Annotated in this window: 54 protein-coding genes and 1 pseudogene (1 of these 55 running past the window's edge); 9 read left to right on the forward strand and 46 right to left on the reverse strand. The window is 39.1% G+C overall.

Going from position 1 to position 57,671, the window contains the following annotated elements; all coding sequences use genetic code 11:
- Positions 1 to 167: 167 nt before the first annotated feature.
- The 6 genes from BIV59_RS06440 to yneA all read right to left on the reverse strand — a co-directional run bounded on the left by BIV59_RS06440 (position 168) and on the right by yneA (position 4,753).
- On the reverse strand, positions 168 to 1,925 hold the full coding sequence (locus BIV59_RS06440; protein WP_083392074.1) for a sigma-54 interaction domain-containing protein: 1,758 nt from the start codon (positions 1,923 to 1,925) through the stop codon (positions 168 to 170).
- A gap of 536 nt (positions 1,926 to 2,461) precedes the next feature.
- Positions 2,462 to 2,677, reverse strand: a complete 216-nt coding sequence (locus BIV59_RS06450; protein WP_071350646.1) for a YneF family protein — start codon at positions 2,675 to 2,677, stop codon at positions 2,462 to 2,464.
- Positions 2,678 to 2,762: 85 nt separating this feature from the next.
- Entirely contained in the window at positions 2,763 to 3,203 is a 441-nt protein-coding gene (sirA, locus tag BIV59_RS06455; protein ID WP_071350647.1) for a sporulation inhibitor of replication protein SirA, read from the reverse strand.
- Between the two features lie 269 nt (positions 3,204 to 3,472).
- Entirely contained in the window at positions 3,473 to 3,709 is a 237-nt protein-coding gene (locus BIV59_RS06460) for a DUF896 domain-containing protein (RefSeq protein ID WP_071350648.1), read from the reverse strand.
- A 62-nt stretch (positions 3,710 to 3,771) separates the two neighbouring features.
- A complete protein-coding gene (locus BIV59_RS06465; RefSeq protein ID WP_071350708.1) occupies positions 3,772 to 4,425 on the reverse strand; it encodes a YneB family resolvase-like protein in 654 nt (217 codons plus the stop codon).
- Positions 4,426 to 4,441: 16 nt separating this feature from the next.
- On the reverse strand, positions 4,442 to 4,753 hold the full coding sequence (yneA, locus tag BIV59_RS06470; protein ID WP_071350649.1) for a cell division suppressor protein YneA: 312 nt from the start codon (positions 4,751 to 4,753) through the stop codon (positions 4,442 to 4,444).
- Positions 4,754 to 4,909: 156 nt separating this feature from the next.
- Between yneA and lexA the strand changes: the two genes are divergently transcribed.
- Positions 4,910 to 5,533: a transcriptional repressor LexA gene (gene lexA, locus BIV59_RS06475; protein WP_071350650.1), complete on the forward strand. Its 624-nt coding sequence runs from the start codon at positions 4,910 to 4,912 to the stop codon at positions 5,531 to 5,533.
- A 261-nt stretch (positions 5,534 to 5,794) separates the two neighbouring features.
- Here the strand turns inward: lexA and BIV59_RS06480 are convergent, their stop codons facing one another.
- From BIV59_RS06480 to BIV59_RS06495, 5 genes are all read right to left on the reverse strand, one after another.
- A complete protein-coding gene (locus tag BIV59_RS06480) occupies positions 5,795 to 6,184 on the reverse strand; it encodes a sporulation protein (protein ID WP_071350651.1) in 390 nt (129 codons plus the stop codon).
- A 45-nt stretch (positions 6,185 to 6,229) separates the two neighbouring features.
- Positions 6,230 to 6,361: an FbpB family small basic protein gene (locus BIV59_RS23185; protein ID WP_139194324.1), complete on the reverse strand. Its 132-nt coding sequence runs from the start codon at positions 6,359 to 6,361 to the stop codon at positions 6,230 to 6,232.
- An 836-nt stretch (positions 6,362 to 7,197) separates the two neighbouring features.
- Entirely contained in the window at positions 7,198 to 8,262 is a 1,065-nt protein-coding gene (locus BIV59_RS06485) for a Ger(x)C family spore germination protein (RefSeq protein WP_071350652.1), read from the reverse strand.
- The gene (locus BIV59_RS06490) at positions 8,263 to 9,384 is read right to left on the reverse strand and encodes a GerAB/ArcD/ProY family transporter (protein WP_071350653.1); all 1,122 of its coding nucleotides are present in this window, start codon (positions 9,382 to 9,384) and stop codon (positions 8,263 to 8,265) included.
- Complete coding sequence (locus BIV59_RS06495; protein WP_071350654.1) at positions 9,381 to 10,877, reverse strand: spore germination protein; 1,497 nt, start codon at positions 10,875 to 10,877, stop codon at positions 9,381 to 9,383. The genes BIV59_RS06490 and BIV59_RS06495 overlap by 4 nt, the downstream gene beginning before the upstream one ends.
- Positions 10,878 to 11,030: 153 nt before the next feature.
- Here BIV59_RS06495 and BIV59_RS06500 point away from each other — a divergent pair, with 153 nt between their 5' ends.
- A complete protein-coding gene (locus BIV59_RS06500; RefSeq protein WP_071350655.1) occupies positions 11,031 to 12,116 on the forward strand; it encodes an L-dopachrome tautomerase-related protein in 1,086 nt (361 codons plus the stop codon).
- A gap of 54 nt (positions 12,117 to 12,170) precedes the next feature.
- On the opposite strand, the gene BIV59_RS06505 is transcribed toward BIV59_RS06500, so the two are convergent.
- The 9 genes from BIV59_RS06505 to hflX form a co-directional block, all read right to left on the reverse strand.
- On the reverse strand, positions 12,171 to 12,470 hold the full coding sequence (locus tag BIV59_RS06505) for a spore coat protein (RefSeq protein ID WP_071350656.1): 300 nt from the start codon (positions 12,468 to 12,470) through the stop codon (positions 12,171 to 12,173).
- Positions 12,467 to 12,682: a hypothetical protein gene (locus BIV59_RS06510; RefSeq protein WP_071350657.1), complete on the reverse strand. Its 216-nt coding sequence runs from the start codon at positions 12,680 to 12,682 to the stop codon at positions 12,467 to 12,469. Before BIV59_RS06510 ends, BIV59_RS06505 begins: the two co-directional genes overlap by 4 nt.
- A gap of 17 nt (positions 12,683 to 12,699) precedes the next feature.
- Positions 12,700 to 13,836 carry a zinc-dependent alcohol dehydrogenase gene (locus tag BIV59_RS06515; protein ID WP_071350658.1) on the reverse strand — a complete coding sequence of 379 codons (1,137 nt, stop codon included), beginning with the start codon at positions 13,834 to 13,836 and terminating at the stop codon, positions 12,700 to 12,702.
- 18 nt (positions 13,837 to 13,854) lie between these two features.
- On the reverse strand, positions 13,855 to 14,223 hold the full coding sequence (locus BIV59_RS06520; protein ID WP_071350659.1) for a spore coat protein: 369 nt from the start codon (positions 14,221 to 14,223) through the stop codon (positions 13,855 to 13,857).
- A complete protein-coding gene (locus tag BIV59_RS06525; protein WP_071350660.1) occupies positions 14,220 to 14,486 on the reverse strand; it encodes a spore gernimation protein GerQ in 267 nt (88 codons plus the stop codon). The genes BIV59_RS06520 and BIV59_RS06525 overlap by 4 nt, the downstream gene beginning before the upstream one ends.
- A gap of 790 nt (positions 14,487 to 15,276) precedes the next feature.
- Positions 15,277 to 16,611 carry a type I glutamate--ammonia ligase gene (gene glnA, locus BIV59_RS06530; RefSeq protein ID WP_071350661.1) on the reverse strand — a complete coding sequence of 445 codons (1,335 nt, stop codon included), beginning with the start codon at positions 16,609 to 16,611 and terminating at the stop codon, positions 15,277 to 15,279.
- 44 nt (positions 16,612 to 16,655) lie between these two features.
- Complete coding sequence (locus BIV59_RS06535; RefSeq protein ID WP_071350662.1) at positions 16,656 to 17,060, reverse strand: MerR family transcriptional regulator; 405 nt, start codon at positions 17,058 to 17,060, stop codon at positions 16,656 to 16,658.
- A gap of 161 nt (positions 17,061 to 17,221) precedes the next feature.
- Positions 17,222 to 18,496, reverse strand: coding sequence for a methionine gamma-lyase family protein (locus BIV59_RS06540; protein WP_071350663.1), 1,275 nt, complete (start codon positions 18,494 to 18,496; stop codon positions 17,222 to 17,224).
- Between the two features lie 12 nt (positions 18,497 to 18,508).
- Positions 18,509 to 19,762, reverse strand: coding sequence for a GTPase HflX (gene hflX, locus BIV59_RS06545; RefSeq protein ID WP_071350664.1), 1,254 nt, complete (start codon positions 19,760 to 19,762; stop codon positions 18,509 to 18,511).
- Positions 19,763 to 19,982: 220 nt separating this feature from the next.
- Between hflX and BIV59_RS06550 the strand changes: the two genes are divergently transcribed.
- On the forward strand, positions 19,983 to 20,594 hold the full coding sequence (locus tag BIV59_RS06550) for a trimeric intracellular cation channel family protein (RefSeq protein WP_071350665.1): 612 nt from the start codon (positions 19,983 to 19,985) through the stop codon (positions 20,592 to 20,594).
- 295 nt (positions 20,595 to 20,889) lie between these two features.
- Here the strand turns inward: BIV59_RS06550 and spoVK are convergent, their stop codons facing one another.
- The 8 genes from spoVK to BIV59_RS06590 form a co-directional block, all read right to left on the reverse strand.
- Positions 20,890 to 21,843 carry a stage V sporulation protein K gene (gene spoVK, locus BIV59_RS06555; RefSeq protein WP_071350666.1) on the reverse strand — a complete coding sequence of 318 codons (954 nt, stop codon included), beginning with the start codon at positions 21,841 to 21,843 and terminating at the stop codon, positions 20,890 to 20,892.
- 401 nt (positions 21,844 to 22,244) lie between these two features.
- A complete protein-coding gene (gene hfq, locus BIV59_RS06560) occupies positions 22,245 to 22,478 on the reverse strand; it encodes an RNA chaperone Hfq (RefSeq protein WP_071350667.1) in 234 nt (77 codons plus the stop codon).
- A 32-nt stretch (positions 22,479 to 22,510) separates the two neighbouring features.
- Positions 22,511 to 23,464, reverse strand: a complete 954-nt coding sequence (miaA, locus tag BIV59_RS06565; protein ID WP_071350668.1) for a tRNA (adenosine(37)-N6)-dimethylallyltransferase MiaA — start codon at positions 23,462 to 23,464, stop codon at positions 22,511 to 22,513.
- A gap of 690 nt (positions 23,465 to 24,154) precedes the next feature.
- Positions 24,155 to 24,349, reverse strand: a complete 195-nt coding sequence (locus BIV59_RS06570; protein ID WP_071350669.1) for an ERF4 family protein — start codon at positions 24,347 to 24,349, stop codon at positions 24,155 to 24,157.
- Between the two features lie 101 nt (positions 24,350 to 24,450).
- Complete coding sequence (locus BIV59_RS06575) at positions 24,451 to 24,987, reverse strand: hypothetical protein (protein WP_071350670.1); 537 nt, start codon at positions 24,985 to 24,987, stop codon at positions 24,451 to 24,453.
- Between the two features lie 369 nt (positions 24,988 to 25,356).
- Positions 25,357 to 26,385 (reverse strand): alpha/beta hydrolase, encoded by a 1,029-nt coding sequence (locus tag BIV59_RS06580; protein WP_071350671.1) that lies wholly within the window; start codon positions 26,383 to 26,385, stop codon positions 25,357 to 25,359.
- Positions 26,386 to 26,642: 257 nt separating this feature from the next.
- Positions 26,643 to 27,344 (reverse strand): response regulator transcription factor, encoded by a 702-nt coding sequence (locus BIV59_RS06585; protein WP_240501861.1) that lies wholly within the window; start codon positions 27,342 to 27,344, stop codon positions 26,643 to 26,645.
- Positions 27,314 to 28,012 carry a sensor histidine kinase gene (locus tag BIV59_RS06590; protein ID WP_170846100.1) on the reverse strand — a complete coding sequence of 233 codons (699 nt, stop codon included), beginning with the start codon at positions 28,010 to 28,012 and terminating at the stop codon, positions 27,314 to 27,316. The genes BIV59_RS06585 and BIV59_RS06590 overlap by 31 nt, the downstream gene beginning before the upstream one ends.
- Positions 28,013 to 28,992: 980 nt before the next feature.
- On the opposite strand from BIV59_RS06590, the gene BIV59_RS06595 reads away from it, so the two are divergent.
- From BIV59_RS06595 to BIV59_RS22735, 3 genes and pseudogenes are all read left to right on the forward strand, one after another.
- Positions 28,993 to 29,340 (forward strand): hypothetical protein, encoded by a 348-nt coding sequence (locus BIV59_RS06595; protein WP_071350674.1) that lies wholly within the window; start codon positions 28,993 to 28,995, stop codon positions 29,338 to 29,340.
- Positions 29,341 to 29,509: 169 nt separating this feature from the next.
- Complete coding sequence (locus BIV59_RS06600) at positions 29,510 to 29,989, forward strand: DinB family protein (RefSeq protein WP_071350675.1); 480 nt, start codon at positions 29,510 to 29,512, stop codon at positions 29,987 to 29,989.
- 445 nt (positions 29,990 to 30,434) lie between these two features.
- A pseudogene (locus tag BIV59_RS22735) lies at positions 30,435 to 30,917 on the forward strand (IS1595 family transposase); the annotation flags it as partial.
- 329 nt (positions 30,918 to 31,246) lie between these two features.
- Here BIV59_RS22735 and BIV59_RS06605 read toward each other — a convergent pair.
- From BIV59_RS06605 to BIV59_RS06615, 3 genes are all read right to left on the reverse strand, one after another.
- A complete protein-coding gene (locus BIV59_RS06605) occupies positions 31,247 to 31,624 on the reverse strand; it encodes a VOC family protein (RefSeq protein WP_071350676.1) in 378 nt (125 codons plus the stop codon).
- A 346-nt stretch (positions 31,625 to 31,970) separates the two neighbouring features.
- Positions 31,971 to 32,624: an MOSC domain-containing protein gene (locus BIV59_RS06610; RefSeq protein WP_071350677.1), complete on the reverse strand. Its 654-nt coding sequence runs from the start codon at positions 32,622 to 32,624 to the stop codon at positions 31,971 to 31,973.
- 401 nt (positions 32,625 to 33,025) lie between these two features.
- Positions 33,026 to 33,715 carry an LbetaH domain-containing protein gene (locus BIV59_RS06615; protein ID WP_071350678.1) on the reverse strand — a complete coding sequence of 230 codons (690 nt, stop codon included), beginning with the start codon at positions 33,713 to 33,715 and terminating at the stop codon, positions 33,026 to 33,028.
- A 390-nt stretch (positions 33,716 to 34,105) separates the two neighbouring features.
- Here BIV59_RS06615 and BIV59_RS23915 point away from each other — a divergent pair, with 390 nt between their 5' ends.
- The 3 genes from BIV59_RS23915 (at position 34,106) to BIV59_RS06635 (ending at position 37,176) form a co-directional block, all read left to right on the forward strand.
- On the forward strand, positions 34,106 to 34,324 hold the full coding sequence (locus BIV59_RS23915; protein WP_205684384.1) for a hypothetical protein: 219 nt from the start codon (positions 34,106 to 34,108) through the stop codon (positions 34,322 to 34,324).
- A gap of 565 nt (positions 34,325 to 34,889) precedes the next feature.
- Complete coding sequence (locus BIV59_RS06630) at positions 34,890 to 36,305, forward strand: PQQ-dependent sugar dehydrogenase (RefSeq protein ID WP_071350680.1); 1,416 nt, start codon at positions 34,890 to 34,892, stop codon at positions 36,303 to 36,305.
- A 436-nt stretch (positions 36,306 to 36,741) separates the two neighbouring features.
- Positions 36,742 to 37,176 (forward strand): S1 domain-containing RNA-binding protein, encoded by a 435-nt coding sequence (locus tag BIV59_RS06635; protein ID WP_071350681.1) that lies wholly within the window; start codon positions 36,742 to 36,744, stop codon positions 37,174 to 37,176.
- 96 nt (positions 37,177 to 37,272) lie between these two features.
- On the opposite strand, the gene mutL is transcribed toward BIV59_RS06635, so the two are convergent.
- From mutL to BIV59_RS06715, 15 genes are all read right to left on the reverse strand, one after another.
- Positions 37,273 to 39,225 (reverse strand): DNA mismatch repair endonuclease MutL, encoded by a 1,953-nt coding sequence (gene mutL / locus BIV59_RS06640; protein WP_071350682.1) that lies wholly within the window; start codon positions 39,223 to 39,225, stop codon positions 37,273 to 37,275.
- 27 nt (positions 39,226 to 39,252) lie between these two features.
- Entirely contained in the window at positions 39,253 to 41,862 is a 2,610-nt protein-coding gene (gene mutS / locus BIV59_RS06645) for a DNA mismatch repair protein MutS (RefSeq protein WP_071350683.1), read from the reverse strand.
- Positions 41,863 to 42,021: 159 nt separating this feature from the next.
- Complete coding sequence (locus BIV59_RS06650; RefSeq protein WP_071350684.1) at positions 42,022 to 42,555, reverse strand: outer spore coat protein CotE; 534 nt, start codon at positions 42,553 to 42,555, stop codon at positions 42,022 to 42,024.
- A gap of 601 nt (positions 42,556 to 43,156) precedes the next feature.
- On the reverse strand, positions 43,157 to 43,585 hold the full coding sequence (locus BIV59_RS06660; protein ID WP_071350686.1) for a YlbF/YmcA family competence regulator: 429 nt from the start codon (positions 43,583 to 43,585) through the stop codon (positions 43,157 to 43,159).
- Positions 43,585 to 45,126 carry a tRNA (N6-isopentenyl adenosine(37)-C2)-methylthiotransferase MiaB gene (gene miaB / locus BIV59_RS06665; protein ID WP_071350687.1) on the reverse strand — a complete coding sequence of 514 codons (1,542 nt, stop codon included), beginning with the start codon at positions 45,124 to 45,126 and terminating at the stop codon, positions 43,585 to 43,587. Before miaB ends, BIV59_RS06660 begins: the two co-directional genes overlap by 1 nt.
- Before the next feature lie 207 nt (positions 45,127 to 45,333).
- Positions 45,334 to 46,512 carry a glycine C-acetyltransferase gene (locus tag BIV59_RS06670; protein WP_071350688.1) on the reverse strand — a complete coding sequence of 393 codons (1,179 nt, stop codon included), beginning with the start codon at positions 46,510 to 46,512 and terminating at the stop codon, positions 45,334 to 45,336.
- A gap of 53 nt (positions 46,513 to 46,565) precedes the next feature.
- On the reverse strand, positions 46,566 to 47,606 hold the full coding sequence (gene tdh / locus BIV59_RS06675; protein WP_170846101.1) for an L-threonine 3-dehydrogenase: 1,041 nt from the start codon (positions 47,604 to 47,606) through the stop codon (positions 46,566 to 46,568).
- A 756-nt stretch (positions 47,607 to 48,362) separates the two neighbouring features.
- Positions 48,363 to 49,229: a 2-oxoacid:ferredoxin oxidoreductase subunit beta gene (locus tag BIV59_RS06680; protein WP_071350690.1), complete on the reverse strand. Its 867-nt coding sequence runs from the start codon at positions 49,227 to 49,229 to the stop codon at positions 48,363 to 48,365.
- Position 49,230: 1 nt separating this feature from the next.
- Positions 49,231 to 50,967, reverse strand: a complete 1,737-nt coding sequence (locus BIV59_RS06685) for a 2-oxoacid:acceptor oxidoreductase subunit alpha (protein ID WP_071350691.1) — start codon at positions 50,965 to 50,967, stop codon at positions 49,231 to 49,233.
- A gap of 242 nt (positions 50,968 to 51,209) precedes the next feature.
- The gene (locus tag BIV59_RS06690; RefSeq protein WP_071350692.1) at positions 51,210 to 52,124 is read right to left on the reverse strand and encodes a dipeptidase; all 915 of its coding nucleotides are present in this window, start codon (positions 52,122 to 52,124) and stop codon (positions 51,210 to 51,212) included.
- A gap of 95 nt (positions 52,125 to 52,219) precedes the next feature.
- Positions 52,220 to 52,480 (reverse strand): stage V sporulation protein SpoVS, encoded by a 261-nt coding sequence (gene spoVS / locus BIV59_RS06695; protein ID WP_003211281.1) that lies wholly within the window; start codon positions 52,478 to 52,480, stop codon positions 52,220 to 52,222.
- A gap of 218 nt (positions 52,481 to 52,698) precedes the next feature.
- A complete protein-coding gene (locus BIV59_RS06700; protein WP_071350693.1) occupies positions 52,699 to 53,496 on the reverse strand; it encodes a TIGR00282 family metallophosphoesterase in 798 nt (265 codons plus the stop codon).
- Between the two features lie 143 nt (positions 53,497 to 53,639).
- Positions 53,640 to 55,199: a ribonuclease Y gene (gene rny, locus BIV59_RS06705; protein WP_071350694.1), complete on the reverse strand. Its 1,560-nt coding sequence runs from the start codon at positions 55,197 to 55,199 to the stop codon at positions 53,640 to 53,642.
- A 412-nt stretch (positions 55,200 to 55,611) separates the two neighbouring features.
- Complete coding sequence (gene recA / locus BIV59_RS06710) at positions 55,612 to 56,658, reverse strand: recombinase RecA (protein ID WP_071350695.1); 1,047 nt, start codon at positions 56,656 to 56,658, stop codon at positions 55,612 to 55,614.
- Positions 56,659 to 57,142: 484 nt separating this feature from the next.
- Positions 57,143 to 57,671: the 3' portion of a competence/damage-inducible protein A gene (locus BIV59_RS06715; protein ID WP_071350696.1), read on the reverse strand. 716 nt of this gene lie beyond the right edge of the window; the window shows 529 of its 1,245 coding nt (coding positions 717-1,245); the start codon falls outside the window, past its right edge — the gene reads right to left on this strand; it ends in the stop codon at positions 57,143 to 57,145.

The following is a 57,671-nucleotide window of genomic DNA, read 5'->3' on the forward strand; positions in this document are numbered from 1 at the left end:
TGTGCAACTTTGCACGATTTGTTGATTGTAATTCATGGTAAAACATAGAAAAGTCACTTCTCCAACGAGAAGTGACTTTTCTAAATAAGGATGAATGACATACTACCTCATCACTATGTATTTATAAAACGTACAGAATTCCCGCGTGCAATGAAATAAATTTATGTTTAAAGGGTGGAGGTGGGTTTACCCTTTTTATTAAGATTTAATCCCAACTTAATTGCTTTACGAACTAAAGTCGTCCGGTGAATGCCTAATCGATCAGCAACCAAGTTTACATCCCCTAACTGCTCCCAAGCTTCTTTAATAACTTGAAACTCTATGTTTTGGACTATTTCATCCAGTTTGACTGCATTAGTAGACCTTAATAAACTTTTTGAATGAATATGTTCCGGTAAATCATGTACTTCTATCATATTACCTTCGGTAAGCACTACTAATTGTTCAATTAAATGCTGAAATTCTCGAACATTACCTGGCCAACTATAACTCTCTAGTGCAAGGTAACCTGCTTTAGATAATTGTATAGAGCGTTTATATTTATTACTGTATTTTTTCAAAAAATGTTCAGTAAGTACATAGATATCATCTTTATTATCTCGAAGAGCTGGAAGATGAATTGGTACCACAGACAGACGATAATACAAATCTTCTCTAAATTTTCCTTCATCAACTAATTGCTTAAGATTTTTATGTGTTGCTGCAATTACTCTAACATCAACTTCAATGGAAGCTGTATCACCCACACGTCTGATTTTTTTGTCTTGAAGAAAAGTCAATAATTTTACTTGAAGATGATATGGCATATCCCCAATTTCATCTAGAAATATAGTGCCATGTCTAGCAACCTCCAATAATCCTGGCTTACCTCCTCGGGTTGCCCCAGTAAATGCCCCATTTGCGTACCCAAACAATTCCGACTCTATTAAATGTTCTGGGATTGACCCACAATTGACCTCAATAAAAGGCTTAGAGGCCCTATCACTCAATTTATGAATAGCCCTGGCCACTACATTTTTACCACAACCTGTTTCACCTAAAATCAATACGGTGGAGTCAATTTCGGATATTTTTTTTATCTTCATCTTAACTGATCCAATGGCCGCACTATTGCCAACTAACTCTGGAACCTCTGCCATTTGAGAACGGAGTATCTGCAGCTCAATTTTTTGTTTCGTATTGGTAATCTCCTGTTCTTTGAGTGATTCTCTTAATCGGTTTAATTCTGTCATATCATGTACAGTATTAACTACAATCATTAGATTTCCTTGTTCATCACAAATAGGATTTCCTGTTACAGTCCTGAGCCGGTGTCCATTTTTAATTTTTTGTAAGATTGAAACTCTCTTTTTTTCTTTAATAACCTTCAAAGTAATGGTACTATCAAAATACTTACGGTTAACCAGCTCACAAACGTGAAGTCCCTGGACCTCTTCATTTTTAATCCCGGTAATTTCAGAGTATCTGTTATTCACATGAAGTGTGAATCCCCTTTCATCTGCAATATATATACCATCATGTACTGAATCAATAATCTGTTTGGTAAATTTGAGGTTGGCCAATTCTTTGGTTTTTCTTTCAAATACACATAAAGGATCAAGGGTTTCTAATAGAAATATTACATCACCGAATCGAATTTTTCGTACTGACCTGTAATACTCAATGTCATTTATAGAACAAAACTCTTCCAAAAAATCTATATCCATCCTTATAATTTGTTGACTCAAAAATGTCTGCTGAGATTTTTGAAAAGAAAAGTCATAACTTAAGTGGAAGATGTTCCTGGAGGACTCGTTGAAAAATATAACATCTCCCCCCTCATGAAATAACATGGACGGATGTTCCATTAACTCAATAAAGTCATTTAATTTAAATTCTTGTATCAGCTTTTTATGGATGTTTTTGCTGTGTTCTCGATGGGTCACTCAACTAACACCCCTATCACCAACAATATATTTTTGGATTAATGTTATGTTTATTATAACATTAATCTGAAAATTACAATAAAAATAAGAGCATAGAGAAGAGTTATGTCTTTACTTAAGTTAAACTGTCTATTAAATAGAAAGTCCTATAAACCAGGCCTTTAAGAGCATATCCAACTTTTTGACGCACTTCTTGTATTTGGAAATTTTTAAATATGGAAAACAGCAAAGTGATGAATCCTTCAAATAAAACTTCAACTGCTTATACTCTTCGCGTTTATTTTTCATCGTCTTTTCTGTGTATCCTTTAGCTTGACAGTGGTACATATACCTAAAACATCCTCAAATAACACAAAAAAACCACCCTTCATTGGTTTAGTTTCCAATAGAAAAAGTGGTTTCGGATTAGTTTGATGAAAGATACACCAATTATAGTATAAAAATTCCGATGAAAAATTCACTCTACATCGTATTCTTAGAAAAGCTTGTCCTATAATTGCCTTCAATCAAGTGATAAACCCTTGATATATCAGGATTTATTTTGTTTGTTGCTTGTTCATAGCACTCATCATTTGATTGATCTTTTTCTGGGAAGGTTTCATACCCATTTGCATCATCATCATTTTTAACATTTGTTCATTGATTGGCGGATTTTTCTTTAAGTAGTCCATCATGTATTTCCGAGCTATGAAAAATCCTAATGCTATTCCGACCATTAATGCCAGAACACCAACTAGAATGTATACCCACATACTATTTCCTCCTTCATGTTGTCTATCATACAGTGTACTAGACCAAGGAATATTATACAATACTGCGCAGTAGAAAGTCCTCTATTTAGACAAATTTTCTCTCTTTTATCGGTTTTAGCCAGCCATATCGATTGTTATCGAAATCAAGAGCAAGAAAATTGGAGTCACATTTTCTAATGCATTCAAAAAATGCAGTTTCAGCTTCAAAATTGCCGTCTGCTTTTAAAGCCAAATAATCGACATGGATGATTAGAGCTGCTTTACTGAATCCATTTGTATTGTCTAAGAGATAAACACCATTCTGACTCGTTATATTATTTTTTTTTGTTGTTTTATTCTTTATTTCTGACTGCAGCTGGTTTTCTGGTATCGTTTTTGTAACATATTCGATTTGCTTTTGCAAAATACTCTTCTTCTCACCAGAGGCATTAGTATACTCCAAAAACAAATTGAAAAACATCTTCTCTCTGCCATAAAAATGATAGGCAAATTCATCTTCTATAAGATATATCCGATAATTTCTCAATACAACGCCTCCTAACAGCCTTTTTCTTATTATATCTGCTATTATCGGAAAGAAATGTTGTTATATGATAAAAAAATTAAATGATTTTGTCGAAAACATAATTCATTCACTATTGAGAGGTTTTTTATCAATTACTTCACCCTAATAAATTGGAAACAGACTTAGCTTGGGGCTTCTTCAAGGTAACTCACTCGAAATTCCAAAAATTTCAGGCTATTAAAAAAAGAGAATACATATTTTATGCATTCTCTTTTTCCAAGCTGCAATGTTTAATGCAGATTTTTTTTCATGCTTTTAATTTCTTTAATTTTATCGGGCGTGACATCATTGCCCTCTGGATCTATCACTGTCACGTTTTCTAGGGTATCGGACATTGATTTTCTAAAAGTCTGAAGGTATTCACTTCGAAGCTTAGATTGCTCCTTCGCTTCCTCATTTGTTAAGCCTTCTGCTTTTGACTTCTTTGACAATTCATTAATACGGGCGATTTTTTCTTTCGACAGCATCGTCTCGCTCCTTCTTTTTCTGATACTGTCATGTTATATAAAATCATCGAAAAAAACAAGTTCTATGACTGACTTTCTATCCCTTTTTGATGCTCAAGATAACGGCGGTGGACCGTTGCCTTAGAAACCTTATAGCCAAATCCTCTTAAAGTTGCTGAAATTTCTTCAAAGGTCAGCCCATTCATCCTTAAGCGAACGATCTCTTCGACCGGAACTTCCTTTTTCTCTCTGCCGGCAGGATTGCCATGGTTTTTCAGGTTTTTTTCTGGCCGGAATCCTTGTTCTACTGCCCGGAGCATGCCTCTTTTGATTTTTAGATTATGAAGTTTTCTCTGATACTCTTCAACAATGCCGACAATTTCTATTACCATGGCATCAGAATCCGATAATTCAATTTCACCTTCATGCGAAAGCGTGTAAATAGTAATCCCCTCTTTGATAAGCACATGAAAAAGAGCTATCTTCGCATTTCCCCGACCTAGTCTTGTTTCATCCTGTATCAACAAGGCATTCGCTTTCTTATCTTTGATTAAATCGAGAATTTCAAATATCCCGTCTCTATTCAGCTCATATCCGCTCGCTTGCTCTTTGATAGTGGCACAGACTTCGAAACTTAATTTATCCGCCAGCTTTAATAATTCTTCTTCCTGCCTGGCAAGAGATGTTTCCTGTGAGGATTTTTCAGTGCTGACTCGGCAGTATATCATTGCATTCATTTTTTCCCAACCTTTTTTATTGTTCACTTGCCAGGTTACTGACAAGTTCTCCTTTAGTTACTGGAATAATGATATTGTCCCCCGGTTTAAGGGTTCTGGAGTATATATCATTATGTTTTTCTATCCAATCAATGAATTCAACTTTTGTCAAATCTTCTGTTTTATATTGATCAGCTATCTTCCATAGCGTGTCACCCGATTGCACAGTTACTGATTGATAGGATTGTTTGCCATCGTTATTAAGATTAATAGAATAAATTAATGAAAGAACAAAAACTAAACCTGCTAATAATAAAGTATAAGAATGCTTTTTGACTAGGCTTCTCATAACAATCTTCCTTTCAAATCGAATATTTGTTCGCTTGTTATATGAACAGTATAATACGAACGTGTGTTTTTAGTCAACAGAAATTCGAACTTATGTTTGTATCTCTTAAAACAGCATGTTATAATGAGACAAAGGATTTTGAGAAGAGGTGTGCGTATGACAAAACTTTCTAAACGACAGCAGGATATTTTAGAATTCATTAAAGATGAGGTGCGCAAAAAAGGATATCCGCCTTCCGTACGGGAAATTGGCGAAGCAGTCGGTTTGGCATCCAGTTCGACTGTCCACGGGCACTTATCACGCCTGGAAAGCAAGGGATTAATCCGCAGAGACCCAACTAAGCCAAGGGCTATTGAAATATTGGAAATGGAAGAAAGCAGCAGCATTCCAAGCAGCAAAGTTGTGAACGTTCCTCTCCTGGGAAAAGTAACAGCAGGATTGCCGATTACAGCTGTTGAAAATATTGAAGAATATTTTCCGCTTCCTGAAAGCATGGCCTCACATGATGAACAGGTATTTATGCTTGAAATTATGGGTGAAAGCATGATCGAAGCAGGAATACTAGATGGCGACTACGTTATCGTTAAACAGCAAAGCACTGCAAACAACGGGGATATCGTTGTTGCTATGACTGAAGAAAACGAGGCCACTGTTAAAAGATTTTTTAAGGAAAAGGATTTTGTACGTCTTCAGCCTGAAAACTCTTCGATGGACCCTATCATTTTGAGAAATGTAGCTATATTGGGGAAAGTCATTGGCCTTTATAGAAATATCCATTAAAAAGCGCATGCTATTGCGCTTTTTTTTAATATATGCTGATATATTCATAGATAGAATTTCCTTTTTTTAAAAATCATAACTTGCTAATCCCTGTTTTTCATCATATCAATTTCCGGATGGCTTTTTGAAAGGATTCAGGTTATTAACCCGGTATTTATATTAATAAAAAAACACCACAGCCTTAAAAGACGTGTGGTGCCTGTACTGTATTGTCAAAAATGGATTCAAGTGGCAATAATCTATTAATTTATTTAACTTTTTTTATCCGATTATCTTGATCCCGTCTTGATCCTTGCTTTCCATTCCTTCATCAAATATCAGCCTCGTCCTGAAAAAATGAGATGTTGTTTGATCCGAGGGTTCTATAGAGAACGGAAGCTTAAACATAAATGGAAGGTTATGAATACTTTCTGGTTCTATTATTCTTGATGTTAAAATGGTCGAAGATTCAATGATTTTCTGTTTTTTTTCATTTTTACTAACCTGGATAAAGCTGCATTCAATTCGTTTGAGCTGCTGCTCTATGGTACCTCCTTTGATTACAAAGTCTCCATATACCAGTTCTTCTTTCTTATATGTGTTTTTTTCTAATACGAGATCAATATTTGCTGCACCAATCCCTAACATAGACATATATTTTCTTAAGATCATGAACATCCATTCCTTTGTTTGTTTTTTTAACTATTCTTTTGACCTTTATTGATATTTCATTTTTAAATATTTATCTTCTAATCTTTTTTCTATTTTTTCATTCAACACTTTATCTTTCATAAGTTCCTTTTTATTTTTTTCCACTAATTCCCTCATGGAGATTTTTCTTTTTTTCATTTGGACACCCCTCTTTTTTTCTTTGAATGCCACCCTTAGGATTTAATCTGTTTTAGTTATTAACAACAGAAAAAGCCTTTAACCATTATAATGGTAAAGGCTTTTTCTCATAAATAAAGACCTTTACCAAATTGGCAAAGGTCTCGCTAACAGCATTAAGCTGCCAGCAAAGCCGGGAATGAATTCCGTAATGACGACTTTGCTGTAAAAGCTACTCCCCTTCAGGAGAACGATTCATTTAATTATTTTAAGTTTACTATATTTAATAGTTAATGTCAATGTCATACCGTAATGAATAACAGTTCCATTCAATCAGTCATAATCAGTTTTTCTGCCAAATAGGCAGGATGTTTAGTTAAGACTACTTAAACGTTAATAAAATCAGGTTTTTGATACTGCAAGAGTATTCAATCGAGTATGCCCAGCCGTTCAGCGCTGTAATAAGAACCAGCAGCAGCCAAACATGAATCAGTGAATACTCTATTTGCTTTTAAGTTGTGCCCGCTCAAGGATGTATCAAAGTATATATCTTATACACGCTCTTCCATGCATACACCTCACACATGCCTGTTTTTAAGAAGTGTTCCTCCGTAAATGTTTTCTTTTTCTGTTATAAAATCACTTCTTTGGTTCGTCTAAGCCATATCATGCCAAAGACCTATTTCACATGGTCTTTTCTAAGCATGCATAGGAAAAATAGGCATATCAGAAAAGGCCCATGAAATTCGGCAGCCTAGATCAATTCCGTGTGGATACTCGTGTTTTTCCTATTATGGATTAATACTTTTGCTCCAAATAAAAATGCTGGCTTCTTTTAGGTGTAAACCTTATTAAAATTACAAACTTAGCGGTTCTATTTTCACTGAGTATTTCACAATAACCTTCATCTTTTCATATTTGTCCAGCCATACCCTTCGTGTCATTGGATGAACCAAGGGAGAAAGCGTATGGCCTCCCACTTCCAGCGGTTCTATCTTTAACCTTTGTGTTTCCTTTACAAGCCTCACGGTTTCCCTTTGGAAATAAGACTCGATATCGTGGTTCATTCTATTCATTTCCGTTCGGCTGAGTATGTTTCGGTGTCCTCGGTATTCATCAATTCTTCCCTTTAGCTTAACATGAATGGTTAACGTTTTGAAATGATCATCGACCTGCATATGAACCGTTGAGCGTACCTGACCCAAGGAAACATTGAGATGCGGGATGGGAAGATTCTTTAAATAGTGGTCATTGGCAATGAGCTGAAACATTTGGTCTTCCCTTTTATTAAAGGAACCCACATACTTATTTTCATTAAATAAAGCAGTTCCTTCATACGTAAAATTATCTTTGTCTGCCTTAAATAACGGAAGCACTGGATCCGAATAAGGAGAGTAGACCTTTTCCATAAATTCATGCAAATTGACGATGCTCATTTCCCCTTGATTTCTTCTTTCATAATGCCTGAACATCCGGTAAAGGTTGTAATCCAGATTCTTTTCCATTTTGTTTTCACTTTCTAAAAAATCTTCAAAGCTTCCTCTGACCAATACAACAAAAAGACGCGGAGATACATCAGGATCAGTGAGGATCGTATCAATTAACGAGATGACTTCTTTTTTTGCCAGTTTTTCATTAATGATCAGCACGCGAAGTTGGCCAAGCTTCAACTCCCGATAAAACTTCAGGTTAAATTCTTTTTTCCCTTGCTTTAATAAATCCACATTCAGTGAAAACAGCTTTTTTTTCTCATCAGTAACCGGAGGGACGAGGGTCGTTATTTTCAGTTTGCCTCCTTCACCTTGATTCAGGGACCAAAACGTGACCGGAGCAATCTCCTCAACAGTATTGTCTTCAACATAAGGTGATGAACAGCCTGAAATAATGAGGAGGATACAAAAGATGGACAAAAAAGACTTCATCTAAGACTGCCCCCTTTTCCATTTCATTGCAATGGCAAGTACTGAAGGAACCAAAAGGTAGGTTATTGCACCCAGCCATAGCTGAAGAGTTACCCATACATTTAATTCCTTTCCTTCCCTCCAGTACCAACCATTAATGACTAGCATACATATAAAAACGGCAATAATACTTCCTAAAAATCCCTTACGATTCGTCTCGATGTTTATTCTCCCTGAAACGATTCTTATTGCTCCATATAAACATAGTAAAAAAAGGGCAATCAAATAGAGAAAATAAATCATGTTTAGGGAAATTAATATAAGATCCACCCTTTCAAAAACGGGTGACTGCAGATAGCGGATCATGTTCACAACCGGAAAGCTCATCTTCTCCAAGTATGGTGAACCATAATATAGAAGACAAGCCACAAACAGAACAAGGTATTCAAAGACTGACAGTGCATTGCCTATACTCATTCCCCTTAAAATCTTTTCCTTAGGGCCGATCCAGGGGCCGAGGCAAACTAAATACTCAGGTCCAGAGAGGGCAGACCAAATCATGAACAGTCCATACCATGAAGGAAATGAACTCGCCGCAGGCACCAACGGATACAAATGATGAGTTTCGGCAATCGGCGGCAAAAAATATGGAATATAGACAAGAATCACCCATATCGTGGCAAAAAAACCGATGATGGACAAGCGAATCGTTTTCTCCATCCCTTGAGAAGCGATATAAAACCCGGATGCCATCAAGAAGAAAATAAGCCAGCTCGTCTTCATCGAGGGAAACATAAATTGGTGGACAATTTCGACATACCCCAAAGTGGTCACGATCACTTTAATTAAAATGAAAAAAAAGCCCAGAAGTGCAAAGAATCGGACAAGCTTTTCGCTAAATAGTTGTACAAAGCCGCGATAACCTAGAACATAATAATTTGATGTTAAAAATTTTGACAAAATCAAAAGATTGACCTGCGAAAGAAATCCCACCCCAAGGATCCCTGCCATCATATAAGGATGGACCAAATGTTTGGGCAAAATTAATACATAGTACAGCATTTGCATCCGGTTCACCATGGCAAAGATATAACCGCTTCCCATAACAGCAGTTCGATCAAACAACTGAAATCTGCTGCTCATTCGCTCCCCTCCCCTTTAGAAACCCGCCATTTTTTCACTGTCTTCAAATATTCCGGCCGCAGCTTTGCCCATGGCAATGGTACGCGAACAAAAAGATCTTTCCAATCTCTCCAGTAAAGCGGAGCAACTGGTGCAAAAAATGGCTGTTTTAAGGAAGAAAGAGCATTCAGATGAGCGAGCAGAAGAATCAATCCAAAGGCAATCCCCAAGATCCCCAGAAATGATGCAAGTATAAGAATCAAAAATTGAAGAACGGTAGTTGCTTTTGTGACTAAATAATTCGGCACTAAAAATGACGCAATCGCCGAGATTCCCACGAGAACAATCAACACTTTGCTGGCAAATCCCGCTTCGACAGCAGCTTGTCCGATAACAATACCACCAATCACTCCAATCGTCTGACTCGTTTTTGTCGGCATCCGTAAACTCGCTTCTTTAATAATTTCAATGATAACCAACATGATCACTGATTCCCAAAATGGAGTGAATGGCAGTTTGGTCCGTGATTCCGTGAGTACATACAGAATCTGGAGCGGAATCATCTGATAATGATGAGTGGTTAATGCGACATAAAGAGGAATCAGAGTAATGGCTATAAAAAAACTAAAATAACGAAGGCTCCGTAAAAAACTCGCAATCACCCAGCGATGAACATAATCTTCTGGAGATTGAAACAGATGAAAAAAGGTAATGGGGGCGATGAGCGCAAAAGGTGTATCATTTAGCAAAATAATGATCTTGCCTAGCCCCAGTGAAAAGGCACATGAGTCCGGCCGGTCCGTCTGCATAAACTGCGGAAACAAACTGTGCGTATGATCATCCATAAAAGCGGAAAGATTGGAGCTCTCCAAAATCAAGTCAGTGTTAACTTTAGAAATATTTTTCCGAGCAATTTCGACGATATCCGGATTGGCAATTCCTTCAATATAAAGCATCTGAACCTGGGTTTTGGTATTCGAACCTGCCTGGAATTTTTCTGCTTTTAGCTCAGTGACAGGCAGACGCCGCCGAATCATGAACATATTCTGCTCAATCCTTTCAGTAAAGCTGTCTTTTGGCCCGTACATTATTGTCTCAACTTCTGAATTTTCGATTGCTCGACTGAGCGAATTCTCCAGTTTTACCGCCCACCATTCATTATTCTCTTGATCATGGATGAGAACAGCACCAAACACCATGTGTTCTTTGGCTTCTTCTATTGAATGGATTCTTAAAACGCTACAGGTGGATATCCCCTGAATAAACGTCTGATCCTTGCTCAGGAGAAGCGGCTGAATAACCGCCTCGTTCAGTCTCTCCTTGTCAATTAACGTTTGTATGTAAACAAGTGAAAAAGAAACACCGTTGTTTGTTTGCCTCTGTACGATTTCAGCATCATCCATTTTCTCTGTTACTTTTTTCAATAATTCAAGTGTCACGTCTTCATGAGTATTCCTTTTTTTCTCTTCATTTTTTTTCTGATTCGCTGCTGCCCTTTTCTTTTTACGAAACATCAATACATACCACCTGACCGAATACCTTAATAATAGCTCCTGCATTTATTATGTTCAGGGGAATAGATTTTAACCAAAGAAAACCAAGTGCTCTGTAATGTTTTGTGCCTAGGGACAAGAAAAACAGCATTCAAATGAGGGAGATGAAAATTTATGCTGCCAATGGAAAAGTATTTCGGTAAGTTAGAACTCGTTCATTCATTTTATGGGGCTATGCCTACAGGCGTTACCGTGTCAGAAACCGGGCGTATTTTCGTGTGCTTTCCGAAATGGGGAGATGACGTAAAATTTACGGTGGCGGAAATTGCAGGAGACCAATTGCAGCCCTATCCAAATTTAGAAACAAATTTGGCTAACCCAGCAAACGTTGCTATGTCATTTATCAGTGTCCAAAGTGTAGTGGCTGATGGAAGGGGAACACTTTGGGTATTGGATACAGCAGCACCCAATTTTTCTGAACCAATTAAAAGGGGGGCAAAACTAGTCGCCGTTGATTTAAACACAAATACAATCAGAAATGTGTATACCTTTACAGAAGAAGTAGTCCTGCCAACCACATATTTGAATGATGTTCGCTTTGATTTTCGCGTAGGAAAAGCCGGTTATGCCTATATTACAGATTCATCCTCCAAAGGCCCTGGAGGGATCATTGTTGTGGATTTAGAAACCGGAAAAGCATTCAGAAGGTTAAGCGGAACCCCACCTACATCACCCGATCCCTATTTTATGCCAAAAGTAGAAGGCAACATACTGATGAATAGAAATAAAGACGGTTCCATATCTCCCTTCCGAATGGCGTCTGATGGTATTGCGATATCAGCAGATGGTAAGACATTATTTTTTTGTCCTTTAACTAGCCGTTATCTGTTCTCCATTTCAACAAAAGCCCTGAGAGACAGAAACATACCGGAGACGGACTTACTTTCCCTGGTAGAGTATAGGGGAGAAAAAGGGGCATCTGACGGAATGATCACCGGAGCAAAAGGAAACGTCTATGCAGGGGATTATGAAAACAACAGCATACGCAAGATCATGCCGAACGGGAACATGGAAACCATTGCACATGACCCGCGGATTTTATGGCCGGATACGTTTTCGATTGGTCCGGATAAATACTTATATCTTATTGTGAACCAATTACACCGGCAGGCCCGCTTTCATTATGGCAGGGACCTGAGAGAAAAACCGTATAGTTTGCTTCGCATAAACATTGACGAATTGCCTGCTCCAGCATTTTGACAACAAATAAGGAACAGTTTATAGTAAACTGTTCCTTACTGTTCCTTACATGATCTATAGTGTTGGCAAATCCAAAGCGGTCTTCATATTTGTCAAGTTCAATTGGATTTGCTCGTTCGTATCCCAAGCGTGATACCATCCTTTTTCCACTATATAACCGGAAACTTGTTCATGCATCTCAATAGCTTCATCCAGATGCCGAGTCAGCATTTCTTTGACTTCAGGTGTTCCGGCTTCCGTAACAGCCATGGCGTAATTTCTAACTCCGCTTTTTGCCGCAATCAATAAATCCATCGCAACAATCTGGTCGGAAAGTGCATCCATTCCTGTTAAGTTTTCAATGAATGAATTCAATTATACTCAGCTCCTAACGATTGCTTTGCATTAGATAAAACAGAGGTATATTCTTCTAACTGTCTGGTGGAAAGATCAATGTCTTGCTGCATAATTTCCTTTAGCCTTGAGTCACTAACCAGCGCTTTCATTGTTTTAGATTTGGTTAAACAATTTGTTTTAAAAGCAGCCATTTCTTGAACCTCAAGAACTTCATGTAGGGCATAGTTCATTTTTCAATCCTCCTTCCTTAAGGTTTCAAGACGACTTTTATACAATCATCTGTTTTGGTGTCAAAAATCTCATAGCCGCGCTTTGCTTCACTGAGCGGCAGGACATGGCTGACCACATCTCCCGGATCAATCTTTCCTGTAGAAACCAGTTCAAACATATAAGGCATATAGTGAATAACAGGTGCTTGTCCTGAGCGAATATTTACATTGCGGTTCATAACATCTCCAAATGGAAATCCGTTATATTTCCCCGCATAAACGCCTGTTACCTGGATATTGCCGCCTTTTCGGACGCACTGGGTCGCCATGATAAATGCACCCAATGCACCACTGTGAAGTTTTAATCCGCTGGCAAGAAACTCCATATCGGTCATTTTTCCGTCCATACCAACAGCATCAATGACTACATCCGCACCGCCCTTAGTGATTTCCTTCAAGTATTCTCCACAATTTTTATGATCTTCAAAGTTCACAATTTCAACTTTGTTTGTCCGTTTTGCATGCTGCAGGCGGTAATTCACATAATCGACTGCAATCACCCGCTTTGCCCCTTTTAGCCAGCAAAACTTTTGTGCAAAAAGTCCCACGGGACCGCATCCCAAAACGATAACAGTATCCCCGCCCTTTACGCCTGCATTATCAACACTCCAAAAACCAGTGGTCATCGCATCCGCAATAACCGCTAACTTTTCATCAGGTTCCTCGCAGGTCTCCGGGATTTTAAAATGAGTAAAGTTGGCAAAAGGAACTCTCAAATATTCCGCCTGCCCGCCTGGGTAACCGCCAGTTGTTCCGGAATATCCGAAATAGGCTCCCATATCTCCATTATCATTTGAATTGTCACATTGACTTTCCAAATTGTCTTTACAGAAACGGCATTCACCGCACGCGATGTTAAATGGAATGATTACGCGGTCTCCCTTTTTTACTTTAGTCACTTCAGGACCAACCTCTTCAACGATTCCCATCGGTTCATGTCCAATGATGTAGTTCTCTTGCAGGTTAGGGATCATACCATGAATTAAATGCAAATCAGAACCACATATCGCTGTACTGGTTACTTTGATAATCATGTCATCCGGTTTTTCAATCTTAGGGGCTGGCACTTCTTTCACTACAACATTTTTTATCCCTTGATACGTTACCGCCTTCATACTATATAACCTCCAGTGTTAATGTTCATCAGGTGTCCGATCGAACATGCCCTTTCGATTGGTTTCAACGGGAAACAGGTTCATTTTGCCAATCTTAATCGTATTGTTGGCCGAAAGCTGATCCAATTGATACTGTTCTGTTAGTTCGTAAGGATGGAACCATTTTTTCTCAATCATCAAATCAGATATTTCCTGATGCATCGCAATGCCCTGCATCAATTGTTTTCTTAATGCAGCTCGAACATCAGGTGATGCGGATTCGGTTAATGCTACAGCTATGTTGCGAACGCCTTCCTTGGCACGAAGAAGTAAGTCCATGGCAAAAGTGGTGTCTGCTAGTTCAGGCATATGCAGCGAGTTTATCGGGTCCAAATAATCATTATTCAATGAACGGTTCCTTCCTTTCCATTAATGATGGGTGTTGGGCGATTTTGAGGAACAGGAGCTTGAAAAGGTGCTCTTTCATAGAGCGACTGCAATTCAGTCAGATCTTGTATCGATTGTGTAACATCTTTTTTCATCAAGTTCCTAAGATCATCATCAAAAACCAGTCCTTGCATTAATTTAGACTTAGCGATACAAAGCGTTTTAAAGTTAATGGCCTCATGTAAATCCAACGACTCATGGGCAGCCAATTTTTGTTGGCTCATTTTGATTTCCCTCCTTTTTATCCTAAATACAGTTGTATTGTTCCAAACATAGGATTAAATATGCGTAATAATATTTCTTACAAAGACCAATTTCTTATAAGGATAGAGTAAATTCAGCCTGAAAAACTGCTTTATCATCTGAAACATAAAGATAAAGTGATTTTTCATTTTTTGACTAAAATTAATTTTGAATTCACATTATTAGTATGGATTTGATTTCATACAGGTTTATAGTCATAGAAAATAGAGATGAAAAGTTCAGGCGGTTACAAAAGGGAAGTCGCATCCGCTTTTTATCGACAGGAGCTTTTACTCTCAAATCGAATCATGAAAAAGGATCCAAGCTCAGAAGTCTCCAGAAGACTGATTAAGCTTTAATACGGCACGGCTATACTCGAACTATATTAATGAGCCCTTTTAATGAAGTTCTATTCTCCTCACCTGTATCCATTTCCCGCTGCGATTTGCAGTTGCGGTTCATATGGGACCTTTAATCCTCTTCTGTTTACGATGCGCCCAGTTTTATACTGGAAAAGAGAGATAATGAATTAATCGACCATTCAGGCAATAAAAATAAGAGACCAAAAAATTTGCTCTCTTGCATGACTTATTCTCATAACACATCTGTTAGCATTACTAAAGTGAATTATGATTGGCTTGTTAAATAAATTAAAGTCATTAAATATTAGTGTTCAAAATGTGATCAGTTAGGATTTTGATTAATAAAACTGACCACCAAAACAACAAACAAAAACCCCTTAACACCAATGGTGTCAAGGGGTTTTTTGCATTAATACATGCTCATATACTGTTCGCGTTCCCAAGGATGAACTTGTGTGCGGAACATATCCCATTCGATTTCTTTTGCTTCGATGAAATGTTCTAGCAAGTGTTCACCAAGAGCGGAACAAATCACTTCATCTTCTTTCAGCTTTTCAAGTGCTGCATAAAGAGTAGCTGGAAGGTCAATGATCCCTACTTCTTCACGCTCTTCTTTTGTCATCACATAGATATTGCGGTCTACTGGGGCAGGCGGTGTTAATTGGTTTTTAATACCGTCCAGGCCTGCTTTAAGAAGTACAGCCAATGCCAGGTATGGGTTTGCTGCAGGATCGACACTTCTTACTTCAACACGTGTGCTGATTCCGCGGGAAGCTGGAATACGGATTAGCGGACTGCGGTTTTTAGCTGACCATGCTACATAACAAGGTGCTTCATATCCAGGAACAAGCCGCTTGAATGAATTTACTGTAGGGTTGGTTACCGCAGTAAAGTTTGGAGCATGCTTGATGATTCCTGCAATGAATTGCTCTGCAGTTTCACTCAATTCCAGTTTTCCGCTTTGATCATAAAAAGCATTTTCTTTTTCTTTGAATAAAGAAACGTTGCAGTGCATACCAGATCCATTTACACCAAATAATGGCTTAGGCATGAAGGTTGCATGCAATCCATGTTTGCGTGCAATAGTTTTTACTACAAGCTTGAACGTTTGGATGTTGTCGCAAGCAGTAATGGCATCCGCATATTTGAAGTCAATTTCATGCTGTCCAGGTGCTACTTCATGGTGTGAAGCTTCAATTTCAAAGCCCATTTCTTCAAGTTCAAGCACGATGTCACGACGGCAATTTTCACCAAGATCTGTAGGCGCCAAATCAAAGTATCCGCCTTTATCATTCAGTTCCAGAGTAGGTTCGCCGGCTGCATCCAGTTTGAATAAGAAGAATTCCGGTTCTGGTCCAAGATTGAAGCTTGTGAAACCTAATTCTCTTGCTTCAGCAAGAATTCTTTTCAGATTTGCACGGGGATCACCCTCGAAAGGTGTGCCATCTGTGTTATAAATATCACAGATCAAGCGTGCCACTTTACCTTTTTCAGATGTCCACGGGAAGATCACCCATGTATCCAAATCAGGGTATAAGTACATGTCAGATTCCTCAATACGGACAAAACCTTCGATAGAAGATCCATCAAACATCATTTTATTGTCCAGAGCTTTTTCTAATTGGCTGACAGGAATTTCAACATTTTTAATCGTTCCCAATATATCCGTAAATTGCAGACGGATATATTTTACATTTTCCTCTTTTGCCAAGCGGCTAATGTCTTCACGTGTAAACTTTGCCATTGTCAAATTCCTCCCCAAGTCATGTAAAGTAAGATTTATTTAAATTAATGAAAAAAACGGGACATATCGCCTTGCCTGAGGCTTGTGCGGTATTTGCCGCCGTGAGTCAGTTCTGCTCTAAGGAGTTTCCTTAATTCTTCATCACTTAAATCGCGCTTTGGTTTTTCATTTTGATTGATCATTTCTTTTTGAAACTGGGCTTCTTCTTTAACTGCAAATATTTTTTTAATTCCTGCAAGATTGACGCCCTGCTCTAATAGTTCCTTAATTTCCAGAAGCCTGTCGATATCATTTAGCGAAAAAAGACGGCGGTTTCCTTCTGTTCTGTCAGGAGTGATTAATTGGTGCTCTTCATAATACCGAATTTGGCGCGCAGACAACTCCGTCAGCTGCATGACAACTCCGATTGAAAATAGAGGCATTGAACGCCGAATGCTGTTGCCGCTCATATTTCGGATCCTCCTTGTTATTCATCATATAGATATCATATTATACGTAAGAAAAAATGTCAAAGGAATGTTATGTTTTCTCACATGGGTTTTTTTCGAAATACTTTCCCTAAAAAGTTAAACACCGGCACGGGGCCGATGTTTAACTTTTTTTATTCCGGTTATTTTCCGATATTCAGCAGATTTTTCTCGATTAAGAAATCTGCTGCTGTGAGAACAGCAATTTTCACATGTGAGTATGTTAGTCCTCCCTGAACATAAGCAACATACGGAGGCCTTATTGGACCATCTGCAGATAGTTCTATGCTTGCACCCTGAATGAAGGTGCCTGCAGCCATAATAACATCATTTTCGTAGCCTGGCATATAGCTGGGGTACGGCGTAACATGGGAATTAACCGGCGAAGCAAATTGTACGGCCTGGCAAAAGGCTACCATTTTGTCTTTATCATCAAATTGCACAGACTGTATAAGGTCCGTCCTTTTGGCATCCCATTTAGGATATGTATTCATTCCTAGTTTTTCAAGAAGCGCTGAAGTAAACATAGCCCCTGTCAAGGCTTGTTCAACCACATGGGGAGCAAGAAAGAAGCCTTGATACATTTCCTGAAGGCTGTATAAGGAGGCTCCGGCTTCAGCACCTATTCCAGGGGAGGTAAGGCGGTAAGAACAGGCTTCCACCCATTTCTTTTTCCCGACAATATACCCTCCAGTTTTGGCAAGGCCTCCTCCGGGATTTTTGATAAGAGAACCAGCCATCAGATCTGCTCCAACATGGCAGGGCTCCATTTCTTCCACAAACTCCCCGTAACAGTTATCAACGAATACCACAAGATCCGGATTAATGTTTTTAACAAAATCAATCATTTCTTTGATTTCGCTGATAGTGAAAGAAGGCCTTGTAGCATATCCCTTCGACCTTTGAATTCCAATCATTTTAGTTTTTGGAGTTATTGCTTTCCTGACTCCTTCATAATCCACTTTACCTTCGTCATTTAAAAGAACAGTATTATAATCGATATGAAATTCCTTCAGTGATCCAGTTCCACTACCCCTTATACCCACAATTTCCTCTAAAGTATCATAAGGCTTACCGGTAATATATAGAAGCTCATCTCCCGGCCTAAGGACACCGAAAAGACAAATGGAGATAGCATGTGTTCCAGAGATGATCTGCGGCCTTACAAGCCCTGCTTCTCCTCCGAATACTTCTCCATAAATTTCTTCAAGTGTGTCTCTGCCCGCATCATCATATCCATATCCTGTTGAAGGGATAAAATGAGAATCACTTACTTTATGCTTTTGAAAGCTCTGCAACACCCGAAACTGATTGGATTCAGCTCTTTTGGCTGCTTCCTGCTTCAATGGAGCAATCTTTCCTTCCATTTCATCAGCAAGTTTTTGCAGGATGCTTCCGTTTTTCAGATGTTGATACATGATGTTACTCCTTTATTTTGCATATTTCTCCAGCTGGCCCGTCAAAGGATGGTCCTTTAGGCTATAGCCTTTGCATTCATATTGTTCGTCTTCTTCATGAAACAAAAGAGAGCGCAGGATGCTTTCATTCTTCAGCTGTGATAAAAGTCTTCCTTCGCTGGATGGCAGGTAAACGTGATAAGATTCCATCTGGCCAATCACGGTTTCTTCAATGGATGACAGTACTGATTTTAAATCATTTTGATCAAATGCGCTAATCACCAATGATGTTTCTTTAGAAAGCGGCATGAAATCAGGATGCTGCTGATCACGTTTATTATAAATGGTTATCTGCGGGATATTATGAACCTCTAAATCAGCAAGAAGATTATTTACTGTTTTTTCATGATTAAAATAGTCCGGACTAGATGAATCCACTACATGCAGCAGGACATCCGCTTCTTTCACTTCCTCAAGTGTGGAACGGAAAGCGGCGATTAAAGATGTTGGCAGGTCCTGGATAAAACCGACTGTATCCGTCATCAGTATGTTGAATCCGCTTGGGAGGACTGCCTTTCTTGTCATAGGATCAAGTGTGGCAAATAATAAATTCTCCTCAAAAGATCCCGCTTCTGTCAGGCGGTTGAATAAGGTGGATTTTCCCGCATTGGTGTAGCCCACAATTGCTGCCTGAAAAGCCTTATTGCGCTTTCTTCTTTCACGGTATCTTTCCCTGTGCTTCACAACTGTACTGAGCTGATTTTTGATATCATCGATTTTCCCTCTGATATGTCTTCTATCGCTCTCAAGTTTTGTTTCCCCGGGCCCTCTTGTCCCAATTCCCCCTCCGAGCCTTGATAAAGATACACCCTGGCCTGCAAGCCGCGGCAGCAGATATTGCAGCTGTGCAAGCTCCACCTGAAGCTTTCCTTCTTTAGAGCGGGCTCTTTGTGCAAAGATATCCAGGATCAGCTGGGTACGGTCTATAATTCTTGCTTGAAGTTCTTTGGATAAATTCCGGATTTGGCTTGGAGATAATTCATCATTAAAAATAAAAAGATCGGGCTCCATTTCTTCTTCCAGGTTTGCTAGTTCTTCAACTTTACCCTTACCTATATATGTAGATGGATGAATGCGGTCTCTTTTTTGAGTGACTATTGCCAGCACTTCACCATTTGCAGTCTTGGTTAATGAAGATAATTCCTCCAGTGAATATTGATATCGGTCATCATCCTCATTTGTTTGGCACCCTATCAGAATTACCTTTTCATATTCTCTTTGTTCCAAGCTAGGCACCTCTTTCTTTTGCTTTTCTTCATCATACCAAAAAAATACATCAACACAAAATTCCAGCACACTGCTAAAAAAAAAACAACTTGGTAAGTCTAATCCTATTTTAATGTGCGTTTGTGAACAAAAAAATTTACCAAAAGCATTGTAAATCTTTCTGAACATGCTAAAATCTTATTTGGCTAAAAAATTATGAAGATTACATCGAGGTAGTACTATGACTTGGGAAGTTTTAAGTATAATTGGCACGATAGCTTTTGCAATCAGCGGGGCTGTAATCGCCATGGAAGAAGAATATGATATCTTGGGGGTCTATACCCTTGGAATAGTGACCGCTTTTGGAGGCGGTGCGATCCGCAACTTATTGATCGGTGTTCCTGTTTCTGCCCTGTGGAATCAAAGCATGTATTTCACCATCGCTTTTTTAACAATAACGGCCGTTTTTCTGTTTCCCGCAAATCTGCTTAAACATTGGAACAGATGGGGGAATTTAACGGATGCAATCGGATTATCCGCATTTGCAATCCAGGGAGCACTGTTCGCTGTCCGGATGAATCACCCAATCAGCGCAGTTATTGTTGCTGCTGTACTTACAGGCAGCGGGGGCGGAATTGTACGAGACTTGCTCGCCGGGAGAAAACCGCTTGTATTCAAGGAAGAGATTTATGCAGTATGGGCCATTTTGATCGGCGCCGTTATCGGAATGGGATTTGCCCAAAGCGCATGGCAGCTATATACCCTTTTCATATTAGTTACCCTATTAAGAGTTTTTTCGTATATATATAAATGGAAACTGCCGAATAAACAACTGAAGTCCCTTGCCAAGTAATTTGCGCCCTGCTCTCCCTTCCAAAGCAAATAAGATTTCTCTTGAGGCGCACACAGAGCATGGTGCTTTCGGCTGAATAATCCAACAGTGAAAGCACCTTATTCAGTATGGTGAGACGTAAACAAAGTTTTTCATCAACAACAAATGGCAATACATCATCACTTGAAGAATCATTTCCTTAATCTATTTTTTCCTGCCATGAAAATGTTAGGACCCGCTCGGAAACCACGTTTCACTAAAGTGCAGAAGGCTATGGCTGCCCCACAAATACCTTTTGCTATTTCAAAGGCCTTCCTTATTCTTCATCCTCTGGAAAGACCAAATCCTGGCTTCTCAATGTGAGCAAATCATTACGCTCATATGAGTCTTCCATGAGAAGTCTCATAGATTGGACACGGATTGATTTTTCCAGGACATTGCGGATATACCTTCCATTTGAAAAAGAAGTCAGGCTGCGGTACGATTTTATCAAATAGAGGTGCTCCCTTAATTTTCGTTCTGCATCACCGTTCATTATATATTCCCTTTCACTGAGCATAAGCCTGGATATTTCAAGCAGTTGATCCACAGAGTAATCCGGAAAATCCACCACTAGCGGAAAACGTGAATGGAGGCCGGGATTTAAGGTTAGAAAGTAATCCATTTCCCTTGAGTACCCTGCTAAAATTAAAATAAATTCATGCTGCCGGTCCTCCATATGCTTTACGAGAGTATCAATTGCCTCTTTTCCAAAATCTTTTTCTCCGCCCCGCCCCAGTGAATATGCTTCATCAATAAATAAAATCCCTCCCAGCGCCTTTTTAATTAAATCCCGGGTTTTTTGTGCAGTATGCCCGATATATTCTCCAACAAGATCTGCCCGCTCTGCTTCGATTAAATGCCCTTTGCTCAGTACATCCATTTTTTGAAAAAGCTTTCCTATTAACCTTGCCACAGTCGTTTTTCCTGTACCGGGGTTTCCCTTAAACATCATATGAAGTGCCTGTCGCCCAGCCTTCAGCCCGCGCTCTTCTCTCTTTTTGTTCACATAAATCCAGGCATATACTTCCTTAATCATCCGCTTCATTTCTTCCATGCCGACAAGAGCGCCCATCTCTTCTTCAATCTCTTTTAAAGCAATATGCTGAACCGGAAAGTCCTTTTCCTGTATTTCCTTGACCGGCGGCTCTTTTATTTGAGTTCTTCTTTTTTCACCGCTTAAAACAATATTTATTTGCCCGTTATTTTTCATCCGGATAGGCTGATCCAAATCTTTCACCTCTTTATAAACCGTTTTCTTCCTCTGCCGCCATATTTCCAATGCCCTCTACGCTCAGATTATCGAGAAATCAAAGTAGCATTTCATGTTTTCAAGACAAAAGCGGACAATTTTCTCTCTTTGTTTATGTACACGAATGCGTTTCCGACATATTTTGTACTGATTTACCCAGGTTTTTAAGGAGAATGTCATTTCCTGCGCTTTCCCAAGAAATATTTCCTTCATTTATATATATTCTTTAGGGATTGATAACAGTATATTTTGTTTAAAAAACAATTGGTTTTTGAGGAGTTATACAATGTGTCAGTGGAAATCACATTATTTAATCAGCCAAATTATCTTTATGCATAAAAAAAGACAGGTAAGGAAACCTGTCTTTTTTCTTTCTGGCATTATTCTTTAGCTTCAAAGTCAATCTGAACGTTACGCTGTGGCGCAAAAGTGGAAATTGCGTGCTTGAACACTAATTGCTGCTTTCCTTCTGATTCGAACAGTACCGTAAAGTTATCAAATCCCTTTATTTGGCCTCTAATTTGGAATCCGTTTAATAAAAACACGGTAACAAAGATACCGTCTTTTCTTAATGAATTTAAAAATTGATCCTGAATATTTACAGATTGTTTCATGTTAAATCCTCCTCTTTTCTCTCTATCTTTTATTAATTCGCTTTTATTGAAAGCTTTCCTGCAACAAAAGCTGTTATTTCCTCTATTTTTTTCAACAGATTTTCCTGATCTGTCATATCAAACCAATCAACTTCCATCTTATTTCTGAACCAAGTAAGCTGGCGTTTCGCATAGCGCCTGGAATTTTGTTTTAATGCAGCTACAGCTTCATCCAGCGTGCATGTTCCTTCAAAATAGCCAAACAGTTCTTTATATCCAATTGCCTGAGTGGATTGGCAGTTTTTCAATCCGTCATCGAAAAAACGGCGAGCTTCTTCCTCAAGTCCATTCTCCAGCATTAATTCCACTCTATCATTAATCCGGCTGTACAGCTTTTCACGGTCCATAATTAAACCGATTATTGCTGTATCATATTTCAGTTCAAATTCCTGTTTCTTTAACTGGTCACTCATTGTTTGGCCGGTGCATTGATGAATTTCTAAAGCCCGAATTACTCTCCGTATATTGTTTGGATGTATTTTTTCGGCACTTTCAGGATCTATTGCCATGAGCTTTTCATAAACAAAATCATTTCCTTTTTCGGCAGCTGCATCTTCAAGCTCTTTTCGGTAAGCAGGATTTTGCGGCGCCTCAGAAAACTGGTAGTCATACAGAACTGACTGGATATATAAACCAGTCCCTCCTGCAATAATTGGTATTTTTCCCCTTTTGTGGATATCGTGAATTAATTCTGAAGCTATTTCTTGAAAATCTGCTGCACTAAAAGATTCTTCAGGTTCTTTGATATCGAGGAGATGGTGCGGGATACCCTCTTTTTCATCCTCTGTAATTTTGGCGGTACCAATGTCCATACCCTTATAAATCTGCATGGAGTCACCGCTGATTATTTCCCCATTAAAGCGGCGGGCAAGTTCTATGCTTAATTTTGTTTTACCCACCGCCGTCGGTCCAATGATCACTATAAGCTTTGATTTTTCATGTACCAACACCGTCACTGCCTTATTTTATTTTTCCCTATCTTACCATAATTTTCGCATCAGTTGAACTTCTAATCATTTTGGAGAATCAATTTAAGAATTATTCCTGAAAATAAATTTATTTTTATTGTCTTTTTTCATACCCCATACCACTTATCCGGCAAATCACCTATGACATAACATAATAAATGTTAACCGATAGTAATAAAGTGAATAATGGCACTCTACACTTTCCCCGGCGGAGGCAGATAACTCTTCAGTAGGGCGTTGATCTCAGGAATATCCATGCTGAATTGTATACATTCAGAAAAGCATCAACACGTAAGTGCAAACAGGTTATTATGGTTTTAAATGTGTATTCCCACAAAATTAAGAATTATAATTGGTTGATAGCCGCTGAAATCTAATTAATTAAGATAGCTGTCCAACTTGGATGTTTAAGACATAGGTGAGATTATGGAGGAAAAGAATAGCTTGGTTTATCAAGTACTCTATCGGGGGTAGCGGTTAATCGAATAGCTTTTCTTCCTTAGCTTGGCAGAATGAATACAGCTAATGGATGTTACATGCAGAAAGTGCTTCACTCATTTATTACAGAAGTGATTTATAGTAGTCAGGCTGTTTTCGGGACGGCCAGGAAACATGCCTCTTAAAATGTTGATACAGCTCTTTAGAAATTTCAACATTTTCTCATTTTGTCTAATCTTTTTTCACCTCTGTTACTTTGTTGTTCAATTCTTCCAGTGTGTCCTGAATGAACTTCAGCTTTTTATTATAGTGCTGATACGATAAATAAGCCGCTATTGCCTTAATTGTAAAAAATAAAACAGCGGCAATGGAAATCAGGAAATAATTATGCGCCAATGAACTTAAATACTGATTGATATGTGTCATTTTCTACAACCTTAGTTTTTCCCATAGTATCTCCCAGTCCTTCTGTCTCTATTCTTCAGACAGTATCAGCTTCATATAACAAAAACCTCTCCGGTACAAAATCAGACATTCCCTCTTTTACCCGAAAAGGCCGTAAAAACTAAGCAAACGATAAAAGCGACAGATGATACAATTAGCGCAGCCAGTAAACCTATAGCTGCCATGAAGGTATCATCACCTGGGTATGCTGGTTTTAAATGACACTCTTTATAAATAATCAGTGCAGAAACAAGGACATAAAAGCTGCTGCCTATAAGCCCCATTTTTAATCGATTTCTCCTTGTCCCATCCCATGACTTACCTATAGAAAACCAGGCTAATATGCTCACATAGACGGAAATCCCCATCACAGCAATATGGAGATAAGGTATTTGAATGAAGATAAGAATATAAAGAAGAAGAACCGCCGAACTGAAAAGAAGTGCATTTACGGCAAATAAAAATAATCCGCTCAGCCAAGGTCCTTGAAACCACCTTTGCCTGCTAAGCAGGCAAATAACATTATCCGTGAATGAATTTTTCAACAGCGGATTGTTTTTAAAAATAGTATTCATGCAAACTATCATCAGACCAATCAGGAAAATAAGTGAAAATGACAAACAGGCCCCTCCTATTATTTTAAAAATTGTTATTTTATAACATTTTAACATATAATTAGAATAATCACTTATTTAAAAGTAGCATGGACTTTCAAATAGCTATGTCCTTCCAAAAAAGCTTAGCCATCCTACCTCCTTATTTTAAACGGAATTATGACTTACTGCAGTATGCTAAATCTAAGAATTATGTATACGCTCGCACCTGAATTTCTTTACCTGCAGGACTTGAGCCCTGCGTGTAAACAGCACTATTCCATTCCTTCCTAATATCGTATCATTTAATCAGATAACCATACTTATACCTAGTTCTGGCTTACTATACTATCCCATTGATTGTGATAACATAGCGTACTATTATTCTCATTTCACTTATCTTAAAAATGTATCACACATCCATTTATAAAATTTTTCTTTTTCCTCCAAATGTGGATAATGTGCAGACTTTTTAAAAGTTATAAATTCCTTTCTATTAGCTTCAATCTCATTAAAATATTTTTTAGCTGCTTTAGATGATGTCTCGTAGTCATATTTACCCATTATAAAATAGCATGGTAATTTTAGTTTTTTTATTTTAGAAGGTAATGGATTTTTCAAAATATCCTTGAGTAATTTTTTTTGAGAAAAAGATATTCCATAGTTATATCTGATTACATCCAACAATTTATATTCGCTGCTTAATAACATACCTATGTTATCGCCATCTGGGTTATCAATAGATCTTGCAGATCCTCCATATTTCATAATATATTTCCTTGGAGTAAGCATTTCGCCACTTTTGTTTTTTTCAGTCAGCCTTTTTAAGTATAAAACATCATCTGTATTGTTATTTTTTTTTGCTTGATTAATAGTGTAAATCAAACTGTCAGTTTCGCTTTGTGCTGTATCACTCATCTGGCCAATACCAATATATGCTTTATATTTTTCGGGAGCTTGATATGCAGCTTGCATTGCAATATATGTGCCGAAAGAATGGCCTATTAATAATATTTTTTTACCGAAACGTTTTGATATATAATCGGTAATCTCCAATAAATCCTTAACCAGCAGGTCGCTTGTAAGATTGGAATAATCCGCAAAAAAGTGATATGATTTCCCACTTGCTCTCTGATCGTAATTTACCACTGTGAAATTTTTTTCCAATAAGTTTTGGTATTTTTTCGCATAAGGAATCTCCGGACATCCTGGTCCTCCGTGTACAAAAATAATAACCGGGTTATCACTATCTTTGCCCCGTATCATGATTTCCTGTTTGCTGCCATTTATTTTCACTTGCTCCAATGAACTTATGCTATTATTACCTTTTATTCGCGGGGTCCAAGCAGGAAAAAAGAGTGGTATCACTAGTATAAGCAGAAGAAACACTCCGGAAAATTTTATTAATAGCTTAGTATTTTTCATGTGATATTATTTACTCCTTTTTACATATATTTTAGCTCTTCCTCTACTCTACAAAAATTAGGTAATAAAATGCATTGCCATTAGGTCATTACTAAGTCACAACATTTTTTAATTAAAAGGAAAAATTAATGTCCATTAGTCACTATATTTTTCTTTTTGTACGTTCTCTTAACAACAGCAGCTTAATTAAAAAAGAGGGTCTATGGTCATTGAAACGCAAAAAAGAGTGCCTGCAAATTAACAGCACTCTTTTAGATTTACCTTATCTTATCCTCAATAAGGCTCTCTTGTATGGCCTTAGTAATAGCAGAAGATCTGTTTTTCACATTTAACTTTGAATAAATGGCAGAAATATAATTTTTTACAGTTCCTATTGAAAGATATATTTTTTCTGAAATATCCTTATTGGATAACCCATGAGTTAAACATTTTAAAATTTTTAATTCTTGATTCGTTAAATTATACGGATGATTCATAGAGTTTTGTTCCAAGTACCCGCTATTATTAGCTGGAATCTGACTAAAAACCTCCTTTGCTAATTGTTGAGGAATGAGGGAACCTCCGTGATATACCATTTTAATTCCCTGTACTAAAAACTCCGGATCAATAGCTTTTAATAAATATCCCTCTGCACCGGCATTTATGGCATTCAAAACGTTTGAAACATCTTGAAATGTAGTAAGTATTATAACTTTTATATTAGGCCAGCGCTTTTTAATTTCAGCTGTAGCCTCAATACCATCCATCACAGGCATTTGGATATCCATTAACAAAATATCTAAGTTTTCCGTTTCGCATAAAGAAATTGCCATTTCTCCATTACTTGCTGTTCCAACAATTTTAATATCAGAAATACTTTCAATAACAATTTTTAAACTTTTTCGCAGAATCTCTTGATCTTCAACTATCCCCGCTTTAATCATTAAAATCAAACATCCTTCGCCATAGGTATGCTGCACAATATCTTCACTCCATTATTCAACTTAGAATTGAAGTTAACTGTACCAGTTAAAGCCGTTATTCTCTCTTTCATTGTACGCAGGCCGAACCCTGCGATTAATTCATCACACCCGCTTCCATTGTCTTCAATAAGAAGTGTCAATTCTCCGCTTTTAAATGATATATTCACATTAATCAAAGTAGCCTGCCCATGTCTTTTAGCATTTGTAAGTCCCTCCTGGATACAGCGGATAATGGCAGATTTTACCCTCTCATTAACTTTAGTCTCGTCCCCTTCAATGGACAATTTAATTTCGGTTAATGTGTGTTTTGTAAAATCAGCAATTAATTCCTTCACAGAGTCGCTGAGTGTTTGATGATTTGTTGGCGACATTTTGTGAATCGTCTTTCTCACATCATCCAAACCATTTCGTGCTAAATCGGAAATCTCTTTTATGCTATTTTCTGCTTCTTTTTTATCTGCCTGATATAGATACGGCAGAGCATCTAAACTTGTTATAACTGAAGTGAAAATATGTCCTACTGAATCATGCAATTCTTGTGACACTCTGTTTCGTTCTTCCTTAATTGTTAGCTCCTCTACCTTTTTGGAGTAATACTCCAAATCCTTGTTTTTTTTCTCAATTGAGTCAATTAATTTTTTGTTAGCGTTATTGACAATAGTCAACCTTCCTAAAATATAACCAAGCCCGTAAAAGATGCCTGTGTCTATAAAAAGTGCATAACTGCTTTTAACACCGAAGATGCTGCCAGCCCAGAAGCCAGCTAAAACTAAAAGTCCTATCACATTTTTAACGGTTTAATTTGGCAAGCATATGCAACAGTCATGATAGGCACAAATAAAAAACTATAAGACATCGAGAATTTATCAATGCCCGATAAGCAAATAAATAAAGAACCCGTTAACAGCACCTCAGCTATTAAGTAAAATTGGAAATGTATTGTACTGGGCCGGTAAAACAGGTGGGGTACAATATATGAACAGCTCGCCCAAAAAAGTAAAATCCACATTAGCAAACCTGACGTATTGATATATATCGTATAGCCATTAAATATAATCCAAACTGTTCTGATCAGAAAAAGAAAGTTGTCAAGCCAATGCCATTTCCTTTGAATCATTTCTGCTTTTAAAACTATCACCCTCTTTCTTGGTGTCAGCTACCGTTGAAAAATCCATTATGCTTTATTAGTTCACTGCTTGGTTTTATTATTGCTAACCATATAATAATGTAAAATTAAATACTGCAGATTAAAAAATAAAGTCCATATAAATTTTCAAATGTTTAAGATCATCACAGAAGGTTTATTAAAGAAAACGGATGATTTCTACACTTTATTGATTAGTAAGTTCTTAAATTTCATTTTATCTTTCTAATAGTGGCCTATTTCCGAGGCACTATGCTGGGTTTACAATTTTTACTTTCTCAATAAAACTAGGATTCATAAATAATTTTAAACAATTCAATTTTCTAGACTAGTATGTAAAAGCATTTTCAAGAAGGGTCGTTCCAATTATTGGTATTTTATCATATAATAAGATTAATTACCTGACAATTATTACGATAACGAATTGCTAGAATGAGCGCTATACATATTTATCAATATCTGAGAATTAAGGTTAAAAAAAAATCACAAGCAGGTGAAATTATGTTTATCGGTATGCAAACTCTTCCTTTGATATATATAGACAACAATACTAATCATATCTTGGAGAACATTTCCGTTTCCTTTGATGGGGACAAGGGAAAAATCCCTTCAATTCAGAAAATAAAACCTGGAGAAAGGAAACAAATGTCTCTATTTAATATGAACGTCAAAGGCATAACACCACTTTACTTAATGCACGAAAATAAAAAGTTGAAAATAACGGAGAGACAATATATATTCGAGAATTTCACTAAGGATTTTCGCGGTACCATTTTAGTTGAAATTAAGGGTATCAAACATGATGGCAGGTTTGATATAACAGTAGTTGAAAATTACTCTTTACATTAAAGCAGTGATCAATAAGCTAATTCCCTCTTGTATACCCCCCACTGCTACTTTATAGTCTCTGATAAAACTAAATTGATAAATAGTTCATTAAGAAAAGAAATATTTCATATATTTAAGAAAGAAAGGCAATACATAATTAATTTCATTGTTACAGAGAGGATGGATCTGAATGTCAGATGTTTTAAAGGAACAATACGGTTTTATTAGTTCTACAAGACAAGTATTGTTTATGTTTTTAGAAGATATTCCGTTGGAAAAGCTGCATGAAACAGTATCGGGCTTCGGGCACTCGTCTATTATTAGAACCCATATTCACGTTTCTGATTGCTACTTAAGCTGGCTTGGGAGATTTGCTCTTAAACAGCCTTTTAAGTTTGCTGACGAATTTGAAATCGAACATTCTAATGTAAAGAAAGTTAGAGAGAGATTTGAGTTAGTAGATAATGTAGTACAACAGTTTTTAGAGGAATTTAATTCCCGTTATTCCGATAAAATATCCAACCAGGTAAAGTGGCAGGAAGAACCATGGAGTACGACTCCCCTTTGGCTTCTAACACATACTGAAACACATGAGTTTCATCATAAGGGACAAATAGTATCGATGGCTCGTCATCTAGGTTACACTCCTCCTGATACAGACCTTGTTTAACCAATACAGAAAAACCGACCTTACTGTAAAGATCGGTTTTTTGCACTTTATTAGTGGTCAGTATATATTTAACAAAGATTTATACTTCAAGATCTTATCAATGTTTTCTTTGTTCATCTTCAAGTTGCTCCTTATCATTGATTTAAGATCTTTATCATCATTAATATCATCATTTTCCGTGTTATCGCTGCTAGTATCTAATAATGCCAATTGACCTATATATGTATCTAAATTATTTAACAGTGCGTTCTTCAGTTCTTGGGTTTAAGGATATACAGCATCCTTTCTAGATAATTCTTCTTTAACCTTGTTATTATCGATCCTTTTGTTATGAAGCGGAATGTAATTTTCATTTAAAAACTTTCTGTACTTTTCCTCCTCAGCGGATTGCTTAGATGATTGAATCAAGTGTTCGGTTAACAATGTCCCTAAGAAAGTAATAACTGCCGTTGTAGCGGCACAAGACAGAAACGGGAGTGTGATTGCTCGGAAAGCAGGAACAGGTCGTGTTAAAGCCGAGGAAATTGATACTGTGATAGGTAAGTATATTCCACCCGTCTGCTTTATTATGTACGGATACAGCAACGAATTAAAGATAATTCGCCAAAATGAAGGGGGTACAATACGAATCGGTCAATGAGCGACAGAAACATCGTATAAAGAAGGAGATTGATCACATTCAGCACATCAATAACTTCCATAATCGCTTTAAGTATTGAATGAAGTTTTTATTAAAGGGGTAGCAACAAAATATTTGGATATTTACCTCTACTGGTTCCGTTGACTTGAACTTGGCAAGATATTGGCATTTAAAAATCGAGTGGAGCAAATGTTTATTTCAGCGTGTCAAAAATCCAATCATACAACGGTTGAAATGATATCAGATATGCATAAAAAACAACTTTTAAAAAAGGTCGATTTCCAGTGATAAAAACAATCTAACATATAGTTGTTTCACCTTTGGTTATTTCGCCATTTTGGTCATTAACATAGTCAATTCCATTCTCGCAGTTATCATTATTTTCCCATTTAACAATATACTCATTACCCTTGTGGAAAGATCCAGATACCCTAGGATATTATTTCCTTTAAGTAAACCTTCACAAAAACCTTTGTACATTCGCACGCTTTAAGTTCATTAGTTTAAGAAATGAAAACATTAATAAACACCATCTAACAACGGATGGTGTTTAAACTGTTTTTTAACGTTTAAAATGAGTAATTTCGTTTTGATGCCTCTTTTCACTTATTAGCAATTCACATTTTTTCCATTACTGCAAAGTAATTTTCTTCACTATCTGCAAAGTTAAATACTCTGCCAGAAGGCATATTCACAATTTCTCCAACTATAATATTTTTATTTGAAAAGTCACTATGTAATTGCTCGAGGTTTTCCGCAAAAAAAATCAAAGATGGTGTACCAAGATTTAATTCAGGCGACATTTTAGCAATTAATTCCTTATTGTGCAGAACGATACTTGTTCCCGCATCTCTTGGAGCAATTTCAATCCATCTCATTCCCTGACCATTATTTTCATCGGAAATTACAATAAATCCTATTTTTTTCGTCCAAAAATCCACGGCTTCATCTTGGTTATCTACATACAGCATTATTTTACCGACTTTATTAATCATTTATTTCCCTCCTTACCCAATTACTTTATATTATATCATCATGTTACACAATTTATTTTCCGCAATATTCAACTAATTTAACGCGTCATACCCTTAGCGCCATCCCACTCTTTTTTTTGCAGGTGAAACTTATATTTTTTATCAATCTGCTTTTAAATCTAATATTAAAATCAACTGTTCATTATGGAAGCAACTATAATGATGCAAAACGAAACTGCTCACAAATAGGAAAGGGATGGCGGTTCTGTTTCACCATTCTATAGCAAGCTTAGATGTTGTGTTTCATGATAATCTGATAGTGCAAAAAAAGGCGGCTCTTAATGAATTATTTAGTTCGAAGCTTTTATCAAGTAGTTTCGGATTTGACTTGTTTCAATAAAACGGCACGCAGACTTTCAGATAAAGCATCAACCGATAATACTTTTTCAAGTTTCTCTTTATTAAACCTGTCAAAAAATTTTACGTTATTAACCAGTGATACCGAAACTTGTCCTGGATGTGGTTCAAGGAGTACCAAATCATCGGTTGGCGTGACCAGCCCTTCTTTCAATACTCTTAAAAGAAATCCAGTATAGCCAGTATCTCTCATTCGGATAACCATATCAGAAACCTGATACTTTGCTGCAAGTTTATAACAGGGATTTCTTGGTTCGGAAACCTGAATAACGGCTTCACCAAAAGCAAAAATATCTCCTATGTGAGCATTATCCTCTTTTAATCCCTCAACAGTTAAATTTTCGCCAAATAAGGCTGTATCACTAAAATGTAAAACCTCACTCCAATAGGAATAGTGATCATAAGGATATAAGCATAAAGCTTTATCCTCTCCGCCATGATCTTTATAGGCTTGTTCATCACTGCTTAATCCTGTTTTACTTAAAAAAATGGGTTCTAGGACAGATTTCTTTCTGATGGCTGATTCAAATGTTCTGTCTCCATATGTTAGTTTTTCGACTTTTCCTATATTCAATGATTTGACTTTATATTTAAAAAACTCCATCTGAATACTCCCTATATTTAAATTCAACAATGTGCAGAGTTTCATTTTTATTTAAGAGTTGCCCGTTCATGTGTGTATTGATCCTGAAACTAAATTTCGTAATCACAAACTGTAAAGGGATGGATAGGAAGATACATTCAAGGGAAACATATTCCGGCATGGGCTTTTTGTTCGTAAATAATTAATTCAGCTGCTATTTCATATCATTTTGGGACTAGGTGTTTATACTCTTATACACCATGTTCTAAGTGAAAAAGAGCCTTTTACATGGCTCTTTTCTTTTGCTTTTTATTTGTACACATGGAAACTTTCTAGTCTTTTCTCTAAACTGATGCAATTTCATTTATCCGTCAAAGAAATGACATGCATTCCCGCTTCTAATTGACCTGTCCAATTTTTACCTACTTATGTTTGTCGTATCCTATTCCACAGGAGCATCTATTATTACCCAATAACAGGTGGTACGATGCAGGGAATTCCTGATTGACCCGTTGAACCTCAATCGCAAATTCCCTGCTATCTTTTGGTACCCTAGGCAGCGCATCCGCTTTTTCTTGAGTGTCAATATGTGCTCCAGGAGGCACGAATCGATTCGGCCGAATCCGGACCCCGTTTGTTACTACTGCATTATAAGAAATAAATGACCCCTTTTCTACAATTGCATTATATACAATGCAGTTAAATCCAACAAATACTTTGTCGCCAATATAACAAGGACCATGTACAAGAGCACGATGAGCTATGGACACGTCATTGCCAATAAATATGGAGTACTTTTTTCCTCCAGATGTAATCTTTTTATTCAATAACCCATGTAAAATTACTCCATCCTGGAGATTGGTATTTGAACCTATATAAAATGGGGTTCCCTCATCAGCCCGTATACTTACATTTGGGGCTACATAAACATTATTTTTAATAGTTACCCCTCCTATGACACTGGAAAACTGACTAATAAATGCTGTTTTATCAATTTTGGGATATTGGGGAACAGGATTAAATGAAGTAATGGGGCTAGGGCTTATAAAGGGTTCAAAGCAGCACTGTGAAGGATCTGACGAAGATAAATTAACATCATTCTTTTCTCCCATACAATCACCTTTCTTTCAATATAATTTATTACTACAATATGTAAAAATACAATTTAGGAATGGACAATCTATAAAAATAGGCAGCCTTGTTTTCTATGTTCTCCAAAAAATGATCTGCAGATCCACATAGCCTTTCCAATCCCTTTAAAGCTGATAATCGAATTGTTTTAGCCTTATGATTTTTCAATATTGTAAGGTTAGCCATCATTATACCTTCTCTGGGAATCCCGCTTATTTTATGTTTATCCGCCATCACATCATTATCCTATTGCAGATGTCCTATTCTCCTCCCAATCGATTGGTTCTGCTATCCCATTTTATTGCATAATAAGGATTCAATGGCGTATATAAGTAAGGATAGATAAAGAGTAAGTTGAAGAGGTGAGTGAAATGTTTTGGACTGTACGTTACTGGTTCAGTGGGCAGCTAGAAATGGACGGCTTTTCTTTTGTCCAAAATAATTCATCTCCCATCTGGAAACTCATCAACGCATCTGTTTTAAGCTGTTTTGCAGCAATATTTCAATCTGCTGGCGGTTTTTTTCCGGGGATAGGTTATGGCATAAGTCCAATTGCTACATTACCCATTTTCATTTCAATTGTAATTTAATAAAACATGGTTTTCTCTCATATTTTTTGGCTATCTTGTTGCTGCTGCTTATGCAGCCTAGTGAACTATTAGTCTTCCCTTTCACTACTGGACTGCTGGGAGTTACACTTGGATTAACATTCAAAGTTTTTAAACAAAGATTTCTTAGAGTGTCTTTTTCTGCACTATCGTTACTATGCGGTATTCTGATTCTTATTTGCTTATTCAAGTTCCCTATACTTGGTCCCGCTATTACAATACTCAACTGCGATGCTATCCTAGTAATCTTGGTTTCAAGTTTTTTTTATTGCTGGGCTTGGGCAGAATTAGGTCTGTTCATACTAAACCGATTGATGATATACCTGCCGGCTAATAGACATAGGAAATGATTCATGTCATAACCGATACCATGCCTCCCGTTTTTTTGTGCAATGTTTTTAAGCTCTATTTATTCAAAAAAAATCGTCGATATTCTCTTCATCTCAATAAGTCCGTTGTTTGGTTATCAGTCTCCCCGCACTAGATCTTGTTTTGAATGAAACAGTTCTAATCATATTCTTTTAAGTAAGAAGGAGTGTAGATTTAGTTGCAAAAAACTAAGGTTAGTTTACGGGCCATTGTTAGTAAGATAAATTTACCCACTGTCTTGAAAACGACTATACTTCCAGGTGACTCAGTTGAAACATTATTTATTGCAACTCAGGCAGGAGAGATATTTTGCATAACCAACGGTGCAGTAAAGAATTATTTAGATATTCGTCCGAGTATCATAAAACTAGGTGCTTCTGGCGGATATGATGAGCGGGGGCTGCTCGGGCTCGCATTTCATCCCCAATTTTATTATAACGGTCTGTTTTATCTGCATTATTCCCTTGCTGGAACACAAGGTCCAGGAGCTCTTTCTGAACGCTTTAAGCCTAACCCGTGTGATTCCGGAACTTTAAACCTAGAGTGGATAAACAGAGAAACCCGGTATGATCATATCGATACGGTTGAAGAATGGATTCTGCCGTCAAACGGCCACCCTCAGAAACGGCGGACATTACTTAATTTAAGAAGACCCTTTTTAAATCACAATGGTGTCAATAGCTTAAACTTTTCACCTGAAACCGGACAACTTGTATTAACAACAGGAGATGGCGGATCAGGCTTTGATCCATTTAATTTAAGCCAGAATGATAATGAAATTGCCGGTAAAATAATCGGAATTGATGTATTTAAGAATATATTTATCAATAACCCTCCAGCAGTCACGCGCTTTACTGAACTTCCGGCAGCTATACAGGAAACGCTCACCGTAATCGCCAAAGGCGTCCGAAATATACCAGGCATTTCATTTCAAAGATTTTATGATCAGTATATCAAATATGCAGGAAATGTCGGCCAGGACTCCGCAGAATCGATTTTTTCATTCGTTGATTATAAATCGCTGCCGGTTACTCAGCTTATTCAAGCCTCTAAATCTTTACCTGACAAAGAAGGATTAATTAACTTTGGCTGGCGGGGATGGGAAGGCGCCATTCCTACTTCGGTTATAAAACCCTGCCCTGCAAATCCCAGCGTGAATGAGAAAACCATTGCTTATTACGATGAAGCTGCAAAAACTTCAGTAAGGCGTATTCAGCCATTAATTAGTTATTTTCATCAAGATTCCCGGCCTGACAAGTTTGGAGGAACTGCACTTACAGGAGTCCAGCCTTATATGGGGAATGAAATCCCCGCTTTAACTGTGAGCGTTGTGTTTACCGATCTTGCCCGGCACGGAGAATCCCAAGCCCCAGTGAGAGGTGTTTTAGCTTATAGCAGAGTAAGAACCGATGGTAAATTAAATGATTTTAGTGTTATTGAAACCGATTATGATTTTGGTTCTCAATCAGCGTATTATGTTAGTCTGGGAACGAATTTGAATCAAACGAGATTATATTTAGGAGTTTATGGATCTATGAAAGTAACTGATTTAAATAAAGGAACTATTTTTGAAATTGTTCCAAGATCAAAATAAATAGAATTAACGTTGCTCACTCTTTACGTAAAAAACGTTTTAATACCTAAGATTTAATTTTTCTGGTATTACCCATCAATTCGGCTCCCATGCTTAAATCGCGTAATCGAACCGTCTTTTTCTGCTTTGTCATTGGCCGCTTTCCTTTAGATTTCCCTTTTTGAAAAGTATGATAATGAAACTATACCTCATTGGCATGTCCGCTTCAGGTTTCTTAAGCGGCAATTCAAAACTGCTTGTAACTTTTGTGCTAAACAGCTAATGCTGCTTTAATAATTAGCATCACTGGTTTAAGTGCTGTTAATTAGTAGACTAAGTGCGGATTTTGAAATTTTTCTTGAAAAAAATGGAACAAAACCTTCAATAGTTGATTCTTTTTAACATAGTTTGTTATAATTAAGTGTTTTTAAAATCATTGAGGGGGAACATTATTTATATGTCAGTAGAAGTAGGCAGCAAGGTACAAGGAAAAGTTACAGGAATCACTAATTTTGGAGCATTTATTGAACTTCCGGGAGGATCGACCGGTCTTGTTCATATCAGCGAGGTAGCAGATAGCTATGTTAAAGATGTAAATGATCACTTAAAAGTGGGCGACCTGATTGAAGTAAAAGTTATTAGTGAAAAAGAAGGCAAAATTGCACTTTCCATCAAAAAGGCAATTGACAGGCCTGAAGGGCAAAAGCCATCTTATTCACAGCGTCCGCCTCGCCAGGCAAGACCTGATAGCCGTTCAAAAGGAAATTTCAAGCCAAAAGAAAATTTCGAAGATAAAATGGCCCGTTTTTTAAAAACCAGTGAAGAAAATCTATCCTCCCTCAAACGCAACACTGAGACAAAACGTGGCGGACGAGGCGGAAGACGCGGATAACTGCTGCTCTTCCCAGCAAATCCTATAGCATCACCTATAGATATAGGCAAGCCTGGTTTATGCCAGGCTTGCCTTCTTTGTTTTTTTCTGAATTTTTCACATAACCCTTTTAAACATCTTTTCCATATCATAAATCGAGTATTGAATAATAATCGGCCTTCCATGCGGGCATGTGAAAGGATCTGCCGTCTTTCGCAGCTGATCAAGCAGGGCTTGTATTTCATCATTGCGCAAGTGGCGGTTAGCTTTAATGGAACCTTTGCAGCTCATGAGAATGGCTGCCGCTTCCCTTAGCTTTTTAACATCCACTTTCTTCATGGAAAGCAGCTGTTCGATCATTTCCTCCATGATTCCTTTTTCATTTCCTTTCGGAAACCACTGAGGATGAGCACGGACAATGTAAGAGTTGTAGCCGAACTCCTCCAAAAAGACCCCTACCTTTTCCAGTTCATCCTTATTCTCATTGATTCGGATGCACTCATCTGTTGAGTATTCAAGAGTAATTGGTATGAGCATCTCTTGCATCTCTTTTTCAACAGTGCCCACCTTTTCGGAGAAATACTCATATTTGATTCTCTCCTGGGCCGCATGCTGGTCAATAATGTAAAGGCCTTTTTCATTTTGTGCAAAGATATATGTGCCATGCATCTGGCCAATTGGATACATTGGAGGGACCCGTTCTGCTGTTTCTTGGTATACAAATTCTTCCTGCTCCATGGCCGTTGTCATAAATGCCTCGGCTGTTTGGAAAATGTGCTCATCCGGTTTTTCGGCCTCAATAACTCGGGTTTGATCTTCGCCGAAGGAAGACAATTCTCCCGGGAATCCGCTCGGATCTTCGTCGCGATGGATTTGTTCATTTAATTCCTCAATGCCTGTAAAGCCGGAAAAAGAGTGCTCGCTTGGTTGTTCTTTCACAAGGGCTTCCTTTAAAAGCTCCGACTGTTTTTTTGCCTCCTGGAGCACTTGTTTTCCCTGCTGGACGGCATGCTCCAAATCCAGAGAAGTTTGCTCTGAAATTGGTTTTTCCTTTTTAGGAGGAACAAAGCCGCTTGGAATCAAAGATATCTTTTTAAATGCTCCCTTAATCATATCGGAAACCAGCTGATCCAGTTCAGCTTCCTTGCTCAGCCGCACCTCCATTTTTGAGGGGTGCACATTCACATCAACAAGAATGGGGTCCATTTCTATTGATAATAATACAATGGGAAATCGTCCTATTGGCAAAAGGGTATGATAGCCATTCAATATGGACTTTGCCAATGCATAGTTTTTAATGAATCTGCCGTTGATCATCGTAGATATATAGTTTCTCGAAGCCCTGGTAATTTCCGGGAGGGCCACATAGCCTGAAAGTTTGAAATCCAGAGAGCTTCCTTCAACAGGTATCATTTTCTTTGCGATATTCATGCCGTAGATACTGGCGAGCACCTGGCGGACATCTCCATTACCGGTTGTATGCAGGAGTTTTTTTTCGTTGTGTGTCAGCTTGAAAGATACCTCCGGGTGGGACAATGCCAGCCGGTTCACAACATCGGTAATGTTGCCTAGTTCAGTATGAATGGTTTTCATATATTTTAAGCGTGCAGGTGTATTGTAAAATAAGCTCGATACAGTGATATCTGTACCTTTTCTGCTTGAAGAAGCTTCTAGTTCCCTGACAGACCCGCCCTCTAGGAAAATTCGTGTTCCCGGACCTTCTCCTGTGCTGCTTTTCAATTCAAAATGAGAAACAGAGGCAATGCTCGGCAGTGCTTCTCCCCTGAATCCAAGAGTCCGTATCCTGAATAAATCATTTTCATCTTTTATTTTGCTTGTTGCATGGCGCCTGAACGCCTTTTCCACATCATCAGGCAGGATTCCGTCACCATTATCAATAATCCTGATTTTAGACAGTCCTGCCTCTTCTAATTCTATTTCCACGATGGAGCTATTGGCGTCAATTGCATTCTCTGCAAGCTCTTTTACTACAGATGCAGGACGCTCTACAACTTCTCCTGCCGCTATTTTATTTGATAATGCTTCGTCAAGCTGCAATATTTTGCCCATAACCATCGCCTCGCTTTCATATTCCGGTTATTTTAATTTCTTTTGGAGCCTGTACATTTCATTTAAAGCTTCAAGAGGCGTCATTTCAAGAAGGTTTAGTCCTTTTAATTCTTCAAGGACGTTTTTCTCTTTAGGCGAAGCTGACTTTTTAACAGCTGCTGTTTCAGCTGTAAAAAAGGATAGCTGGGCATCACTTTCTACAGGATTTGATTCATGCACGGTTTCTGCCTCAGGATTATCCTTATTTTTTTCAACATATGATTCTTTTTCGAGCTTCTCTAAAATTTCATTTGCCCGCTGGATAAGAGTGGGGGGCAGTTCTGCCAGCTTCGCCACATGGATGCCGTAGCTTTTATCTGCAGACCCTTCTTTTATTTTATGAAGGAATACGACATGTCCGTTTTGCTCCACTGCGCTGACATGGATATTCTCAAGACGCCCGAGTTCTTCCGAGAGTATTGTCAATTCATGGTAATGCGTTGAAAATAGTGTTTTTGCGCCAATTTTATCATGAATATGTTCAATGATTGCCTGTGCAAGAGCCATACCGTCATAGGTAGAGGTTCCCCGGCCTATTTCATCAAATAATATCAAACTGTTTTCTGTCGCATTGTTTATTGCATTTTTAGCTTCAAGCATTTCGACCATGAAGGTGCTTTGTCCTGATATTAAGTCATCTGCTGCTCCAATCCGGGTAAAGACTTTATCAAATATAGGCAATGTTGCTTCACTCGCTGAAACAAAGCAGCCAATCTGAGCCAATATGGATGTTAAAGCAATTTGCCGCATGTATGTGCTCTTTCCTGACATGTTAGGACCAGTGATCAGCAATAATTCTCTTTCTGAATTCATGCGGCAATCATTCGGTACATACTCCTGGGATTGAAGGACTTTTTCTACTACCGGATGGCGGCCGTCTTTGATCATAATGGTCCTGTCCTGTGAAAAATCCGGCTTTACGTAGTGCCTTTCTTCGCTAATGGTTGCAAAGCATTGCAGAACATCAAGTTCACTTACCTTTTTAGCTATTGACTGCAGGCGCGGAATGTGTGATTTGACTTCTTCCCTGATTTGAAGAAATAAGTCATATTCAAGACCCGTGCTTTTTTCTTCCGCCTGCAGAATCAGCGCTTCCTTTTCTTTAAGCTCTGGTGTGATGAAACGCTCTGCGTTTGTCAGTGTCTGCTTGCGTTCATATCTTCCCTCTTCAAGCAGGTGCAAATTAGCTCTTGTCACTTCTATATAATAGCCAAAAACACGGTTATATCCAATTTTAAGAGACCTGATTCCTGTCCTTTCACGCTCTTCCCGTTCAAGGCTCGCAATCCAGGTTTTTCCGTTCCGGCTGGCATCCCGGTATTCATCAAGCTCCCCGTGATATCCGTCTTGTATAATGTTCCCTTCTTTAACAGAAAGAGGAGGATTTTCCGCAAGAGACTTTTGAAGCAGACTTGTAATATCTTCACATGGATCAAGCTGTTCAGAAAGTAGCTTCATATCCTCGTTCTTCAGGGAAGATAGAATGTCCTTCAAGGCAGGAAGCTGCATCAAAGAGCGTTTCAGCTGTATTAAGTCCCTGGCATTAACATTTCCAAAAGCAACCCTTCCGGCAAGGCGTTCCAAATCATAAACTTCCTTAAGGCGTTCGCGGATATCCTGGCGTTCAAAATAGTGATCTTTCAAAGTTTCTACAAGTGACTGCCGCTTCTCAATTTGGCTTTTATTAATAAGAGGCCTGTCGATCCATTGTTTAAGAAGCCTGCCTCCCATTGAAGTTTTCGTTTCATCCAGCAGCCACAATAAAGATCCTTTCTTCCCTTTTGAACGGATTGTTTCCGTCAGCTCCAGGTTGCGTTTTGAATAATAATCAATTTTCATATAATGATTGGTTTCATAGCTTATAACAGGCTGAAGATGATCCAGCGCGCGTTTTTGCGTGCGGAATAAATAATGAAACAGACGGGAAACCGCCAAGCGGTGTCTCGCGCTTTCGAGGCTTCCAATCAAATGCTGAAATTGCATGCTTTCTGCTGTTTCATCCTCGAACGAAAGAGCGGGTATTCCTCTTTCCTGCCACTTTTTTTGCCAGTCAGGATTAAAGCCGTTTGCCACTACCACCTCTTTAGCGCCTAGTATGGCAAGCTCATTAAACACATCTTCAAATGTACCGCTGATGATTGTTGCCCTGCTTTCCCCTGTGGACAAATCGTTATAAGCAAAACCGAATGTCCCGTCTTCAAAGTCGGAAACCGCAGCGATATAATTATTTTCCTTCTCATCCAGGCCTTTTCCATCCATTTTTGTTCCCGGAGTTATGAGCTGAACAACTTCGCGCCTGACCATGCCCTTGGTTTTTTTCGGGTCTTCTACCTGTTCGCAAATGGCAACTTTATAGCCTTTTTCTATTAATATATCTATATAGCCAGAAGCCGCATGGTAAGGAATACCGCACATCGGAATTCTATCCTCGGTGCCTCCTTCACGGCTGGTTAAGGTGATTTCAAGTTCCTGTGATGCTGATAGGGCGTCTTCAAAAAACATTTCATAAAAATCACCCAAACGGAAAAATAAAAAGGCATCCTGATAATCTGCCTTGATTTTTAAATATTGCTGAATCATGGGAGTGTATCCTGTCATATTGCCAAAACCTTCCTAACCAAAATTAAAGATTCTTCTCGCATCCATTATATCATATCCCCCTTTTCAGGGATTAATTTTGAAATAGGTTATAAAATGTTCCAGAAAAACAAACCGGATGATTGTTATCATCCGGCAACCTAAGATAAATCTCAGTATTTATTCATCCTCAAAATCACCCAGGAAATTTGGATCTAAGTCGTCAAAATCATCTTCTAATTCACAGCCCCAGTCATCATCACAGCCATCTGGATTAACAGCGACACAAACTTTTGTTTCTCCGATGACTTCAACATAGAATTCCCTTTCGACGTGTACAATCACTTTCTGTCCACAAGGCGAAATGCAGGCTTCTATACAATTTGGCTGCTGTACGGCTTTGGCAATGACATCTTGATCATCATTGCAATCAGGATCGCGGTATTTCAAAGATATGACATCTTTATAATGAACCTTTTCAGTTACGACTTCTGTTTTTGTATTATCACTATAAGAATACCAAACATTTATTTCGTAGCTGCCGCTTATTTCCACTTTTTTGCCGACTTTATGTGCCTCATACTTGTGATTTATGATCCAACAACCGAGAATGCTAGAAGGATGATGAGCCGGGCAAATGATGTGCTGGGACTTAGTGAATTTGCGTCCCTTTGCCACCACCGCTTTTGTAATTATCTCTCTGTAATGTGACATGCTAGCGAACCCTCCTCATTCAGTTTCCATTCATCCTATGCAGGTTAAAAGTCTAATGTGCGAATAAGTTTTAAATAGAAACTGGTGGTTTTATATTGTTTATCTATCTCATTTTATGCCAGCCCATATGGTTATGTGTCATGATTGAGGCAAGGTCTGAAAAGGTTTAAATGATTTCCTGAGAAAGTTTTTAAAAAATAAACAAACAAGCAATGATTCTTTTTTCTTGGCTGTTTTCGTAAACTTTGCTGCTATGGACCAAGATGGCTGATTTCCGATAAAGAATGCTTGCTTTCCGCGGGGCGGGAGGTGAAGCCTCCACCCCAATGCCCGCTGGTTCTCACCTGTCCCCTCTATTTAAGCAGGAGTTGCTCACCTTACACTCCAATCAGCCTTGCTTAATAATCCGATTGCCTCGATAAGCCTTTTTCTTTATGACTTTTTAACTCGCCTGAGATTTCCGTTCCAGACCCACTGTTCCCCGGGATCGTACACCGAGCCTCCGCGGGGTCTAGACTTGGGCATTAACCCCAAAAGAGTCAAGCGTCTTCCAAACAAAGAAAAACCCCCTTCACGAAAATGAAGGGGGGTTCTTGTTTTATTACATGCAGCTGCTTCCGCCTGCATTCGCGCGTGATCCTGTTTCACCGCGCAATTTATCACCATCAGTACTTTCAATGATCAAATCAGTGACTGTATTTGAAACTTGTGAAGCCACCATTTGCAGTAAATCGTTCACATCAACCTGTGATTGCTTAAATTCCTGTACAATCGGCAGCTCATCAAGTTCTTTTTCCAGTGCATCGATTTTTTCCTGCACCTGCCTGTAAGCTTGTTCTTTCCCATAATGCTGGAAATTCACTGCCTGTTTTTGCAGGCTTTTAATGCTTGCAATCATTTCGCGGACTTTTTGATTTTCATTAATTTGAGCTTCAGCACGTTTGAAAAAATCCACTTCTTCCGTTTCTGAAATCATTTGTGCAAGGTCTGCTGCTCTTTGAAGAATATCGTCTTTTGAGAACTTTGCCATTATTTCACCTCTGCAGCCGCTGCTTCTTCAACCATATCCCCGTTCAATGACCATGTTTTGGCTTTCGTGATTTTTACTTTAACAATTTGGCCAATCGCAGATTTAGGTCCAATAAAGTTAACGAGCTTATTTTTTGTTGTATATCCCGCTAATACATCGGGGTTATTTTTGCTTTCGCCCTCTACGAGCACTTCAACTACCTGGCCTTCATACTCTTTCATTTTTAAGGCGGACGTTTCATTTACAAGCGCATTTAAAAGCTGCAGACGCTCTTTCTTCACTTCCATCGGTACATTGTCCTGCATCTTGGCAGCCGGTGTTCCTTCGCGCGGCGAATAAATAAAGGTATATGCTGCATCAAATCCCACTTCTTTATACAATGAAAGTGTTTCTTGAAATTGTTCATCCGTTTCATTTGGATATCCAACTATGATATCGGTTGTCAGGGTAGCGTTAGGAATAGATGCTTTAATTTTTGCAGCAAGCTCCAGGTATTGCTCCCGGGTATATTTGCGGGCCATTATTTTTAGAATTTCCGTGCTGCCTGACTGGACAGGGAGGTGAATATGTTCAACAAGATTTCCGCCTTTTGCAAGGACTTCTATCAAGTGATCATCAAAATCCCTAGGATGGCTTGTTGTAAAACGCACCCTTGGAATATCGATTTTTCGGATCTCATCCATTAAATCGCCAAGACCGAATCTGATGTCCTCAAGATCCTTGCCATATGCATTTACATTTTGGCCGAGAAGGGTGATTTCTTTGTATCCCTGTGCAGCAAGATGGCGGACCTCAGCGATGATTTCTTCAGGCCGCCGGCTTCGTTCCTTCCCGCGGGTATAAGGTACGATGCAATACGTGCAGAATTTATCGCAGCCATACATGATGTTTACCCATGCTTTTGTTTTTCCTTTGCGGACCTTTGGAAGGTTTTCAATAACATCGCCCTCCTTCGACCATACTTCGATGACCATTTCTTTAGACATATAAGCATCATGGAGGATATTCGGCAATCTGTGGATATTATGCGTGCCAAATATCATATCAACAAACCCATGCTTTGATAGAATCCGATTTACAACCGATTCCTCCTGTGACATGCATCCGCATACTCCCAAGAGCAAATCAGGTTTTTCGCTTTTCAGCGATTTCAGGTGGCCAAGTTCGCCAAAAACCTTATTTTCTGCATTTTCACGTATTGCACACGTGTTAAGCAGGATGACATTTGCGTCTTCCACTGTGTCTGTTGCTTCATATCCAAGAGCCATAAAGATGCCGGCCATAACTTCTGTGTCATGTTCATTCATCTGGCAGCCATATGTACGTATAAAGAACTTTCTTCCTTCGCCCATAGCCCTGAACTCTTCAGGAATAGCAAAGGCATCATATTTTACTTCTTCTTTTCCCCGTTTCTTTGCTTCCTTTAAGGAAGGAGGAACGTAAACCGCTTGAAAGTATTGGCTGTAATCCTTCACGGATTTTTTGTCCGCTGAATTGTCCGCCTTTACTTGCTGTGTATCCAAACGCTGTTTTTCGTTCATGGAGTATCCCTTCTTTCACTATATAAAAAATTGCATAAGATAAATTTTTCGCTTACAACTTACCATTTTAAACTAAATAATCTCTTACAACAATAATTTATAATGTTTGCTGAGGGATGAATCCATTTTCGAACAACTCTCCCAGCTGGAATTTCCAAGCAATTTCCCTGGAATGATCAGAAAAACAGGGACATTGCTGCCCCGTGTTTACTTGATGATCCCAAGCTCTTTTCCTGCTGTTTCGAATGCAGAAAGCGCCTGTTTAAGCTCTGATTCAGAGTGCTGGGCGGTAACAATCGTACGGACACGCGCCAGCCCTTTAGCTACAGTTGGAAACGCGATTCCCTGGGCAAAAACGCCGTACTGAAGCAGCAGATCTGAAAACTGGTGCGACAATGCTTCATCCCCGACTATGACTGGAGTGATTGGCGTTTCGCTGTCTCCAATGTTGAATCCCAATCCCTTTAATCCAGCTTTAAAGAACCTCGTATTTTCCCAAAGCCGGTCAATCAGCACAGGTTCGTCCAAAAGAACATCAATGGCTTCTATGCAAGCCATTGTGACTGCAGGAGGATGTGATGTACTGAATAAAAAAGGGCGGCCTTTGTGAATCAGGTAATCAATAAGAGTTCTGGAGCTTGCAACATACCCGCCAAGTACACCGATTGCCTTGCTTAGTGTGCCAACCTGAATATGCACCCTCCCGTCAAGGCCAAAGTGGTTGACCGTTCCTCGGCCGTTCTGGCCGAGCACACCAGAAGCATGTGCATCATCTACCATGACAAGTGCATCATACTTTTCTGCTAATTCCACGATTTCAGGAAGTGGCGCTATGTTTCCATCCATGGAAAAAACACCATCCGTTACAATCAGCCTTTTTCTATATTCTTTTGATTCCCTGAGGGCTGATTCAAGGGATGCCATATCCACATGTTTATATACTTTGCGTCCTGATTTAGTCAGGCGGATTCCATCAATGATGGATGCATGATTTAATTCATCCGATATCACGACATCTTCAGGCGTTAATATTGCTGAGAGAACGCCCTGATTTGTGGTGAACCCTGATTGAAAAACCAGGCTTGCCTCTGTATGTTTGAATTTCGCTAACTTTTCTTCAAGTTCCTCGTGCATGGAGAAAGTGCCTGCAATCGTCCGGACAGATCCTGTGCCTGCCCCGAACTCTTCGACAGCTTTCAAGGCAGCCTTTTTTAGACGGGGATGATTGGTAAGGCCAAGATAGTTGTTTGAGGACAATTGGATAACCTCTTTTCCATTGACCACAACTTTTGAACCCTGATCAGATTCAAGCGGAACAAGCTTCCTGAAAGTTCCCTCTTTCTTCATTGCATCCAGTTCATTCTGTAAGTATTCAAAGCCCTTCATAATAATCCTCCTTTTAAATTTTCATTTTTTACAACAGGCAAGAATTTAAATGCTTATGGTGTCAGCACAACTTTCCCGCATTCGCCCTTCATCATTAAATCAAAGCCCTTCTCAAACTCTTCCAGCGGGAGGTGATGGGTAATTACTGGCGTAACATCTACTTGGCCTGATGCAAGAAGACTGGAAACCTGCTGCCATGTCTGGAACATTTTTCTGCCGGTGATTCCCTGTACAGTAAGGCCCTTGAATACTATGTCATCTGTTATGTTAATTTCTACTGGCTTGACAGGCAGACTTAAAATGGATACCCTTCCGCCATTGGTTGCCATCTTAAAGCCTTGATTGATGGCTGCAGGATGTCCGCTCATCTCACAAACCACATCCACTCCATTACCATCAGTAAGATTATATGCCTGTTGAAGCGGGTCTTCCTGTCCTGAGTTAACCGTAAAATCGGCTCCCATATCTTTAGCAAGCTTAAGACGGTAATCATTTAAATCAAAAGCAATAACCTTAGCCGCACCCGCGGCCTTCGCAACACCCGCAGCCATGATGCCTATGGGTCCGCACCCGATGACTGCAACAGTTTTACCGGTTACTTCGCCAGCGAGGACTGTGTGTACTGCATTTCCCATCGGCTCCTGAATAGAGGCAACATCCAATGGCATCTCCGCAGGGTTTTTCCATAAGTTACCCGCAGGAAGAGCCACATACTCTGCAAAACATCCTTGTGTATCCACACCGATTATTTTGGTATTTTTACAGATATGCCCTTGGCCAGTCAAACATTGCGGACAAGTCCCGCAGACTATATGTGTTTCTGCTGACACATAATCCCCTATCTTTACACTTGTTACCTTGTCTCCAATCTCCACGACTTCTCCAGAAAATTCATGGCCAAAAACATAGGGAGGATTTACCCTGCCCTGTGACCATGCATCCCAAGAATAGATATGTACGTCTGTACCGCAAATAGACGTTGCTTTTACCTTGATAAGTACTTCAGTTTCATTTATGGAAGGTATATCGACTATTCTGAGCTCTGCTCCAAATCCTCTGTGATGCTTTACAAGCGCTTTCATTTTTCCGTTCAATATGTACACTCTCCCTTTAAAGCACATGTTATTTTCTAAGTATAATAGTATTTTAGCATTAAAGAAAAATAGTTGTAAATACCGCTGTCCTCCTTGAGTGGACATGTGGCTATAAGAGGGACATTTTTTTAATAATTGGCACCATTTAAAATTTATGATGATATTTTAAATGGTGATAATTTCTCAAGTGGTTCATTTTTAGCCTCTTTTGCAGTTGTTTTTTATCGACTTCTATGAGGAGAACCCATTGTTAACTCAGCTTGATTGGAGCATAAAGTGCCAAACTCCCGCAGGATCAGCGGGACAGCAGGCGCACCTGAAGAGGCTCAGCCCGCTCCGCAGTATGCGAGCATCCTGGAGCGGAAAACAGCCTTTAAAAAAAAACAAATTGATTATCCATCAATTCTGCCTATTTTTTAAATAAGATGGCAGTTTCCCGCACCGCTTGTCCTCTTTTTGCGTAAGATAGCATGAACACATTTCTCTCGGGGAGGAGACAAGCATGACAGGAAGATCAGCAAATACAAATTACACTAGCAATAAAGGCAGTAAAAGCAAATGCTATCGGTGCAATAACAGCAATGCAGGCAACAGCTCAGATCACAGCAGAACAAACAGGGATGACTTCTGGACCAATTTAATGATGTGCCGCCGATGTCACCATAAAAAACACCATCATCACTGATGGCTGTTTGCAGGTTAGCGGAATTATGAAAAAAGGTTATCTTCACAATGTGAAAATAACCTTTTATTTCTCTACATAAATTCAGAAGCAAGTTTATCAAAAATTTCCTGGCTTACTGTCAAGCTGGATGCAGAAAGCGGCTTTTCTCCATAACCCGGTATCATTTCCTGATAAGACGGGCGCTCTTTATTCTGGTAAATCAGCCCGGTAATCAGGCCGGCCTTTTCCATAATTGTTTTCATGGCCATTTCCCTGTCTGATGGGTCATACCCTTCAATTGTTCCAAGTTTGGTAATATTCTCTTTAAACCAATCATAGGTGTTGATTTTATTATATGTCACACAAGGACTGAAGACATTGATGAAAGAAAAGCCTTTATGCTTTATTCCTTCTTCAATCAGGGCTGTCAGATCCTTTAAATCTGTTGAAAAACTTTGGGCTGCAAAAGTTGCACCGGCCGAAAGCGCAATCTCCATAGGAGAAATCGCCTGCTCTATCGATCCCTGCGGAGTTGATTTTGTCTTAAACCCGGCAGATGACCGCGGAGATGTTTGTCCTTTGGTTAATCCATAGATTTGGTTGTCCATTACGATATACGTGATGTCTATATTCCGGCGGATGGCATGTACGGTGTGGCCCATTCCTATTGCAAAACCATCGCCGTCTCCTCCCGATGCAATGACGGTCAGATCCCTGTTGGCCATTTTCACTCCCTGTGCGATAGGAAGGGACCGGCCATGAATTCCATGAAAACCATAAGATTTTATATATCCGGATATGCGTCCGGAGCAGCCGATTCCAGATACAATTGCCAGCTTTTCAGGTTCCAGGCCCGCATTTGCAGCTGCCCGCTGTATGGCTGCCTGGACGGAAAAATCGCCGCATCCCGGGCACCAGTTAGGTTTAACATTATTGCGAAACTCCTTAAAAGTAGCCATATCATAACAGCTCCTTGCATTGTGAATGAATTTCATGCGGCAGGAATGGATTGCCGTCATATTTCAGGATATTTCTGATTTTATCTATGTGGCCTGCATTCATTTTTATTAAATTAGAGAGCTGTCCTGTAGCATTATTTTCAATCACTGCAATCCTGTCGGTGGCTTGCATAAGGGGCAAAAGCTCATCAGCAGGAAACGGGTGTATTAAACGTATATGAGCATGATTTGCTTTAATGCCATCAGCTTCCAGTCTTTCCATTGCCTCTTCTATGGCTCCCCTGGTAGAATTGAAACCTACAAGAAGGATATCTGCCTTTTTATGCTTGGCATTTTTCACTACCGGCTCAGATATGGAAAGGTTTTTTATTTTCTTCATCCTTTTTTCCATTTGCAGCTTGCGATTGGCTGCCGACTCAGACGGTTTTCCTGTTTCATCATGTTCTACCCCTGTTATATGGTGAATTCCATTCTTTGTCCCCGGAAGAACACGAGGTGAAATGCCATCGGCCGTCAGCTCAAAGCGTTTAAAATATTCATTAGGCCCCAAGTCAGGAAGATCTTCTTCCAAAAGCTTGCCCCTCCGGATTTCTACCTTGCTGCTGTCAAGGGGCTGTACCGTTTGTTTACCGAGAGAAAGCTGCAAATCGGAAAGCACTATGACTGGGCATTGATATTCCTCCGCGAGGTTCATTGCTTCTGCTGTATCATAAAATGCTTCTTCTACAGTACTTGGCGCAATAACAATCTTCGGAATTTCCCCGTGTGTGCCATATATCATTGCCATCAAGTCAGATTGTTCCTGCTTTGTCGGCAATCCTGTCGACGGGCCTCCCCTTTGTGTATCTACTATAACAAGCGGGGTTTCTGTCATGCCTGATAGTCCAATGGCTTCCATTTTTAATGAAAGTCCAGGACCGGCTGAAGCCGTAATTGAGCGGACACCTCCATAGCCGGCACCAATTGCCATCGTGGCAGCAGCAATTTCATCTTCAGTCTGAATTACGGTTCCTCCAAATGCCGGGAGTTTTTTAATTAAATATTCCATAATTTCCGACGCTGGCGTAATGGGATAAGCAGCCATAAACCGGCACCCGCCCGCAAGTGCTCCAAGAGCAATGGCATCGTTTCCAATCATGAACAGCCGTTTTTGCCCGTCCGCTTTTTGAAGCACCATGGATACTGGTTTCCCTGCAATCAATCTCTTCATAGATTCATAGCCTGATTGAATGGCCTCCATATTTTTTTGGACAATCTGTTCGCCTTTTCTTCCGAAAATCTCCTGTACCACTTCCCTGAAAACAATCGTATCCATTTCCAAAACAGCACATGTAGCGCCTATGGCCACCATATTTTTCATTAGAGAAGTCCCAAGCTCAGAGGCAATATCCGTAAATGGCACAGCATAAAGGGCTGCGCTTGCGTTTTCAGGGCAAACAGGTGCAAATTTGGCATCAGCAATGATAATACCGCCATTATGCAGTTCCTTATAATTCACATCAATCGTTTCCTGGTCAAAAGCTACAAGAATATCTAAATCATCTGAAACAGATCTAGTTTGCTTAGTGCTTACACGAATCTTATTGTTTGTATGCCCCCCTTTTATCCGGGAAGAAAAATGGCGGTATCCATACAAATAATAACCCATGCGATTCAGGGCAATACAGAATATTTCTCCAGTGCTTTCTATGCCTTCACCTTGCTGTCCTCCAACTTTCCAGGAAAGCTGATTGATCATGCGCTACACCCCTTAGAATAGTAATCTGCTCAACTAGCACCTCACATTAAAAACAGCATTATTATGTATAAAAATACCGTTCTTTCTTGATAGAGAAAGGTGTACTAAATGCTTCCATTCTAGCGTTTAACATTAAAAAATGCAACTTAAACATATGGAAAAAATTAGGTATTATCAAATGGAAAATGAATGAATATTACATATTTCTGCATTATTTTTAAAAATAGAATCGAATGACCGGTTTATTTGTAGAAATTTTCCGAAAAATTACTCCAAATAATTTTTTCTGCAAGGGCAGCTGGGTAAAACTTGCTCAGTTCATTGATTAGCCTGCTGTAATCTCTATAAGAAGCCAAATGAGCAACAGTATAGTCTATGCCATCAAAGTCAGAGCCAAGGCCAATATTGTTTTCCCCACCAAGACTGCAAATATAGTCTATATGATTCAATATATCTTTTATAGCGGCTTCTTTACCTGCCGTCAAAAACTGAGGAACAAAAGTAATTCCAATCATGCTGTGTCTTTTAATCATTGCTTTGATCTGCTCATCTCTTAAATTTCTCGGGTGAGAGCATAGGCGATATACATTGGAATGAGAAGCAATTACGTGATCTGCCAAATCAATTACATCCCAAAATGCATGCTCGGATAAATGCGAAACATCACAGGTTATCAAATTTTCATTCAAAACGCGCACTGCTTGCTTTCCAAAACCTGATAAACCTCCCCCTCTTTCTTCCATGGCTCCATCTGCAAGAAGATTTGAAAAGTTCCATGTCAATCCAACTGATGAAACACCAAGTCTCAGGAGTGTCTGAAGCTTCAATACATCATTGCCGATACAATCGCAGCCTTCCAAAGTCAAAATTGCCCCTATTTGCCCTTCTCTTAAAAGATCGATATCATGTTTGGATTGTACGAAAATGATATCTTTCTTTGACAAAATACGTTCATGGAATAATTGAACCTGTGATAAAGCAGCCATAAACTTCATATCCGGATGGACGTTTTCTGGTATATAAATAGCAAAGCATTGAACTTTACCTGCAGCTTTTAATGCCCCATATGATAATTGAAGCAATTCGCTGTCAAAAGAAAATGACGGATTGTTAAACAACTTCATAAGCACATCACAATGTGCATCAAATATATTCACGAATAAACCCCTTTTGGCTACTATAATATATATGGATATGATAAAAAACAACCTGCTTGCACAGGCTGCAAACAGGCTTATCAAAGAATCATATATTATCTCGGTTCAACAATCAATTTAATAGCCGTCCGTTCTTCTCCATCAATCAAAATATCTGTAAAGGCAGGAATACAAATCAAGTCTACTCCACTAGGTGCGACAAACCCTCTTGCGATCGCTACTGCCTTAACGGCTTGATTTAACGCACCGGCTCCTATGGCCTGGATTTCTGCCGCTCCTCTTTCTCTTAGAACACCAGCAAGTGCGCCTGCTACAGAATTAGGATTAGATTTTGCTGAAACCTTTAATATTTCCATTCCTAGTCCTCCTTGTTTTCCCACCTTTTTCACGCTTGTTTAAAAGGTATAACTCTTTTCATTGATACTATATTCACCATTTTAAAACAGTATGACATGTCACAGAAAATAACTTGTCACACTATCATGGAAAGAGCCTGGAAAAGAGGCGGCGCCAAATGGGCCAGACCGAAGATAGCTGCATTGCCTCCTATGCACGACGGTAAAAAGGCGGATGCTTAATGATAGAATGGATGATCCTCATTAATTAAAATCGTATCTATTTTTCGGGATTTACCGGTTTTTTCATCTATATCAATTAATACCGCACTTAGCACTGTTCTCCCAGTTTTCGGCACTTCGAATCGGACTGGAAGACTTGTCAAAAACCTGTGGATGACAGCTTCTTTTTCCATTCCCAAAATACCGTCATACGGACCGGTCATTCCTGCATCTGATAAATAAGCTGTCCCGCCCGGAAGTATCCGCTGATCAGCTGTCTGCACATGCGTATGAGTTCCAATCACAGCTGAAACTTGTCCATCTAAAAACCAGCCCATTGCCTGTTTTTCGCTTGTAGCTTCTCCGTGAAAGTCTACAAAAATGATAGGCGTCCTTTTTCTCGCCTCAGCAACAAGTTCTTCCGCTTTACGAAACGGACAATCCAATGCAGGCATAAACGTCCTGGCTTGCAGATTAATAATGGCAATTTCATACTGATTAAGTTTAAGAAACTTTAATCCTTCACCTGGAGTTTCCTCAGGAAAATTTGCTGGCCTGACAAGATATTTGGCATCATCAATAAACTCAAATATTTCACGGTTATCCCATGCATGATTTCCTAATGTCACTGCCTGTGCACCCCATCCGAGGAATTCACGATATATTTTTTCAGTAATGCCGCGTCCTCCAGCAGCATTTTCACCATTCACAATCGTGATATGCGGCTTGAATTTTTCCTTCATTTTCGGCAGGTACTCTTTTAGCATATCTCTGCCTGGAGAACCCACGACATCACCAACAAAAAGCAATTTCATATTTAGTAGTCCCTTTCTCTATTACATGTAAGTTTTTGCAGTACATCTCTCTCATTGTATCATACTATCCTCCAGCCTTTCAGGGAACGCGGCAATTGATATATGCCGCAGAAAAAAAACAAAGCGGAGAATCTCCGCTTTGTTTATTTTGCGTATTCCACAGCCCTGGTTTCCCTGATGACTGTAACTTTAATATGTCCCGGATAATCCAATTCCTCTTCAATCCGTTTACGGATATCCCTCGCAAGACGATGCGCTTCTAAATCATCGATTTGTTCAGGCTTGACCATAATCCTTACCTCACGGCCAGCTTGGATAGCGAATGACTTCTCGACTCCATCATAGGATTCAGAGATTTCCTCCAGCTTTTCAAGTCTGCGGATGTAATTTTCCAGTGTTTCACTGCGGGCTCCAGGCCTTGCGGCAGAAAGAGCGTCAGCGGCAGCTACCAGAACGGCTATGACTGAGGTTGGCTCAGTATCGCCATGATGGGAAGCAATACTGTTTATCACTACTGGGTGTTCCTTATACTTAGTAGCAAGTTCAACACCAATTTCGACGTGGCTTCCTTCCACTTCATGGTCAATTGCCTTTCCGATATCATGCAGCAAACCTGCACGGCGGGCAAGGGTTTCATCTTCACCCAGCTCGGCAGCTAATAAACCTGACAATTGGGCTACCTCAATAGAATGCTTCAGAACGTTTTGTCCATAGCTTGTACGGAATTTCAATCGTCCTAGAATTTTAATGAGATCCGGATGGAGCCCGTGAACACCAACTTCAAAAGTGGTTTGTTCACCAATTTCACGAATATGCTCATCCACTTCACGCCTGGACTTGTCCACCATTTCTTCAATGCGGGCAGGGTGAATACGTCCATCCTGCACCAGTTTTTCCAGTGCCAATCGAGCAGTTTCGCGCCTAATCGGGTCGAATCCGGATAAAATAACTGCTTCAGGAGTATCATCAATAATTAAATCAATGCCTGTCAGTGTTTCTAACGTACGGATATTTCGCCCTTCGCGGCCGATAATACGGCCCTTCATTTCATCATTTGGCAAATTCACGACAGAAACGGTGGTTTCTGCTACGTGATCAGCCGCACAACGCTGAATAGCCAGAGAAAGAACTTCCTTCGCTTTTTTATCGGATTCTTCTTTAGCGCGATTTTCACTTTCTTTAATCATAAGTGCAATATCATGGGCCAGTTCATTCTCAGTACGATCAATAATAATCGACTTCGCTTCTTCGCGTGTTAAGCTCGATACACGCTCCAGCTCTGTTTGCTGCTTACGAACCATCTCGTCCACTTTGCTTTCCATCTCTTCAATATGCTGTTGTCTTTGGTTCAGAGAATCTTCTTTCTTTTCCAAAAGGTTTTCACGTTTATCTAACGTATCATCTTTACGGTCAAGGTTCTCTTCTTTTTGCAATAATCGATTTTCCTGTTTTTGCAATTCAGTCCTTCGTTCCCGAACTTCACGTTCAGAATCAGAACGAAGCTTGTGAATTTCGTCTTTTGCTTCCAATAAGGCTTCCTTTTTCAAGGCGTCCGCTTCACGTTTAGCATCCTCAAGGATTTGTTCTGCAGAGCCTCTAGCCCCTGCTATTTTGTTTTCAGACTTAGTTTTATGCACAAAATAGCCAACAACTGCACCGACGAATAGGCCAAGCAAAATGGAGATGATTGTTATGGGTTCCATCGTTTCACCTCCCTTGCTATGAACTTTTTTTTACATCATTAATTTGAACTGTCAGCAAGTACATTGTACATAACTTCAATACACAGCACTTGGCTTTTTAAAGTATCAGTTTGAAAAAATGTAAAATATACATGTTAATTGTATAGTTGAGAAATTTTATTGTCAAGGGGTTGACCTTACTGTTTATGAATATTCAGAAGGATGAAACAGTTTCTCTGCTTGATCTCTTTCTTAACAGGCAGCCATGCTGTATATTTACAAATGCCAAAGCATCACTTACAAGCAGGCAAAGGCTCCGTTATGCTAGAAAACCTAAATTAGCAGCCTCCTTCCGGTCAAGGTTTTAACCCTCTTTCCTATATATCTAAAAGTATAAAAAAAGAGGCCAAGCATTATGCTTAGCCCCCTGTTTTCAATCTTCCAATTCTAATCCGTTTTGGTCATCTTCTTCTTCTGCTTCAGCAAAATGTTCTCCATCCAGGTTATAATGATCCCTGATTTTCTTTACAACTTCCTGCTGAAGGGACTTGTTTTCTTTCAAGAACAATTTTGCATTCTCTCGTCCTTGGCCAAGACGCTCATCATTGTATGAATACCATGATCCGCTTTTTTGTACGATGTCAAGATCAGAGCCCATATCAATGATTTCACCTTCACGGGAAATACCTTCACCATACATAATATCAACTTCTGCCTGGCGGAATGGCGGGGCAACCTTGTTCTTTACAACTTTTATTTTTGTCTTATTTCCCACTACATCATTGCCCTGTTTCAGCTGTTCAGCACGTCTGACTTCAAGCCGGACAGTTGAATAGAATTTTAGAGCACGTCCCCCAGGAGTCGTTTCGGGATTTCCGAACATCACACCGATTTTTTCACGAATCTGGTTTATGAAAATAGCAATCGTATTGGATTTGTTTATTGCACCAGAAAGCTTCCTTAGACCCTGGGACATCAATCTTGCCTGGAGGCCCACATGGGAGTCTCCCATTTCTCCTTCAATCTCTGCTTTAGGAACTAGGGCCGCAACAGAGTCAATAACAATGATATCCACAGCGCCGCTTCGCACTAGTGCTTCTGCAATTTCCAATGCCTGCTCGCCGGTATCCGGCTGGGAAAGCAGCAGCTCATCAATATTAACGCCTAATTTTTGGGAATAGGCCGGGTCTAAAGCATGTTCAGCATCTATGAACGCTGCCTGTCCCCCATTTGCCTGTACTTCTGCAATAGCATGCAGCGCAACTGTTGTTTTACCTGAACTTTCCGGGCCATAAATTTCAATGACACGGCCGCGGGGATACCCGCCAACTCCGAGCGCAACATCCAGTGCAAGCGAGCCGCTGGATATAGTGGATATTCTCCGGTCTGACTGTTCTCCTAATTTCATGATTGAACCCTTGCCGAATTGCTTTTCAATTTGTTTTAAAGCCATTTCTAATGCCGCTTGACGATCTCCCACTAAAGTTCCTCCTCTATAATCTATCAGCCGGATATCCAGCCCAAATTCATTCTATTTTAAATGTAAGAATTTCCTGATGTATTTGTTGTTCTTCCGCCTGCTAATCTGGTTCCCTCTTTTGTTTCCGGGGCAGTGTTATCAGTGATGCTGCTATCAGAAACAAGCAATTGAACGATTGCAGCTCATCTCATAACCTATCTCTACTATATACTTTTTTCTTTCATTTGCCAAGCAAAAAATCGAACATTCATTCGTTTTTTTTATCTCTAAGAAGAAAAGCAAAATACCGTTTTTGCCTGGTGAACATTTGATTTCCAAGCAATAAATGAAAGAAAAATATCCTTTTTACTCAAAATCTGTTTATTGATTTGCCCCTGCTTCTGCCATCAATGATTCCAAAGAAAACGTGATCAAAAGGAGCCGGACCGCTATAAAAGCTTGAGTGTAAATTAGGACAAATCTTTATCACCGTCAAATCCATTCCTCAGATAAAATCTATTAAACGGTGAATCAGAAAGCGGCATCCATATTTCACGCTTCTCATCCGGATCTGAGCCCGGCTGCCTGAAAGATTTAACCGTTCAATGATTGGTTTTTTATCACCAATTGAAATTCCTATAAAAACAGTGCCAACAGGCTTTCCTTCTTGTTCATCGGGCCCAGCCACACCAGTAAAGCTGATGCCCACGTCAGCATCCATCATTGCCCTGATATTTACAGCCATTTCCCCGGCGCATTCCATGCTGACAACTCCATGTAAAGAAATAGTTTCTGGAGTGATCTTCAGTACTTTCTCTTTCACTTCTGTTAAATAGGCAACAATACCGCCCTTGAAAATTTTCCCTGCCCCTGGAATGGTTGTAAGCTGTTCCTGAAACATGCCTCCAGTAAGGCTTTCAGCTGCTGCAACTGTAAGTCCTCTTGCAGTCATTTCCTTAACCAGCTCTTTGATAAGCGAAGTTTCTCCCTCGCCATAGTAATACTTGCCAACCCGTTCCATAATGCTCTTTTCA

The organism is Bacillus sp. MUM 13, from assembly GCF_001866725.1.
Classification (GTDB): Bacteria; Bacillota; Bacilli; order Bacillales; family DSM-1321; genus Peribacillus.

Coding starts and splice junctions, on each gene's coding strand:
- BIV59_RS06515 (WP_071350658.1), bottom strand. CDS start 13,836: ATGAAGGCGGTAACGTATCAAGGGATAAAAAATGTTGTAGTGAAAGAA.
- rny (WP_071350694.1), bottom strand. CDS start 55,199: ATGGAACCCATAACAATCATCTCCATTTTGCTTGGCCTATTCGTCGGT.
- BIV59_RS06685 (WP_071350691.1), bottom strand. CDS start 50,967: ATGATCAATCAGCTTTCCTGGAAAGTTGGAGGACAGCAAGGTGAAGGC.
- BIV59_RS06660 (WP_071350686.1), bottom strand. CDS start 43,585: ATGGCAAAGTTCTCAAAAGACGATATTCTTCAAAGAGCAGCAGACCTT.
- BIV59_RS06500 (WP_071350655.1), top strand. CDS start 11,031: ATGCTGCCAATGGAAAAGTATTTCGGTAAGTTAGAACTCGTTCATTCA.
- BIV59_RS06450 (WP_071350646.1), bottom strand. CDS start 2,677: ATGTGGGTATACATTCTAGTTGGTGTTCTGGCATTAATGGTCGGAATA.
- BIV59_RS06605 (WP_071350676.1), bottom strand. CDS start 31,624: ATGATTAATAAAGTCGGTAAAATAATGCTGTATGTAGATAACCAAGAT.
- BIV59_RS06540 (WP_071350663.1), bottom strand. CDS start 18,496: ATGTATCAACATCTGAAAAACGGAAGCATCCTGCAAAAACTTGCTGAT.
- BIV59_RS06480 (WP_071350651.1), bottom strand. CDS start 6,184: ATGATCTTAAGAAAATATATGTCTATGTTAGGGATTGGTGCAGCAAAT.
- BIV59_RS06580 (WP_071350671.1), bottom strand. CDS start 26,385: ATGAAAAATACTAAGCTATTAATAAAATTTTCCGGAGTGTTTCTTCTG.
- BIV59_RS06635 (WP_071350681.1), top strand. CDS start 36,742: ATGTCAGTAGAAGTAGGCAGCAAGGTACAAGGAAAAGTTACAGGAATC.
- BIV59_RS06610 (WP_071350677.1), bottom strand. CDS start 32,624: ATGGAGTTTTTTAAATATAAAGTCAAATCATTGAATATAGGAAAAGTC.
- BIV59_RS06485 (WP_071350652.1), bottom strand. CDS start 8,262: ATGAAGTCTTTTTTGTCCATCTTTTGTATCCTCCTCATTATTTCAGGC.
- BIV59_RS06460 (WP_071350648.1), bottom strand. CDS start 3,709: ATGCTGTCGAAAGAAAAAATCGCCCGTATTAATGAATTGTCAAAGAAG.
- BIV59_RS06510 (WP_071350657.1), bottom strand. CDS start 12,682: ATGAACTATGCCCTACATGAAGTTCTTGAGGTTCAAGAAATGGCTGCT.
- mutS (WP_071350683.1), bottom strand. CDS start 41,862: ATGACAGGATACACTCCCATGATTCAGCAATATTTAAAAATCAAGGCA.
- miaB (WP_071350687.1), bottom strand. CDS start 45,126: ATGAACGAAAAACAGCGTTTGGATACACAGCAAGTAAAGGCGGACAAT.
- glnA (WP_071350661.1), bottom strand. CDS start 16,611: ATGGCAAAGTTTACACGTGAAGACATTAGCCGCTTGGCAAAAGAGGAA.
- BIV59_RS06600 (WP_071350675.1), top strand. CDS start 29,510: ATGTCAGATGTTTTAAAGGAACAATACGGTTTTATTAGTTCTACAAGA.
- BIV59_RS06465 (WP_071350708.1), bottom strand. CDS start 4,425: ATGAATGCAATGATATACTGCCGAGTCAGCACTGAAAAATCCTCACAG.
- BIV59_RS23185 (WP_139194324.1), bottom strand. CDS start 6,361: ATGAAAAAAAGAAAAATCTCCATGAGGGAATTAGTGGAAAAAAATAAA.
- BIV59_RS23915 (WP_205684384.1), top strand. CDS start 34,106: ATGTTTTGGACTGTACGTTACTGGTTCAGTGGGCAGCTAGAAATGGAC.
- mutL (WP_071350682.1), bottom strand. CDS start 39,225: ATGGGCAAAATATTGCAGCTTGACGAAGCATTATCAAATAAAATAGCG.
- BIV59_RS06680 (WP_071350690.1), bottom strand. CDS start 49,229: ATGGCTACTTTTAAGGAGTTTCGCAATAATGTTAAACCTAACTGGTGC.
- BIV59_RS06525 (WP_071350660.1), bottom strand. CDS start 14,486: ATGAGCCAACAAAAATTGGCTGCCCATGAGTCGTTGGATTTACATGAG.
- BIV59_RS06535 (WP_071350662.1), bottom strand. CDS start 17,060: ATGAGCGGCAACAGCATTCGGCGTTCAATGCCTCTATTTTCAATCGGA.
- BIV59_RS06670 (WP_071350688.1), bottom strand. CDS start 46,512: ATGAAGGGCTTTGAATACTTACAGAATGAACTGGATGCAATGAAGAAA.
- BIV59_RS06490 (WP_071350653.1), bottom strand. CDS start 9,384: ATGAGCAGCAGATTTCAGTTGTTTGATCGAACTGCTGTTATGGGAAGC.
- BIV59_RS06700 (WP_071350693.1), bottom strand. CDS start 53,496: ATGAAATTGCTTTTTGTTGGTGATGTCGTGGGTTCTCCAGGCAGAGAT.
- BIV59_RS06570 (WP_071350669.1), bottom strand. CDS start 24,349: ATGACACATATCAATCAGTATTTAAGTTCATTGGCGCATAATTATTTC.
- BIV59_RS06595 (WP_071350674.1), top strand. CDS start 28,993: ATGTTTATCGGTATGCAAACTCTTCCTTTGATATATATAGACAACAAT.
- hfq (WP_071350667.1), bottom strand. CDS start 22,478: ATGAAACAATCTGTAAATATTCAGGATCAATTTTTAAATTCATTAAGA.
- BIV59_RS06495 (WP_071350654.1), bottom strand. CDS start 10,877: ATGTTTCGTAAAAAGAAAAGGGCAGCAGCGAATCAGAAAAAAAATGAA.
- yneA (WP_071350649.1), bottom strand. CDS start 4,753: ATGAGAAGCCTAGTCAAAAAGCATTCTTATACTTTATTATTAGCAGGT.
- spoVS (WP_003211281.1), bottom strand. CDS start 52,480: ATGGAAATATTAAAGGTTTCAGCAAAATCTAATCCTAATTCTGTAGCA.
- BIV59_RS06550 (WP_071350665.1), top strand. CDS start 19,983: ATGACTTGGGAAGTTTTAAGTATAATTGGCACGATAGCTTTTGCAATC.
- lexA (WP_071350650.1), top strand. CDS start 4,910: ATGACAAAACTTTCTAAACGACAGCAGGATATTTTAGAATTCATTAAA.
- BIV59_RS06615 (WP_071350678.1), bottom strand. CDS start 33,715: ATGGGAGAAAAGAATGATGTTAATTTATCTTCGTCAGATCCTTCACAG.
- BIV59_RS06650 (WP_071350684.1), bottom strand. CDS start 42,555: ATGTCACATTACAGAGAGATAATTACAAAAGCGGTGGTGGCAAAGGGA.